We start from the raw sequence: 57,671 nt of genomic DNA, 5'->3' as shown, positions 1-57,671 counted from the left end.
ACTTGGCAAAGAACATCCCACAACACTTGTTATCGAACGAGGATTGGCCGATACTTATACCACGAATGGTAAACCCGAACTAGCACAGAAAATGTATCGAAAAATACTAGGAAAAATCCAGAAAATTTTTGGAGAGCAGCACCCCCAGACATTGTTGGCAATGAATAATCTCGCCTCAAATTACGCGAGAACAGGGCATTACAGTGAAGCAATGGACCTGTACGATGACTGTTTGAAGAGAACGCATATGTTTGTACGGCGTGCTTTTGAGGGGAGCAACGAGCAAACCAAGTTGGCTCTTCTTGGCAAATACAACATCATTAAAGACGGTTCGCTAAAGTTTTATCTCTCTTTACTGACAGATCCACATACTCCGAAAAATATTCGTATAGAGGTCCAAAACAAAATTTTCGAAATTTCACTATTGTATAAGAGCCTTGCACTATTTTCTTCCGCGGAAGTTCATAAACGCGCCTCTAAAAATCCTAAACACCACACAGATTTACAATTGTTGAATACAAAACGCAACCAACTTTCAAAACTGTTTCTAAAGTCTCCTCTGAACCACGAAAAATATAAACAACGGATCGACAAAGTTACCCAAGAAATTTCGCAGTTAGAACAACGATTGACCAATAAAATTTCTATCTTCCACACTTACAAATACGTCAGCGCACAGCAAATACAGCAACGCTTGCGTCCACAAGAAGCTCTTGTGGATTTTGTTATTTTTTCCGCGTCCACAACGCCATATATCTTAGCAACGATTGTAAAAAACGACGATATTGTTGTTTTACCTATTTCCCAATTTGACGACCTGCGCCGTAATGTTAAAGAGTTTCGTGAAAAAATTGTCTTACGCCAGCCTATTTCGAAGGTCGCCAATGTTATTTATTGTCATATTTGGCAGCCATTAGAGCATCATTTATCACAAATAAAAACCGTGTATTTAATCAGTGAGAACATACTACATCTTTTGCCATTTAACGCCTTAATCGACAATCGCGAAAAATATCTCATTGAAAATTTTGCGATTCATCCCCTCACCATGGCACGAGACTTACTGCAAGAAGGTCAGTACCCTGCGGCAAAGAAAATAACTATTTTTTCGGCCCCCGATTTTGGCAACGTCGGCAAAAATCACAATGCACGTGCGGCAGTAAATTTACAATTTGAAAAATTACCCTTTACCCAAGTGGAGGCGCAAAGTATTGCGCAAATTGCCGACGACTGCAACAAACAAGCACAAATATTTTCGGGAAGTACGGCGACAAAACAACAAATTCTAACCGTTAAATCTCCACAAATTCTTCACATCGCCACCCATGGTTTCTTTCTCAATAGTCGTAATGAAGGCCAAGCAAACCAACGTGGCTTTATTAAGCCACAAACAAGTTCCGTTCCCGATATTTTGCAAGACAATACTATTGTAAAAAATCCGTTGTTGCAATGCGGTCTTGCTTTTAGCAATGCCAACATGGGTAGTGAAGGAGTGGTCACTGCTCTTGAGGTACTGTCGATGAATTTAACCTCGACTCAGCTGGTGGTCCTTTCCGCATGCGAAACAGGTGTCGGAACACTACAGCAAGGAGAAGAGGTCTATAGTTTACGTCGTGCTTTTCAGCAGGCTGGTGCCGGAGCGGTGCTTTCTACTTTGTGGATTTTAGACGACAAAGCGACAAATCATTTCATGCGCACTTTTTATCGCAATTTCTTCTATGGTCTGGCACCACAACAATCGCTTCGCAAAACACAATTGGCATTTTTGCGCAGTGACAAGTATCAGCATCCATATTTCTGGGCACCTTTTGTCATGAACGGTTATGACAAAAGGTTTCCTCAGCAAAGTAATGAGCAAATTCACTCCAGCGGCAATCAGACGCTATTCATCGTACTTGCTGGTTTCATTGCTGCTATTTTCCTCGTTGTCATCATCGTTCTACACCTAAAAAATGCACAAAAAAAATTACAGCAACAACGACAAAATAGACGCCAGCAACGTCTCAGTAAACGTAGTTAATGGAGGCAAAATAAATGATTCGAGCATTGTGTATTTTATTATTATGTTGTATGTGTAGTTGTGGTACCGTTGCCAATCTCGCGTTTGGCGCTCCGAAAACAAACAATGGCTTTATGGGCTTAGAAACACGGGTCTATGGAGGGATACAGTGGGACTTTGCGGTGATTACCGCGTTTGCGGAGGAAGAGAATCCATTACTATTACTATCACTACCTTTGGGTATTATCGATTTCCCGCTGAGCTTTGTGGGCGACACCTTTACATTGCCCATCGCAATAAAGTTTTCACAAGAGTAGAGTGAAATCAATCTCTTTGTTCACAAGTTATAAACTAGTTACAAAAAATATAACCACATTTTTTCTTCCATATATCACTATTTTTATATATCATAGATGAAAATAAAAGTCTATTTACAAGGTGATGGTATGCAATTGCTTAATAATCGATATAGATTTGAAAAACTGCTAGGGCGTGGGGCAATAGGGCAAGTACATCTTTGCCATGATGTCGTGACGAATAAACTCGTTGCGGTAAAAGAATGTATTCCCCAAGGAGACCATGTCGAAAAAGCAATAGAAAGAATCCGACGTGAACATTACTTTATGTCCAAGATTCACCATCCCAACCTGGTACATGGACTAGATTTAATTGAGCTACCAGGACGACTTTTTATCGTAATGGAGTACATAGAAGGCATTACCTTAAAAAAACTCATCTATGACCACAAATATAAAATCCACTTCAAGCAACAACTCGAAATTGCCAAACAAATATGCGTTGCCGTTGCCGTTTTAAACGACAATGGAATTATTCATCGCGATTTGAAACCTGCCAATGTAATGCTAAAGAGTGACTTAACTCCCGTGATCTTAGACCTGGGAATCGCCAAGTCTACACAAAATGACCTCGATGAAATAACGCGCACAGGTGCCCTTGTGGGAACGCCTCAGTATATGGCTCCTGAACAAATTAATGAAAAAATAAAGGCCACCAAAAATACCGATGTGTTTGCATTGGGAGCGTTGTTATATCAGTTTTTTTCGTGGTCTGACCACTCTCCTTTTTACGATGGACATGTTTCAGCTACGATGAAACGAGTGGTGCAATTTTCGCCACCTACCATCGTAGTGCCAGATGAATTTGATTATGTTGCCGCTGTTGTAGACAAAGCCCTACAAAAAGATCCCGCACAAAGATTTTCTTCTGCATCGGAAATGGTGCGTATGTTGTCTTCCCCCAATGCTTTTCTACAAAAACAAAAAAATATACAGCGTAGGGCAAAAAAACGGAAAAAAAAGAAAAGCGTTGCACGACAAGTTGTGACAGCCATTTTCTTTTGTTCATTGCTCATTGGTGGTAAATTTTTATTCTTTAATGAAACCAATATCTCCAACAAGGTACGTGAAACAGAGAAAGTTGTCAAGAATAGCGAAACACAAGATCCGGCGACACCTGTGGAAAATAACCAAACACAAAATCCGGCGACATCTGTGGAAAATAACCAAACACAAGATCCGGCGACATCTGTTGGCAGTGATAAAATAGAAAATGCCAAAAACGACGCGAATAACGATTATAGTGAAATTTGCGAACAACATTACAAAAAAGGCATTGCCTACTTCGATGCGCGCAAATACGAAATAGCTATGGTGGAGTTTAACGCAATAATAGAATTACAACCTGCATACAAGGAATACATTGCGTATCAATGGCGAGGATATCTATATCATATACAAGGAAAATATGACCTAGCCATGGATGACTACGATGAATTCGTAAAAATGCGTCCGGAGTATTGGGAAGGCTATGCACGAAGAGCATATGTACACGCTCATCGCAAACAATATGATTTGTGTGTAAAAGAATACGACAAAGCGATTCAGTATAATCCCAAACGCGCCAAGTTATATCACAACCGTGCGGCAGCTTACACGCAAATCAAGAAAGATAATTTAGCGCTCGCCGATTACAATAAAGCCATAGAGCTTGAACCCCGAAATAGAGCGTATTTAGCAAGTCGCGCCTATCTTTATGAAATACACGGTAAAAATGATCTGGCCATAGCCGACTACTCTACCATCATTGAAATAACGCCTAACTACATCGAAGCGCGTCAAAAAAGAGTCAAGTTGTGCTATCACCAAGGAAACGTTGATATGATCATCAGTGATTGTACATATATCATGAATAATTCGCGTAAACAGGTGCCAAATACATATTGGTATCGAGGCACTGCATACTCTCGAAAGAAACAATATCCGCTAGCGATAGCTGATTTTAATAAAGCTCTTCGCCTAGATGGCAATCATTATTGGTCTTACCACTCTCGGGGACGTGCCTATCACTACCAAGGAAATTTGGAACAGGCCTTGGCGGATTATAATAGATCTCTAAGGATTAAACCGAACAATATAGACGTTTATGTTGACAGAGGACGACTATACGAAAGACTTGGTAAACATCGTCTAGCGGCCCAAAATTACAATACAATAATAAGATTAGCTCCCAAATCGGTCTCCGGATATGAAGAAATGGGTGGTCTTTTCTCCAGACTGAAAAAGTATAAAAAGGCGATTGCTTATTGGAAAAAATGCATTGCCCTGGGCGCAAAAGACAAAAAGTATTTGCTACTGATCAAGAGTGCGCAGAAAAAGTTAGACAACAAAAATTAGTGATGCACAAGACCAAACAAAAATCTTTAAAGACGGTAGACAACGACAACGAATACCACGCATGTACATTTTATTTGTCGAAAGATGTCGAGTATAAAATTGAAAATTGTATTTTTGACAACTGCAGTTTTCGCAATGATGTTACATTTTCTGCTATTGTCAATTGTCACTTTCATCAATGCAGTTTTTCCAACCAATTCCAACTAAACTTGCGCGACGCAAACGCAATGAATTTACACAGAGAACTACCACGCCTTTCTCTACTGACGCACTTGGACTTGCGCTTAAATTCACTCGATCATTTTCCTGTAGAAATATGTCAACTTTCGCGTTTGGTCAAGTTGAATTTACAACACAACAAAATACATACATTGCCAACAGAAATTTCTCAACTTTCTTCACTGCGTTATTTGGACTTAGGTCACAACTTGTTATTGACACTACCAGACGAAATTCGCCAATTGAAGTGTTTGCAAAAGCTATATCTTTGCGACAACTATCTTCAGAACATTCCACCAGCGGTATCGGAACTTACATCGCTTACACATCTTGACCTTGAGACCAATGATTTAAAAAGTATTCCACGCGAGATTGCCAATTTGCAATCATTAGAATACCTGAATCTTGCGGAAAACAAAATCAGATTATATGACCGAAGACGCTTACGAAAATGGCTACCAAAGAAATGCCGTATCAACTACAAAAGTTCGTACATGAGTCCTTGGGAGTAATAGAAGATCACTCGTCGACAAAATCCACGATAAAATTTAATTGCATGCTAAGTATTGCCTTCGAAATATTGATGACGTGGCATTCGATCTCTGTAGAACCTGTCACTTCTTTAACACGCGGTTTTTTCTGTTCTCTTTTGGCGATAACAGTGATGGTGTTCATCATTTTTTCATAAATGCCTTCGCTAATCTCCTCACGGTATTTTTCGCGGTCTCGCACATCGAAACCAGGGTCATTCGTTGTAATATGAATATCACCGTGATTTTTGTATTTGTCCGTCCAAACTTTCAGGCAATCGAGAATGCGAGAGACTTTCGTAGAACGCTCCCAAAAATCTTCTTCTAACAATGGTACACGTAGATGAAAAGCAATATCTACTTGTAAATATTCGCTATCTTGTTTGTTAAAAACTTTTGCAGAAACTTTTGTTTTATGTTGCTCTTGGTAACTACCCGTTGAAAGAGTAATGTCTGAAAATAGCCGTTTCACATCGTTTTCAATCTTGGTATAGTACTCGCGAGCGGTAGAGATGGCTTTACTATTATCTTCTGCTCTTACGGTAAGGAAAATGGGGAATAAAGCATGGTCAGGGCTTACGGTAAGATCTCCTCTTAGTATGTTTATTGACCTAGAATGCCGTTCTTTGTAGTAACTAGACTTCATCAATGCCTCCTTAGATGTAACGCAACCAAGAGTTCGGATACGTAGATTTTAATTTTCGGTAAAAGTAGCAACATGGTAATAACACAATGATAACGCATAATGAAGACACAAGCGTAGTGTTTATGCCTTCGGTTTGATACATGCCCATGGCCTGTGCCGTCCATACAAGTACGTGCATGTGCAGTATGTAGTAAAAAAGAGCTGTTTGCCCCAAAACTTGTATGGGTTTCAAGAGTACAGAGAAAAATTTATGTGCCTGCTCTATATATTGAAATAGTCCGAGAAAAATAGCAATAAGTCCTAACTCTAAAGAAATAAAAGCAAGAGCTGGTGGGTACTTGCTCACATGTAACCACTGCACAATCGAAAAGTCATCGCGGTACAACAAAAAATTTCCGTAGCTATTGAAAAAGCGTATGATCACAAAAACCAAGACTGCCATACCACCTAATAGAATTAGTTTGAAAGGCTGTTGTTCTTTCTTCAGAAATGAACGCCCTAAAATCCACCCGAGCATCATCATTGCCAGCCACGGTAATACCGGGTAAATCACCAGAAAATATTTGCTCATCCCCCCAGAAAAAAATAAACTAACAACCACATTTCTTCCCGTGGTCATGTAAAGCAAACCAGTGACAGCTTCCAATCCGAATATGATGCTTAAAGAAATGCCCCATAACCATCGATTAGACAAACGCCGTATCGCCGGCATACAAATAAAACTAAATCCAATGGCATATAACACCTGTAGGATAATTCCTCGCACAAGAAGACTCATCCACAATATGTCAATAGCAATCAATAAAACACCGCGCTTCATCACATGACGATCCATTTGTCGTGGACATTCACCGCGGGCAATACGCTTTTCGGTACTCAATGCTAGTGATACCCCTGCTAATAGCAAGAAGCCAGGTGCACACATATGAGTAATCCACCGTAAAAAAAATTGATCTGCGGCGAGAACCGTTCCTGCTTTATACAAAAAAATAGAATCCGTAACCAAACGCCCGGAATTAAATGCTAGAGATGCATGATCGATGGTCATGAGTATCATAATAAAACCACGTAACCAATCGATAGAGAGTAGTCTGTTTTTCGTTTGCATGATTGCACCAGTAAAATCAATGTTAAAAAAATTTTAGAAAAACCTTTTTGGAAAATTCGCATAAGAAATTATTATGGCATAGCACCATTATGTTGTAAAGCTTTCGATTAATAATACATCAACTACAAATTGTTGAGGTAAAAAAATGAATAAAAAACTAAAAAAATCCCCCAGAGATGTTTCACGGGGACTGCGATTAAATCTTTTATTTGGTGGTTTTTATAACCAATTTGGCTGGTTCTTTTTTGGCTTTGGTATGATCCACGTATGGGTTTTTGGGATCAATGCCGACTACCTTGAATACCACAAGTTTTTCGAACAACCCATTGAGTCAGAAGGAAGTGTAACGGCGGTGGTTGCCGAGGACGACTCATTCCGCTGCAACTACGAAATGAACATCGACGGTACCGTGCATCGCGGAAGTGCCTTAAGCAACAAAAAATACGACGTGGGAGAAACGGTGATGATACATCACTTTAGCGAAAACCCACAGTGGTCGCAAATACACGATTTGGGGGATAACGGTGGAATACCATTTTTCATCGCATGGGCAGCAAGTATTTTTCCTCTAATTGGTCTAACCTTTGTGTTTTTTGGCATACGTCGCGGTAAGAAAAGTATTTTTCTAATCACCGACGGCAATGAAACCACTGGAAAACTCACCAATAAAGAAGCGACAAACGTGCGCGTGAATAACCAACGCGTGTATAAATACACCTTTGAGTTTAAAGACGACTTGGGAAATACACAACAAGCGATCGCAAAAACACACTTGCAACATATCTTACAAAATGATGAAGAGGTAATTTTGTACCACCCGCTTCGTCCCAGTGAATCGATTTTAATCGACAATCTCCCCGGAAATCCACGTGTAAATGAAAAAGGTGAATTCGAAGCGCATATTGCCAAGACTATCTTGTACAGCATCATTCCTGGACTAGCCATTTTCGGACATGGCACCGTACTTTTTTATGTTCTTTTTGCTTAGAGCGAACACCTAACAAAAAAATGAAAATGCTTTGATTTCGGCTCGAAACTACGATGAAATCATTGTGACTTACCGTAAAAGTGGTCCTAAAACTGTGGTGAAAAATGAACGATAATAAATACGAAATAATAGAAGAACTGGGACGCGGAGGAATGGGAGTTGTCTACAAGGCAAAAGATAACTCTGTCCAACGCATTGTTGCCATAAAAACCTTACTACAAATGTCGCCAAAAGCAATAGAACGTTTTTTTCGTGAAATGCGTTCTATGTCACGTATTCAACACCCCAATATTGTGCGCTTGTACGAAATGGGAAATATTTCTGGTCGTTATTTTTATTCGATGGAGTATATCGCAGGTCAGGATTTGGCAAAATATTCACAGACGCACAAGTTGAGTTTTCGCGAAATGGCCAAAATAATGTCCAAAGTTGCCCGTGCGATTCATGTTGTGCACAACGAGGGTATCATTCACCGCGATTTAAAACCTCAGAATATTCTGCTAGGTGAAAGCAAAGAACCGTATATCATGGATTTTGGCTTAGCAAAAGCCATTGACTGTGAGGGTGATCTGACAAAAAGTGCACAAGTTTTGGGAACACCATTTTATATGTCACCAGAGCAAGCGCAAGGTAAATTGGAAAATATTGACTACCGAAGTGATATATATGCGTTGGGAGTGATTCTGTACGAGCTATTGACGTACGAAAAGCCCTATAGCGCTGGTTCACTTGTGGAACTTTTTTGTAAAATTATCGAAGCACCAGTTACCGCACCACGAAAAAAGAATAAACAAATCCCTGTTTCTTTGGAAAATATATGTCTCAAAGCGATGGAGAAAAAAAAGGAACATCGCTATCAACAGGCTGACTTGATGGCACGCGATTTAGAACGCTTTTTACGCGGAAAATCCATTTCGCGAACCAAGCGCAAGGCCCCTTTGTGGAAAAATATCGCCATGGTTTTTGTTCTAATGTTTTTTTGTTTGGGAATTTATCTAACATTCTTTTCACAACGGCAGCAAACAAATATTCACATTACCTTAACAAGTGAGGACTACATCACCAATGTGCAGAATCTACGCAAAGAAGGTTTATTTCAAGAAGCTCGGGAAATTTTAGAAAACAGTACCAAAAAACCAAACGCTGAACTACAGGAATTACTCTTTGCAACATATATTGATTTAAATATGCACGAAAAAGCCAAAGCCATGTTAGCGCTTGTAGATAAAAATAGCGATTTTGTTTCTATGAGTATGGGAAAGATGTTTTTCCAAGAGAAAGATTTCACCAAAGCGAAAAAATACTGGGAAAAAGTAAGACAAAATCCATATGTACGCGATGAGGTTTGTCACTATTTAGGGCGGTTAAATTTTTATGAAGGAAATTATGCGCAAGCGGTACAAATGCTACAGCAAGTTGATACTAGCAAATACAATACAAAATATCACCCCTTTTATCTGGGAAAAAGTCTTTTCTACCAAGAAAAATATTCTTTAGCGCTTCCTCATCTGCAAAAAATCTATGAGAAAATTTTTAGTGCTGAGATATACGAAATGATGGCAAAATGCTATGCGAAAGTTGACCAGTTCGAACGCTCTTGCACTTTTTGGAAAAAATGCTTGGATTTACAACCTGACAATAGCTATTTTTTTACGGAATATGCAAAAATTTTGTATTTGCAAAAAAAATACATTACAGCAAATAACAACTTCCTAAAGGCAATGGACCTTGACCCGCAGAACTGGAATGCCATAAGTGGTATTTTGGAAATCAATCATTATTATCCACTTCTCAACTGGCAGAATAGCATACATTTGATCAAGTCAACCGGAGATATATTTCACTATCGGCCTGTAGATATTCATAAATTTTATTTACAGCAGGTACTACAAGACAATAAAGAAGTCTACTCTGTATGGAATCATCTACAAAGTAAAACAGGAAATCCCAAAATATTTTTAAAAATCTTAAGTTCTTCTTCAACAAAGTCACAACAGACGTCCATTCAAGCCTTATTTTCACTACGCCATACCGATCTTGAACCAATAGTAACGGAATATATAAAGCCACTTTCTCCGGAAAAAAGAAACAAAGTGCAAGGTATATGGAAAATGATCTACCGGCGCAAACTTTCCGAGCAAAAGCAAGCATTATATTATCGGTTGGCACAACTTTCTTTGTATAAAAATAGCGACCTTTATCGGAGTTTATTTTCTGAAAAATCTATGATTTTACAAATTTTTCAAGACCACAAACAAAAGGTAATTCACCGTTATCTGGCAGCTCAGTATTTACTAAAAAATTTACGCATGAATGTGTTAAAAACGATGAGCAAAAGCAAAGAAGATCGTATAGGGGCTCTCATCGCGGCAATTGTTTTAAATGAAAACAATTTTTCGCAACCAATACCAAAGGTAAATGAAACAGCTTCTTTGGACCCTTTTTTACGCTTCTTAATTATCCATAACGCCAAAAATAATGAGATTTTATTTCGTGAAATGCGACAAGACAACAACATAGCTGTCAAAGTATATGCCGCAACCCTACTTGTTTATAAAAATCTCAAGTTGCCGCGTAAAGAAGAGGTAAAAAAAACATTAGAGTGGTGCGCACAGCAAAAAAATCTTAAACTTATTTTCCGATTGTGTGCTTACAATGCGTTGTGGAAATCGTTCCATAATGAAACTCGCGCTAGAAAAAAGCGTTACACACAACCGTTTTCTCACAGAAAATTTCTATTAGACTCTTTAGACAACGACAATGAGCAAATACAACTTCTGGCCATGCGTTATCCTTTTAGGTATAAAATACCCGGCTACAGAGAAAAACTAGTCGAACTTGTAAAACATTCTAATTTACAAATACAACACACCGCTTTGCTCACCCTTTCTTTTCTTGATGCAGATCATCCTATTTTTCTAAAAGTTATAGACAGTGATCGTTACTCTCTTTCGATGAGAAGTCTGGCATTTCTATTTTACTTTTTCCAAAGTTTGCACAGCGGTGATATGTGGAAAATTTTGCAAAAAATTAGAGTACTAGAAAATAAAATGCACAAATGGTTAAGTGATCCAGACCCGCGATTTCGTGGCATGCTTGCGAACAACGCGGCTCTTTTAGGATATCAGTCTCCACAAAACCTAAAAAAAGAAAAAGATCCAAGAGTCCAGGTTTTTATCCTCGCAGGTATGCGCCGCGCTTCTTTCTTGCCCCGCTATAAAATTTCGCGACAAAAGCGCGACAAAATTGCTCAGAAATACATAAACTCATCACATGATGACTTACGCATTGCCGCACAGTTAGTAAAAATATCGTGTAGTTCCTCAGATGAATGGCCACAAATATTTGCCCAAGCGCAAAAAGCAAACCACGTAACGCAAAGAGGTGTTGCCAACGCTTTTGCCTCTATTGTACAGGGGCAAATTATGGAGAGAATGCCTAAAGAATATCGTTTTCGCTTTTACGATATAGACGCCTATCAAAAAATTTATTTAGAGACATTTGACGCATTGTTAAAAACAAAACAGGCGACAGATATAAGGAAAGGGCTGTTCTACTCCGACCAACTAATGCACTTAAACGAAACGTCACACCTTCTTGCTATTCTTCACACATATGAAAAACTCTACTCACAAGCAATAGAGTACTACAAGAAATCGATTGCTCACAGCAACGATACCTTTCTGCAAAAATGTGAGCTGGCAATATTGTATGCTCGCTTAGATATGAAGGCGGAACTGCGAAAATTTTTAGATGTCCACTTTACGAAAGTCATTCCTGAGAAAAAATTGAACATTTTGCAAGAACAGCTTCGAAAAACAGCGACTGTGGCTATAAAAATGCAATCCTATTCCGTGGCCACAAATATACTCTTGCAGCTATTGCAAAACAATAAAAAAGCTTCTTTTGTTCTTGACCTCGCCCGCTGCTGCGCAAAGGAAAACCCACAAAATGCGTTTATTTTACTAAAAGAAGCGCGTTTACTTAGCAAAAACAAGTTGTTGTATTCTAAGGTTATCAGATATGATGAGTTTTCACACTTAGACGAACAGTTGTTGCGTAAGATTTTCCGGAAATAATCGATGTGATTTGCTAACATCTACGAGCTCGCCAAACACACTAAAGTTTACACCGAAGTCCAGGAGTATCGGAAATGTCACAGCAGTTAGCAATAAACCAGTAAAATCCATGTTGAAAAAATTTTCAGAAAACCTCTTTGAAAAATTTGCATAAGAAATTATTATGACATAGCACTGCTTTTTATAAAGCTTTCCATTAACAATACATCCACTACAAATTGTTGAGACGAAAAAATGAATAAAAAACTAAAAAACCCCCCAAGAGATGTTTCATGGGGACTGCGGTTAAACCTTTTATTTGGCGGTTTTTTCAATCAATTGGGGTGGTTCTTTTTTGGTTTTGGCATGATCCAAGTGTGGGTTTTTGGGATTAATGCTGACTATCTTGAATACCATAAGTTCTTTGAACAACCCATCGAGTCACTAGGTACCGTCACTGGCGTGGTTGCCGAACGCGATTCATTCCGCTACAGCTACGAAATGAATATCGATGGCACGGTGCATCGCGGGAGCGCATTAAGCAACCAAAAACACGACGTAGGACACAAGGTGGTGGTATACCACTTTATCAAAAACCCGCAGTGGTCGGAAATACACACTAGAGGAGTTTACCGTGGAATACCCTTTACCATCGCATGGGGGTTAAGTATTGTTCCTATGATTGGTCTTATTTTTATATTTTTTAGTATACTTCGCGGCAAGAAAAGTATTTTTCTGGTCACCAACGGAAATGAAACGACTGGAAAACTGATCGATACGGAAGCGACAAGCATGCGTGTAAATAAACAGCGTGTGTACAAGTATACCTTTGAGTTTAAAGACGACTTGGGAAATACACAACAAGCGATCGCCAAAACCCACTTGAGACATATCTTTTCAAATAACGAAGAGGCAATTTTGTACCATCCGCTTCGTCCCAATCAATCCATTGTTGTCGACCATCTTCCAGGAAATCCACGTGTAAATGACAAAGGTGAGCTTGAAGCAAATGTTGCCGAGACTATTTTATACAGCCTCGTTCCTGGACTAGCCATTTTCGGACATGGCACAGTACTTTTTTATATTCTTCTTGCTTAGCATAAATAATCTTGCAGCATATGGACTTAACTATTATAAACTTAGAAAAACAAAACTTTTCAGAAAGAGCAAAAACCGAATGCTCAAAATTAGCGAATTATGAAATATACTTCTAGATTGTGTTATATAGTTTACATATGAGTGTAAAATCGCACGATTATAACATACGATAATATCATCTTTTTGCGACCTTATACCACTATACTTTAGAGAATTCCGTAATAAGATGTTCGCGAAATTTCATAACACTTTTTCGTGCATAAGAAAGCGGAGTTACAAAGAAAAACTCGATCGCAATGCGCTTTTTCATCTTTAGCATTTCCAAGGTGTGTTTCTTGTCTTGAATGATGTAATGCGGCATAAAAGAAGCACCTAGCCCCTGAAGTAAGCACTGCTTTAAGGTTTCAAAATTTTCTGATTCTACGACAACGTTCGCATTTTTCCACAGCGATTTGTAGTGCTTTTGCACTTGAATAAAGCAATCTTCCTGACGATGCGGATAGGATAACAGATTCCACGTATTTTGTTTTTTCGTGCTGTATTTCAACGACTTCTTTGCCACAAGCAACATCTCATCGCGAAAAAACATCGTTTGCTGTAAATTTGGATGCGGAACAACATCGCATAAAATCGCACAATCTAATTCATGCACACTTACACGTTGCATAATTTCTTTGGTAGTGCCGTACTCGAAAGTAAAAGTAACTTGTGGAAATTGAGTGCAAAAAGTTTTGATTTTTGCTGGCAGGAGATGTGAAGAGATTGTCGAATAAGTACCAATGCGAATGGTACCACCAATTCCATTGTGCAGGTTACGCGTTTCTTGCACAGCATCGTTTAAAACAGTTTCCCATTTAATCACTTCCCCCAACAAATATCTTCCCGGCTGTGTCAGAACTAAACCGCGATTATGCCTTTCAAAAAGCTGTATTTGTAGTTGCGCTTCTAGTTTTTTTATCTGTGTACTCACTGCTGGTTGTGTTATACAAAGTACCTCTGCCGCTTTTGATATCGACTTTTTTTGTGCGACAACTTTAAAGCAAAGAAGAAGGTTTAAATCAAAATCCATGGCGCCCTCTGGTATAACGAAAATTTATAGCGAATATAAAAATGTAAAATTTGAATTATGTCAAAGCCGTCGTATAATGCAAGAAAAAACAGAAAGGAAAAAAAATGCGCAACCTACTTATTCTAATTTTATCCATTCTTTGCATCTATGCGGAAAAAGAGGAACAACTAAAAAAGATTCCCAAAAGTGTTCTTATGTGTGTTCCACATGGATTTCAACCTGTCGAATACTTTCAACCACGAAAATACTTTGATGAAAAAAAGTACCATGTCGAGGTAGCTGCTAAGTTTGATATTCCTCTAGCTCCAGATCAACGCTACATTGATCAATATCCAATGGTCATCCCTGATGTTATTTTTTCTAAAGTAGATGTTAACAAATATGATGTGATCATCTTTGTCGGTGGCAACGGAGCATGGGAGGATTTTTTCCCCAATGGAGACGTTCACAAAATAGTGACCACTGCCATCAAGAAGAACAAAAAACTAGCTTTGATTTGCGCTGCTGCGGGGTTGTTGGCATTTGTCAACAACTTAGATGGAAAGGGAGTTCCTGTTGCAAAAGGTCGCAACATAACAGGATACAAAAAAGTGGCGGGAGCTTTAGAATTTATGGGACAGGTAAAGTATTCTACCGGAGATCTTAGTAAGCCTCATGTTGTTGTGGATGGCAATTTTATCACGGCCCGAGACCAATCATCGGCATTACTTTTCGCAAAAACGATCTCCGCAGAAATGGCAAAGTAGACAACTTTTGTATGGGGCTACTCAATGACGGGCTTTTCTTTATCTGGCATCATTTTTGCTAAAAATTATAGAGACAATTAACATTGTTTACATTTTCTTACTTGCGATAATTTTTACACTGTTAGTAACTAAAGTCAAATATAAGGAAAGTACAATGCCCTCAAAATTTTTAAAACTCATATGCAGTTGTGCATTTGCTATTTGTATAGCGGTATACAGTCAAGCTTCTGATCGCGAAAACCAAACATGGGCCTACACGAAGACTTTTGAAGGGAAAGTAGGACCAGAATGGTCAAGTGCAAAAACTAGCACTACTCCCAGTGGTCGAAAATTTCTTGGCCAGTTCTCCAAAAATGGAGTAACGCTTAGTTTAAATGATCTTCCTCCCCATTCACAAGTGACCATTTCTTTTGAACTTTTCATCATGTCTTCGTGGGATGGTAACTCTAAGGAATGGGGGCCTGACATTTGGGAGCTAAGTGTAAAAGATGGGCCGACATTATTGCATACAACATTTTCCAATAGCGGGATACAAGCTTTTCCACAAAACTATCCTGGAGGAAAAAATATTGCGCGCAGTGGTGCTTCCGAAAACAATACACTGGGATATGTTTTTCGCTATGGCGGTAAAAGACATCCCGCAGATTCTGTGTACCGATTGAAGTATACTTTTTCTCACACAGAAGACTCCGTTATGTTTCAATTCTCTGGCATTGATTTGCAAGGCGTTCACGATGAATCATGGGGACTTGCAAATGTTGCCGTTCATCTTGATGGTAAAATAGATAACAAGGTACAAAAAAGATTTGAAATTGTGGGCCCTAAGGCGGTTAAGTGGGAAGATGAAGTCGTCTATGAAACATTTGAAATAAAAGATGGAAAACAAAAGCCATTACACTTAAATGTGAAGTATCAAATTCAAGGTGCGAAAAGCAAAGACTTTAAAATAACGCCTATTAACTATAATAAGATAAGATTGCAATTTCCTAAAGCATACGCACAATTTTGTGAGCAGAATATTACTCTGATCGCCCAAGTTGATTTTCCCGTAATGGGTGATGACAAAAGCACGGCGAATAACGCTTCATTAGACATCGTTATCTCTAATATTTCCGATCAATGCCATCTTTTACAAAGTGAAATAAAAAAGATAGAGGCGCAAATCGCTACTTTACATAGAGAAGTACGCTTATGTAAGGAACAACTGACGACAATAAAAATTCCTCCGCGTTTTTCCGATGAGGATGCGCAAAAACTTCAACAACAAAAAGAATCTTTAAAACAGCAAAAAGAAAAGTTACAAACCGCTGTAGAGAAGACGGCAAAAGCTATTCAGGAGTTGCGCAAACAACAACAAGAAGCAAACAGACTGAATATGGTATTGACGCGTTGTATGACGCAAGCAGAAAGAGCCTTTATTGCATTAGGAAATTATAAAAATTCGGCAAAAACACGAGAAAACAAACTAGAATTTTTACAGACATTTCTCCCTCGATTTCATCGAGGAAAGACAGATAGTTGGTCCGATGGAGAAGTGGACAATGAATTTTCCATCGCCTATATGAAAGCACGCAAACTTGCAATTGCTCGCGTAGGATTTGGTTTAGTGGGTATTGCAAATCTGGCGACCATGATCATTCCTCATCCAGGAGGTAGATATTCGATTGTCTTTGAAGCCTTCATGTTTGCTCTAGGAACAGAAGTAGATAAAAAAATAGATCCACTTATGAACGAAGTACGAAACTACAATACGCTTTTAAAAAGCGAATACTATCCCATGTTAAAAGAGCTTCAACAACTAGCAGAGCAAGTTCAAAAACTAAAGAAAAAAGGACCTCAGGCACAATTGAAAAAATTTGAAAATTTGCTGCGCCAAAAAGTGCAAAAATTACAAAAAATGAATTTGCACGTTCTTAGCGAGGCCATCAAATTAGTGAACATTGCCAAAAAGCGTCAGAAAAAAATGCAAAAACAATTAAAAACAATAGAACGTGAGTGGAAAAACAAAAAAGAGCAATATGAGCAATTTTTAGTAGCTCAAGATAAACGAAATTGGGAAATTCTTGATAAAAAACAAAGCATATTTGAATTGAAGTCTAAGATACAAACCAGTGAAGAAAAACTTATTCGATTAAATCAAAGACTACAAGAGTTTAGCACCGTATACAATAAATATTGTACGGAAAAAAAATAAAGAATCCATTTCCCAAAATCTTATTTACAGCAGGTAGGGGATGTTCTGCGGACATTATGAATTCAAGAGTGGCACGCGCGTTGCCATTACAAATAGCGCAACTGCCCAGGAAAAAGAAGTATAAACAAGAGTATTGAGTAGAACCAGTCTCTCAATACGTTGCGGATTACGTACCGCCCATTTTAAACCGACAGGCCCGCCTAGATCATGTACAGCTAAATGAGAAATTGACAAATTGCCTTTTATTGTGAACTAGCCATTTATGGAACAAGCACTAAGTCGTGAATTCCTCTCATACACGGAATCTTATAGCCAGTGCGCTCCAGTGCATAGTTGTCTTTTTTTGTTACATTCCAAAATTCGATAAAGCCTTCGCGAGGTTTTTCTTCGCGATTGTGGTAAATGGCAACAGCAAGGTTCTTTCCGCTGGCATCAAAGGTCGCGTTTTCCGGCAAAAGACCGTCAAACCCGTACTCAGCAATCACTTTAATGCGACCTGTTTCGCGGTCAAATGTTAAAAGGGTAAGAGAACTTCTTTCTCTATAGGGCCACACGGTTGCAGGAAAAATACTTGGTAGATATGTGCGATTTATGTTGACCGTTACAACAAGCTTTCCGTCTGGACTCATCGCAAATCCTTCGGGGCTGTAACCAACTTCTTTTCGCGAAACAATGCAATGATACTTTGTCTTTTCGCCAAAAGCTATGGAAGTGAGCGTACCTCGCGGATTAAAAAGATAACTCAGTTGACTATCTCCCCACGCAACATCGGAAATGAGAAAGAAGTTTCCATCTGGAGTAAAACTCCCCATTGTCAGGTACTTTCCTGTTGTGATTTTATTGCCGAACGGTTCTATTTTCTGCGGAACGCCTTTTTCGTTGTATACAATTTTATAAAAAGCAACTTCACGATCACCAATATTCAAGGCAATGTAATTTCCAGATGGATGCCAAGCAACAGAACGCGCTCCTCCGCGAAAATGTTCATTTTTATACGTGGGAATATGAAAAGGATAAATGTTTTCTACTTGGCCATTTGCAAAACCGACTAGACACAATTCTCGACCATCTCCGTCTGTGGTAATGGCCAAAAGATTTTTATTTGGAGAAACCATAATCGCACTGGGGTTAAGACCTATTTTTTTCTGATCTGTCACCTGCAATTTGTTACGAAGGCTCACAACTGTCAACAATGAACCATCAGGAAAACCACTGTAAACATCATCGAACTGTTTGGTCTCTTGAGGAGGAGTGCCTTTTGTCTCCACCACAAAAGCATAAGCGCCATCTTTGGAAACATCGACAATTTGCGGCCAACTGATGACAGAGTTGGGTGTCGATATCGTTTGCATATTGGAATTTTCTGGATTAAGTGGCAGGGGAACAAATGTCATGGTGTCTTTTAAACCGGACCTATTTCCGAGTTTTCCATCCGCATATGCTGTATTGATCATATCAGCGTCTGAAACGCCAATCAATGCTCGCCCAGTAAAAGCTGCTACACCGGTTATTGGTGTTACAGGAATATTTTTCGCACAAGAAACAAGAGCCAATGATAATACAATCACACTAGCAAATTTTATTATTTTTGATTGTTTTCGCATTAAGTTTTATCTCCCCCATTGATATGAGTCATATACGATCTTTTTCATCTCTCAAATATCCACGTCACATTCTACTCGAAGATCGTCTAAAGGACTTCTTTTGGTTATTGACTTTTCGGGAACGGGATCAGGAATGGGATCGGGATCGTTTTGTTTTCTTCTAATGACACAAGTCCAAATGAATCTTACTGTGTTTCATTTTGTTCAACAATACTTTGCAAGTCTTTCATCCAATGCGTAATACATTGATAACGATCTTTTTGCTCCCTAGCCATCGCTTTACAAACTGTATTGGACAGTTCTTCTGAAATTTCAGGAATGATTTCTTTGGGGGGAATTAAGGACGCTGTAAAGAAGTTTTTTATTCGTACGAACATTTCATCATCTTGAAAAGGCGTTTTGCCTGTCAAAATTTGATATAAAATGACCCCTAATGAGTAAATATCGCTACGATGGTCTATATTGGAAATATCTCCTCTGGCCTGCTCCGGCGACATGTAATCGATCGTACCAAAAACGGCCCCTTTTTCAGTCAATCGACTGATCTTTTCCGTAAATTTTGCCAATCCAAAATCCATAATTTTTGGTTGGTAAGTTTTTGTAACCATTATATTTTCAGGTTTTAAATCGCGATGTATAATGTGCTGATTATGTAAATATTCGATCGTTCTTATTACGTCCATAAAAATGCGTAGTAACACCGTTTGTGAACAATTTGCCATCGCTTCCTTGAGAGTACAGCCATCAATCCATTCCATTGTGTAAAACAATCGTTGTTTGTATTCTCCTGCGGTATATACTTGTGTAATATTCGGATGAACGAGTTGATGCATCGCTTCTATTTCCCTTGAAAAGCGCATGCCAATTTTATTGTTTTCATTAACTGACGGAAATGAAGTTATTTTAAGAGCCACCAACTTGTCATTCTCCAGATCATTTACTTTATATACCTTTCCCATTCCCCCTTCCCCCAATTTTTCGATAACTTCATAGCGGTCTTGGAGAACATCTCCGGGATATATATTAAAGTAAATATCAGAAGTCTTACTATCTGGTTCACCATGATTACTCATTTTTTCTGGTTGTAAATACAGTGAAGGAAAAGAATCATCACTTTTCTTTTTTCCGTTATTTTCCATATTATTTTACCTGAATATTGTATTTAAGGAAATTCCTTGGGTCTTATTCTATTTATTTTACTGTATCTTCAGCAAAGCCAAAGTAGACAGGCATTTTCGCCGTAATATCTGTGTCTTCCCATCACAATCTATGTATTTTCCATACCGCTCGATACCCACGAAAACTTATGCAAACCTGTCTTCGTGGGTATAAAAGTTATTTTACTTTGCAATAGGTGCTGCGACACACTGACTTGGTATCGCAAAAGCATTGACCAAGTGTACGGCCTGTGGTTTTAGTTCCAGGCATATTTTGCTTACCTGACGTAAAATTTCTTTTGATTTTGCCACCTCTACATAACCGCTCTCTAGATACCATCCGCGATCTTTGGCGATGCAGTTTAGAGAAAACAGGGCACATAGTTTTTCGAGAATCGGCTTGTTGGACTCTGTGGCGCGCGTATTGATTTCGTGTTGGAATCTTTCACAAATCACGCGTTCCATACACGCATTGGCTAAACTAACCAAGTGGTTTTGACACTCAATGAAAGCTTCAAAAGAGTCCATTCCATTTTCAATACGGTGTTTCAAGCGTTTTGCTACGGACATCAATAGAGACTTTTCGCGATAGCGCAGTGCTTCGGCATGAAAAGAGGCACTGCGTAAGTGCTCTTCGTCGGTATTGCGTGTTGTGATCGGGTTTAGTTCGATCACCGCTACAGCTGCTTGGTTGGCGATGTATTTGACCATCGACCACCAATTCATTTCGTGAAATTGTTGTTTTAAGTCGGCGAGAAGTCCTTTGGCGACGAGTTGCATCAACACCGTATTGTCTCCCTCAAACGTGGTGAATATGTCACTGTCGGCTTTTAAATCGGCGAAGCGGTTTTCGGCTAGGTATCCTTGCCCCCCACAGCATTCGCGGCACGTTTGAATGGTATGCGTTGCGTTCCAGGAGGCGTAAGCTTTTAGTCCTGCGGCGAGCACTTCAATTTCACGTGTATCTTCCGGCGTTTGTTCTGCGTAGCGCCGTGTTAGATACTGTAGAGAAAAATCTAAAGCATAGGCATTGGCGATTAGAGGAATTAGGCGTTTTTGATGCGTGGGGTAGTGGAGAATGGAGATTTCTTTTTCGCCAGCAGGACCAAATTGGCGACGTTTTTCCGCATAGCGTACGGCAATAGTCAATCCGGTTTTGGCGACGGTGACGGAAGCGGCTCCGATACTAATACGTCCCGCAACTAGAGTACTCAACATGGTGAAAAACCGCTGCGAAGCGCTCGATATGGAACTGGTGTATTTGCCGTTTTCCGCCACTTGTGCGAAACGATCGAGTAGATTTTCACGAGGAATACGTACGTCATTAAACCATATACGGCCATTGTCGACACCGTTGAGTCCCATTTTCTCTCCGCAATCTTCGATGCGTACACCAGGCATGATATTTTTGTCTTTGTCGCGAATGGGTACGATAAAGGCGTGGACGCCAAACGGTTGGTCTTGGATAATCAGTTGTGCAAAAACGGTTGCGACCATTCCGTCGCATGCGGCATTGCCGATGTACTCTTTGCGCGCGGAATCACTCGGTGTGTTGATGATGAACTGTTGTGTTTTGCGGTCGTAGTGTGCCGTGGTTTCTAGGTCACGTACGTTCGAGCCGTGTCCCTCTTCGGTCATGGCAAAACATCCCATGCATTCCATATCTCCTATGCGCGCTAAGTATTTATCGTGGTGATATTTGGTTCCAAGGAAAAAGACGCTCCCCCCGAATAGACCAAACTGTACCCCTACTTTTACCACCAAACTTAAATCGTGAAAGGCAAGATTTTTCATCATAACAATAAAGCGTGCGAGATCACTCTTACCTCCATAACTTTCGGGATAAAATAGTGCTCCCCAGCCTTGTTTGGATATTTCCGCACACCACTTTCTCACTTGTTCGCGGTGTTCCGCGGTAGTTAGTTTTTTCTCGGGAAACTTAAACATGGGGTCGCGGAGTAGATTTTTGATTTTCTGATGGAGCTCTGCGTATTCCCCGTCTAAAAAATCGGTCATTTCATCTATATTGAACTGTGGTTGTTGTTTTTCTGTAAATTTTTCGCGCGTAATTTTTTGGGTAAGTATTTCTTTACGCGCTTCGGGACCGACAACATATAACGCCTTCTCCACTTCGTTTAAAGCTTCACACAATTCTTTCGATGTACAACGAATTTTGGGATTGTCGCCACCTATGCTTGCGATTTCAGCTCCCAAGTCGGCAAGAGTTCGCCGCGAGGTATCGGTTTGCGATTTGGCGTTTTCGCGAATCGCGATAAGCCATGCTTGCATTTGTTCGGGAGAGGGAGGAGTACGCGGATCTAGCCATTGTTGCAAAATGTCGCTATCGTCTTCCTGCAACCACTCCATTGTCGCCATTTTGGCACGAATTTTTTCTATTTCGCTAGGAGTAAGAACATTATTCGACCACGCGACATAAATCATGGGTAAAATCGGTAGTAAACGTTCATTGCTTGGTATGATAACATCTGATGTATGCATGTTGTGCCTCCTTTAAGAATATTTTCGTTACATTTCAACAGTACAATTGGGAAGCCACGATCTAATTTCTTGTATGTGTTCTTCGGAAATTGGATTTCCGGTCAGTTGTAGATATTGTAGATTATATAACCCTTTGATTTCTTCGGGCAACTGCGTAATTTGATTGTCAAACAAACATAGGTTTGTTAGTAAAAATAGTTGCCCTATTTCGCGGGGAATTTCCGTGAGTTGGTTATTGTATAAATTCAACACTTGTAAAGAAGCAATTTCCGTAACCTCTACAGGCAACTCGACTAGTTGATTTCCTGATAATTCTAGTTCAATTAAACGTGAAAGTTTCGATATTTCCGGTGGTATTTCACGAAGGTGGTTGTCGGAAAAATCCAAAATTTCCAAAGTCGAGATTTCTGTGAGTTCTACGGGAAAATTTGCAAAGTAATTTTTACCTAAACAAAGTTTTTTTAATGACTGAAGGTTGCTAAAGTTATCACAAAGTTGCGAAATTTCATTGACATGTAAATCGAGAAACTCCAAAGAGACCAAGCTACTAATCTCGCTAGGAATTTCTTCAAAGAGATTTGCTGATAGGAATAGCTCTCTTAAGGAACCAAGATTGGCAAACTCGTTAGGAAGACTTGTTAATCTATTAGAGTCTAACAAAAGTACCTCTAACGAAGAAAGATACCCAATTTCTTTTGGCAAATACTCCAGGTTATTGAGTTGTAAGTCCAGAAAATCCATATCGGATAGATGTCCAATTTCGCTTGGAATTTTCGTTAGGCTATTCCCGCGAAGATCAAGATATTTCAAAGAAGTAAGTTGTCCCACGCCATTGGGTAAATCACAAAGCCGATTTTCTTGTAAATCTAAGTTTTTCAGCGACGACAATGAAAAAATTTCGTCTGGTATCTGCGACAAACGATTGCACCCCAAGTACAGAGACTCCAGGGTAGAAAATTCTTTAATACTAGCGGGAAGTTTTTGCAAATAGTTGCACTTTAAATTCAATCTTTGCAGTGCCGAAAGTTGACCAATTTCTTCGGGAAGTTCCTTTAGTGAATTGTATGACAGGTCTAAATTTTTAATAGAGCTGCATCCACAAAGACCTACAGGCAATTCCTCTAGATCACTTTCTATGGTTAAAAATTGCGCAAAACTACAATTTGAAAATTGGCAATTTTGTAGATTAGAAAACTTCACATGTGTGCGAAAACTACAATTATCAAACGTGGTATTTTGCACATCATAACGGGTATAGCTTTTTAAGTAAAAAGTACACCCCCTATACACAGTATTGCTCTCGATATTCTCCAGAACCAAACCTTTTTTCAAAATACCACACCTCCAAAATAATATTTTCTTGGAAACAACACTTGACGAAAGTTATTATGGCATAGTGTGGCGCAATTGTAAATCTTCTGGTGAAATTGTAGCGATAAAGGAGTGAACTTTGGCCAATCCATATACTGAAAATAGAAATACAATGGTAAAAGAGCAAATCGTACGTCGTGGAGTAAAAAACCCCGCTGTTTTGCAAGCAATGCGCAAAGTACCACGTCATGAATTTGTTCCGCAAGAGAGTCGTGCCTTGTCATACGCCGATCACCCTTTACCCATCGGTAAAGGACAAACCATTTCCCAACCATACATTGTGGCGTATATGACCGAGATTCTAGAACTAGAGTCTACGCATCGTGTTTTAGAAATCGGTAGTGGTTGTGGTTATCAAACAGCGGTTTTGGCGGAAATTGCCGCGGAAGTGTATACGATGGAGATTGTACCTTTTTTAGCAGAAATGGCGCAAAAAAATTTACAAAACTACGCCAATGTACACTTTATCGAAAAAGACGGATTTAGCGGCTGGCCGCAGTACGCTCCTTTTGATCGAATCATCATCACTTGTGCCCCCCCACAAGTTCCACAGCCACTGATACAACAATTAAAAATTGGTGGAATGATGGTCGTACCAGAAGGAACTTACATTCAGTCTCTAAAGCGTATCGTGCGCTTAACAGAAAGCGATGTACGCGAAGAACACATGTTAGATGTGCGATTTGTTCCGATGGTCGGACAAGCGGAAATGCAAAGATAGTTAGTGAGGTAAAAAAGTGATCAAAGCTGATATTGGAATTATTGGTTTGGGAGTTATGGGCAGTAGTTTAGCGATTCATCTGAGTCGCAAAGGTTGGAAGGTTGCCGTTTGCGATGAATTTCGTCCCGATTTGCTCGAACAACACAAGAAAAAATTTCCGCGACACATGGCGGCAAATTCACTGGAAGAATTTGTGCGTCTCTTAAAAAAACCAGCAAAGGTGCTCATGATGATCAAGGCGGGAAAACCCGTTGATGATTACCTGGAAAAACTGAGTGTACATCTAGGCTTTGGAGACACGATAATCGATGGCGGAAATTCACACTTTGCCGACAGTGACAGACGTCATAAGCTGCTGACGCAAAAAGATATCCACTTCGTAGGAATGGGTATTTCTGGTGGGGAATATGGAGCTTTACACGGTGCTAGTTTTATGCCAGGAGGTTCACGACAAGGATGGAAAGAAATTAGCCCTATTTTTGAAACGATCACCGCAAAAACTGATGACAATTACCCCTGTTGTTGTTGGATTGGAACCGATGGAGCTGGGCATTTTGTAAAGATGGTACACAATGGCATTGAGTATGGTTTGATGCAAATTTTGTGCGAAGTATACCACATATTGAAATGTGCCTTGGCCCTAGATCACGAGGATATCTACGAAGTCTTTCAGTCGTGGAATCGCGGTCCTGTCCGTAGTTATCTTCTCGAAATCTCCACAGCTATCTTGTCGAAAAAAGAGGGGAGTACTCCCATACTCGATTTAATTCTCGATACCGCTAAACACAAAGGTACGGGAAAATGGACAGCGCAAGCAGCACTTGACTTGGGCGTCGCAATTCCGACCATTTCCACCGCGATTCATAGCCGTTTTCTTTCCGCCATTCGCAACGAACGATTATTTGCCGCGGAGCAATTTGCCTTAAATTTTAGCGATGTCGAACTCCAAGATATCACCAACAACATCTACCATGCACTATGTAGTTCGATGATGTGCACCTATGCCCAAGGTTTTGCACTCATGCACCGCGCAAGTCTCGAATATGGTTGGCAATTGAAATTACATGAAATCGCGCGTATTTGGCGTGGTGGATGCATTATTCGCGCCGAAATGTTGTCAATGATTGATAGGGCTTTTTTTGAAAATAACGATTTAGAGAATGTGCTTATTGACCCATTTTTTGTCAATGTACTAAATAGAACACACCATCATTGGCGTGCGTTGGTTATTTCGGCTCTTAAGGTAGGGGTTCCCATTCCGGCCATTAGCTCAGCGCTCAACTATTTTGATAGCTACCGCTCTGCATGGTTACCCGCCAATTTACTTCAAGCACAACGCGACTATTTTGGAGCGCACGGTTATGAACGCAAAGATCGCCCAGGTGTTTTTCACAGCGATTGGAGAAAGAAGTGATTTTGGTGTCAGACTCAAATCGGTGATTTTGGTGTCAGACTCGAAAATACTACGACGAATCTTTTAGTTGTTGCGCAAGTTCGCTAAATCCATATTCTTCGGCCAAATCAATGGCATTTAAGCCATGGCTATTGCGTTGACTAACGGACGCTCCCGCCTCTCGCAACAACATTGTTATCTCACGATTACCTGCACCCGCTGCCCACGCAAGGGCGTTACTTTGGTAGACATCGTCTACTAAAGTGAAATCGGCTCCATTTTCGAGTAAGAGTTTAACCGCTGCAATATGACCATTTTCCACAGCATGATGTAAACCTGGGCAGCCAATGCCGCCCCATTCACTACCAGGAGGATGTAAATCGATAGGCATTTTTTGGTCGAGAAACCACTGTATCACTTGCAATTGTCCGCAGCGGCAAGCGAGTAAATACGCACCAACCATATCTTCAATGGAAGTTATCTTGGACAAATTTTTCTCGAGTGCATCGATATTTCCCAAAGCAGCGGCACACTCCACATTGATCTTTGCACCTTTGGACACCAAGTAATTTGCCACGTTCATATGACTACACCACAAGGCACTGGAAAGCGCCGTAAATCCAAAGTCATTGGTTATGTGAAGTTCTATTCCTAGTTCACATAAATACTCCACCACTTCGTGTTGTCCATTTCCTGAGGCAACACTCAAAAGTGTGTCCCCGCAGTTATTTCGGATTTGTGGATTTCCCCCTAGAGAAATGGCATTTTGCAAAGTTTCTAAATCTGCGTTTTTGATTAGCTCAAACATGTCCATTGTCACTTCCTTCTCACTTCCGCAAAAACATCCGTCGGAAAATCAAAAATTAGAATATTGCCATTGAGTGAGGGAATGGCAATTTTTGACCAATCAGGAAATAAATTGGCGCTGTTACCTTTATAATAACCATCATATATTTTTCCTGAAAAATCGCGTTGTAAATCAAAAATAATAATATCTTGCTCCGTAAAAACCGCCAAATAGCTGGCCTTTGTATCCGGAGAAAACGACAGATTTTTTATATCTTGCGGAACATCATAGTTTTTCCATTTTTGCCACTGATTCTCGACAAGGCGGAAAATGGTCACAACACCTTCTCTACTAATACATACAAAGTATTTTCCGGAAACATGCCACTTGATGTTGATGATTTCTCCACTGCGTAAATCTTCCTCGAACGCAACCTGTGGCCTTTGATTCATGAAATCTCCACGACACAAGACAACAACACCATCGCTTGTGCCCACGGCCAACCACTCGTCTTTTGGGTCAGGCGTCGCACTGCTCAAAGAGCCGTAGTTTCCGATAGAGTATCTCACTTGACTTTGCTTCTCGTAATCATAGACGAATATTTCCCGATGGTCGGTGATGAAGAGAGTGTTGCGGTTTTGCGAAAATTCGATAGACTTTATGTTGTTCGCAAAGCTAATAGATCCGGTAATTTCGAAATTTCCCACGTTTAAGAAAACGACTTCTCTATTGCGCGCTTTTGCGACAATTTCTTCGTCGTGACTAAAGCGTAAAAAACGTAAATCGCTTATTGTTCGTATCGCACTAACAAAACGAAAACGATCATCTTGATCCCATACCAAACTACCTATTAGAAATGGTTGGATCACGACGTTCCCTTTAGGACTGATGCTCAACGGACGCGTGAAAATTTTTTCCATTTCAACATTGTGCGATTTTTGTACACCGAATAGTAATTTTTTACGCTTCTCGTTTAGCATGAGTTTTTTATGAAGATATGGAGATATGTTCCACTGCTGTACCAATGTACCATTTGCGCTTTGACTGTGAACCCATAGCTTGTCTTTACGATCAAATAACAAGTGAAAGGGAACACCAGGGAGTTTTGTTATCGAGATCAACTTTGCGGACGCATCCCAAATCATGACGTTTTTGTCCTGTCCTGCGCTGGCAAATATCCGTAGGTCGTTGTTGAACTTGATGTTGGTTACTTTATTTTTATGTTGAGAAAAGATAAAATCTTTTTTGCGTTTTAAATCACAAACGAATATTTTCCCGAATTCGTTTCCCGCAATTAAATAACGATTTTGTTGACCAAACGCCACATCAGAGAACCTATGGCCCATGTAGACAATCAAATGAGATTCTTCTTTCTTGTCGATGTCGAATATCCTGATACCGTTGCGTACACAAGCAGCGATGAATTTACCATCGCGACTGACACAAAAACTTCCATCTACATTCTCAATGTCAAAATGTAACGTTTTTTGCGGCAAAGAGTAGATGTTAATTGTATTGCCTTCATCTACGATCATTTTTTTGCCGTCCGGTACATGGACAATTTTCTCTATTTCGTGGTCAACGTCGAATAAGCGTACGACCTCATTCTTTGCAAAATCGTAAAAGTGCAGTTTCGTTTCGTCCAAGAAGTAGGCGCGTTGTAGTGTTTCGTCTATGTCGATAAAGTATGTTCTACATTTTTGTGCAAACAACGTATCAGAAAACTCATAGCGACGTTTTTGCACATCAAACTTTCCGCAAACGAACATTGGCTGTTTTTTTTCGTTTATATAAATTCCTGCGAAAAATTGTTTGCGAGGTGAAACCATCGCTTTTTCGAAGTTCACAAAACGATATTCCTTTTCTAACCTTGGCGCATTGGGGAGTATGGTATGTAGAGTAAAAAAAATTTGGTTCTGGTAATATTTTTTCTCCAGACGCTGCGAAATTTCGTAGGCCTTTTTCGCGTTCATTAGCGCGTTCGAGTAATTCTTTGTTGTGATGTTAGCCTTTGCGGTTTCTAAATGCGTTTTGATAAGAGTCTCTTGTAATTGTTGGTGTGCAACCGCTAGCTCATTTTTATTCTGTCGCTCTTTGTATAAAAACCACATCGTCATCAGTGGTATTACCACAAATATAATCATGAGTAAGCCACTGGTCAGCGGATGATGATAACACCACTGTACGCATTTCTTCAGGGTACTCGGTGGCCTAGTGAGAATCGGGCGGTTGTTGAGTACACGTTCGATTTCCTTACGTAGCAGACTCACTTTTTGATATCGTGCCTCGCGATTTCTTTGTAAACAGTGCATACAAATAACTTCTAAGTCTTTATTGATGCGTGGTCGAAACTCAGAGGGCCGTGGCGGGTCAACAGTGGAAATAACATACAATAATTGCACCATATTGCCCTCTTCAAAAGGTGTACGTCCGGTGCAGAGATTGTACAAAATAACTCCCAAAGCATATATGTCACTGCGCTCGTCTGATTTAAAACCGTTCAGTAATTCAGGCGCAATGTAATGCGGTGTTCCCACTATTTCACCTGTTTGATAAAAGGTGTTTTCGGTGTCGAGTTGTCGCGCGATTCCAAAATCCATCACTTTGACATTGTCATCTTTCACCATAATGTTGTCTGGTTTTAGATCGCGGTGAATGATTTTATTTTTGTGGGCGTACTCCACGGCAAAACATATTTGCCGAAAAATTTGCAATAGTCTTGTTGTCGATGGTTTGTATTCCATCCATTTGGTGAGTGTTTCGCCTTCGATGAACTCCATGGCAAAAAAATACATAGGGTGAATACCAGTGTCGTAGATGCGCGCGATGTTGGGATGATCTAGTCGCGCCATAGCCTTGGCTTCTTTGATGAACTGCTTTTGCGAATTTTCATCTTCGCTGTGTAAAACCTTGATTGCGCAATAACGGTTCAGAGATTTATGTCTCGCTTTGTAAACAACGCCCATTCCTCCACGCCCTAGTTCTCCAAGAATTTCATAGTCTTGAAATTTTAAATCTGGCGGAGGAAATACTTCTCTTACTTTTTGCCAGTTCTGTTTATCGTAGGAAAGGAAATCATCGAGTTGCAATTTCTTTTGTTCGAGATATTGCCGAATTTGCGACGCGGAAAAAGGTCCATATATCTCTTTGTCATTTTTTTTAGCTATGTACCAGTTGTTCATCACTACTTTCCGTTTTGTTTTTTCTTCTTTCGCGGAGGATACACATCAAATACTCGGTCGCCGATCGCTAAACGAAATCCCACAAACGGTATGCGCATAATATTGCCTCCAATCCCAAAATTGTAGACTTCTTTTTTACCGAGAAAACTGGAGCGGTGAAAGGCTTTGAATATATGACTCGGGTCATCTGGCCACCGTCCTCCGTAGCGCCAATTCTCCATCCACTCACCGACATTGCCATGAAAACTACATCCTCCCCAAGCATTGGCGAACTTTGCAAATTTTTCTATAGAAACGGGCTTGCCCATGTGAATATTTGCTTGAGAAGGGAAAAGTTTGTCACCGATGTTGTATTTGTAAGTAGAACCAGCCATGCATCCATAAATCCATTCTTTTTGATGCGGAGGGCGAAAAAAACCAGAGCGTCCATGTTTATTGTTCATTCGTTTACAAAACTCTTCGATCTCAAGAACATTGATTTCTTTTACCGGTATATTTCGACCTGGGGATGGTGCCACAATTCGCATACCCATTTGTTGCCATTGTTCCTGGGTAATTTCATGTTTGCTAATGTAAAAAGCTCGTGGAATGACAATAAGCTTTTTTTCGCGCTTTTGCTTCTTAGGCTTTCGCGGTTCATACATTACCCCTGGAGGAACAAGTACAAATATCATATTTAGAGCGCGAACTTTTTTTGTCAAAGACAAATTGTTTTCACTGGCATACCAGATTTGATATTGGCGCGCATATTGTTTTTGTGTTTCAAATGACAGATTGCGCCATTTTTCATGGCTAAAGTCGAACCTTTTATTTTGTGTATCCCATCCAGCTTGCCAAATTTCTTTTGCAAAAGGAATATTTTCCGCAGCATCTGAAGATGTCTCCTTAGGTGTCTTTTGCGGAGGTGTTTGAGTTGTTTGTTTCTCTTGTGGTTTAGTTTTAGAAGAAGGCTCATCAAACGATTTGCCTAATAAAAATGCGGCAACCATCATTACAAATATTCCGGCAAACATCAGAATTTTTTGATATTTCTGCCAAGCCATGGCTGTTTTGCGCAACATTCCAGAGGAAGCCTCTAACTTTTCACCACGTGCGAAACGCTGTAGATCTCTTTTTAACGCCGCGGCTGTTTGATAGCGCTTTTCTTTTTTCTTCTCCAAACACTTCATACAGATATTTTCCAAGTCTTTGGGAATACGCGGTTTGATTTTTGTCGGTGGCATAGGCACAACATTGATGATCTGGTTCAGAATTTGAGCGTAGTTTGTCGTTGTAAAAGGTGGTTTGCCGGTTAATATTTCATAAAAAACTGCTCCGAGTCCATATACATCGCTTCTTGCATCGACATCGCGAGAGCGTCCCCCGGCTTGCTCTGGGGGCATGTAGTGAAGTGTTCCCATTACTGTGCCCGTACGCGATAATTTTCGACTCGCTTTGGAGGTTTTTGCCAAACCAAAATCCATAATCACTGGCTCGTTGTTGTCGTCAAACATGATGTTCGCCGGCTTTAAATCACGATGTATAATGCCTTGGCCATGTGCGTGGTGAATGGCATCGGTGATTTTCATCATTGCGTCTACGGCTTGACGTATCGACAGATTCTTCATTCGCTCCTTTAACGAACCACCGTTTATCAAGTCCATGGTAAAATAAGGATAAGAATCTTCGATACCAATATCGTAAACGCGCACAATATTCGGGTGATTTAAATTGGCCGTAGCGCGCGCTTCTCTTTGAAATCTTTGGAAATCCGTGTCATTGTCATTTGTTCCCAATAGCAACATTTTTAACGCTATTTCGCGACGCAGTTGTTGATCATACACCTTGTAAACGCGGCCCATACCACCACGTCCTAGTTCACAAATAATTTCATAACGGCCAAACGACGGAACGTATTCACTTTTTTTCGTTGGTGTTGACGCTTGGGGATAATTGGTATTATCTCCTGCATTTGTTTGGCTATCCACAACTCTTTGGTTTGTCGATTGCCGCCATAGATCATTGATCTGTTGCTCTGAGAGATACCCTTCTCTATTGAGAACACTCATCAACGGAATATTGCCTTGTTGTTTTTGAATTGCCAGACATTGCTGCAACTGTTGGCTCGTAATCATTCCCATTTTGATGGCTAATGAGATTAGGTGCTTTTCATTGGTTGTCGACATATTTATTCCGCTTCGTCATCTTTTTTGCGGATATTAAATTGCAAACTAGTCTTTCCTTTTACGTTGAAAGGGATCTTTGTGGAATCAGTTGACTTTTTATCTGAGCGCGGTTTTGAAAAAATCTGTGGAATATGCGATTTTTGCTGCGGCTTTGCTTCACCCATGTTGAATGATTTTGCCGATGAGTTATCCGCTTTCATCGTAAATGGCTGTGCTGCCGGCTGTGATTCCGTTGCTTGAGGTTGCGTTGGTTGTGACGGTTCTGTTGGCTGAGACTGAGACGACTGTGATGACGTTTGCGCTTCGCTTTCCTGTGTTACCTTTTCTAGGTCTCCCTGTTTCAGTCTTGAAGTAATCCGATGGAAACGCGAACGAAAATTTGTCAGCATCTCTTCTTTGTTTTCAGATGGCTGATTGTGAGGAATTTTTGCTGGCTCGTCAGGTATAGAAAGAGTTTCTTCATATTGAGAATTACCTGTCGGTTTAGATTCATCGGGAATTGCTAAAGTCTGCTGATATTGAGCATTATTTGTCGGTTGAGCCTCACCAGGTATGGCAATAGTTTCCTGATATTTGGAACTATTTGTTGGCTTAGGTTCATCGGGAATTGCCAAAGTCTGTTGATATTGAGCGTTATTTGTTGCTTGGGGTTCATCGGGAATTGCTAAAGTCTCCTGTGGAGCAGATTGGTAGGGTATGTTTCCCTGGTAAGTAGTTTTTTTCGGCTCACGCTCCACAAAAAAAATTGTGTTTTGTCCAGGAGCAGGGGCAGGGGCACTTACTACTTGCTGAGGATTTGGTTGAATTTGAGGATTGTAAACAGGCTCTTCGTCAGAAGCTGTCGATTGCGGTATTTCTTCTTCAGAAACTGTCGGTTGCGGCATTTCCTCCTGTGGTGTTGGAATGGTATATCTTTTCTCTAGATTCTCCATTCCCAAGACAATCGATTGTTCACCTTCTTTATTCTCCTCAGAAACGCTACTTTCCAATCGTAAGCCTAACATCTCCATTTCTTGCTTTAATTGTTCTTTGTCGTTTCTTTTCTCCAAGTCCGCAATGTCAAAAGGAAAAGGGTTTTGTTCATTCATCAAGCGCAACTCTGTGTGTAGAAATCGATCACACTGCGGTGAAGCAAGTTCTTCGATTATTTTCATCGCCTCAGAAGTTCCAATATGGCAAATGGCATGTAGTGCGGCGCGACGAATGTCTTTTGACTTATTTGCCAAGTGATTTTGTAAATACGGGAGCTTTTCCGCACATTGTAACTGACCATAGGCTGCGATCACCGACCATTCTAAAAACTCATCGTTTTCGTGCTCTTCGAGAATAGCGATTGTTTCCGGTAATTTGTAATTGGTAATTATCTCGATTCCCAATAATTTTACCCACCAATCCACACCTGTGCGCAATACATTACCAATTCCTTGTGGTATACGCTCATCTTCTAGATTCATGGAGATAATGAGCGCGTCAATACAATGATTGATATCGGAATCGTTTAGAAGTAGTACCACAACTTCTGTTATTTGTTTGTCGATATGTTTGAAAGACTTGAAGATTTTTTTCTTTACATCAAAACTCAAGCGACGCATACGCTCTAAAAGAAGAACCGTCGACTGGTGTAAATCCGGTAAACTGGCAAAAAATAGTGCTCCCGCTTTGCGAATATCTCCCTTGTTATCCATAAGTGCCGGAATGATAAGATCAACGATGTCTATTTCCATTTCCTGGGCAATTTTCTTCAGTATGGCAATGAGAAGCTCTTGGTTTTCTTTTGTTTCCCGTGCCATGATTTCAAAAATAATGGCGATAATTTTGATGTCTTTTACTTGGGTTAATTTTTGAATAATACAAGAACGTATTCTTTCGCTCTCGTCGACAAGGAGAGGGCATAATACAGTGAATATCTCACTTTTTTGTATCGAACGGCTGAGAATATTCACACATAAAAAACGCACGTGTTCACTTTTATCGCGTAGAGACACGTTGTAAAGAGATAAATAGGGTTCCACGGCCCCCATGTTTTTCAATATGTTTAAAACAGTTATTTTTTCATCTTCTTGTCCGAGCCTAATGCGGTCTTGCAGAAATTCGTCTAGCCCTGGTGGAGATAAATTGGCAAGTATTCGCGATAATTTTTCAACCACATCTTCTTTTTTTCCTTGCATCTCTTGCAAGAGAATTTTCATAATACCTTGATCTTTGTGTTTGGAGAAGACGCTGAAACTGAAATCGCGATAGTTTTTATCATCGGTTACTAACATCCAGGCGGTATTTTGAGGCGTTGCCTGGCCGGTTTCCTTCAACTTATCTAGTAAATCGATTTTTTCCGCTGCATTGTTGTACGAATGTGTGCGTAATTGCGTCAAAATATTTCCGATGCTATGTAGACTCATTTTAGACCTCGCTTTGCAAAATGCTATTGACCACAGTATTTGTATTCGAAAACTCGGAATTTTCTTTACAAACGTTTGCTTAATTATACAATACAATTCAAAAATCAAGCACTGAAAAAATCAAGTATATTTTTTTAAGGGGGGGCATATTGCCCTAGGTTTATGATTATAAAAATTGTTTTGATATCTGTCATTTTGCTGGTTGTTATCTATCTCTATTTAATGGATATAAAAAGTAGAAGTAGAGAAGAAAAAGCTGTACCAGCCACAGATGTAACTCCAAAGAAATCACGCAATATTCCCGCAGACATCAAGGTGGAAATTCTCGATGTTGAGTTGCCCGAAATAGTCGAACAAGCTCAGAGAACATGTGAAATTAGTTTTACAATTAAGAACTCTAGCGAAGAAGAAATCGAAGTTGAGTCAGCAGATCTTCAATTTAAAAGCGCAGACGAAGACGTGTCTCATGAGTATATTGTCCTACCCGACAACGAAAATGAATCATCTATTACCGCCAATAGTAGTATTACAATCAAATTAAATGTAGACATTGGCTACAAAGCCTCTACAGGAAAAATAGACGTTACCCCCGAAGTTTTCATCAACAAAAAAGACCAAACGTACAACGTTGGCAATAGCCCCGAAAAACAATGGCTAATCGAGCCACGAGGCCGAACATTTGTCATTTCCTCAGAACATGACAACGAAGAAGTCGCAGGAGAGGCATTCAGTCTTGCTCTACAAACCAATGTAGATGGTGTCGCCGATAATTCGTATAATGGAGTTCGTCGCATATACTTTACAACTTCTCAAGGAAGTTCTGAGGTACATACGGCCGAAATTCCCGCGTATATGGATGTTGAATTTTCGGATGGCTGTGCGCGTACCCACAAGTCTTTTCGCTTTTACAACATAACCCAAAAACCTGTTATTACAGCTAGTGATACAAAGCCTGGAGGACCACAAGGTTCTACATCAGGCATACTGATTCGCCCAGCAGAAACGGGAAGTTTCCAGTTGGTACTGACTTCTCCACAAACCACGGGTGTTCCTGTCCAAGGTGAAAACCAACTTCTAGCTCTTGACGCGTATAACAACCTTAAAATAGACTATCAAAGTGATACAGTGGTCTACACAAACGCGAAAAATTGCAAAGTTCAGGGTCTTAGTGGACCCAATGAAGACACGGTGAGTGGCTCGAGCTTTGTGGACGGCCGCGCAGACTTAACAGCTCTTGGTCTTACATTTGATATCCCTAAACTCGACGAGCCCAACATGATTAAATTCATCGTGGCTGGTGACGAGAAAAGTGGTGAGAGTAACGAAATATTAATCCTGCCAAGTTCTCCCGCACAAGCTTCTGCAGAAGAACAACGTAAAACACGTACCATATTGAAAAAAATGCTCAATTTTCGCAAAAAGCGCATCTTCGTCGCCAACTGCGAAGACAATGTGTTTAATATGTTGCGCGAAAGCTTTGCAAATCTTTATGATCTACAACAAGTACAAGTTTCGGAAGACAATCTCAGCATACTTATCGAAAAGAAACCAAACCTACTGTTTTTAGATGCCGGAAATCCAGAATTAGACGGTTATAAAATTTTGAAAAAGTTGCGTCTGGTTGCCGATCTGGAAAGTCTTCCTATCTTATTTCTCGGCTCGCCTTACGAATCAGAAGATAAGATTCTATCCGTATTAAAAAGTGGATGTGGTTACGTCACCAAACCTCTTACAATACCTGATTTAAAAGCACGTGCAATAGAACTTTTGGAAAAATCAGCCATTACCCAAGGAAAACTTCCCGTACGCGGCGGTAGACTCCAAGGGAGTGATCATCTCGATTACCAAATCATTGGAAAAATCGGTGAAGGGGGTATGGGGCATATTTACCAAGCCAATCGTTTACGTGACAACGAAAAAGTCATCGTAAAATACCTTCCACCTTCCGATTACAAAAATCGCAAAGCGGTTATGCGTTTTATGCAAGAAGCACTTACGGTCATTAACTTCGATCATGACAATTTGATACGCGGTTATGATCTCATGATGGATCGAAATAAATGCTTCTATGTTATGGAGTTCGTCGATGGTCAAACATTAGAAGAGATGATCCGTAGCGAAGGAAAACTTGCTCCTCTGACAGCACTTGACATTACAATGCAAGTATCACGTGCCTTAGAGTCATTAAACCAAGAACATCACCTCGTACACCGCGATATAAAACCAGCGAACATACTATTGACCAAAGAAGGCGTTGTCAAATTAGTGGACTTTGGAATTGCCAAAGTCACCGACCAACATTGCTCGATGACAACACGCGGAATTATCTTGGGTACTCCTTACTATCTATCCCCAGAACAAATCTTAGGAAAAGATGTTACAATTCAAAGTGATATATATAGTTTGGGGGCAACATTCTATCACATGTTAGTGGGAGATGTTCCTTTTGAGGGTAATGACGTACTAGATATTATTCATCAACGTCTAAGCAAAGATCCCCGCGATCCTCGCGAAATCTGTCCGGAAATTCCATTAGCGATATCGCGTATTGTTTTGAAAATGATGCAAAGACGTCCAAGTAAACGTTATGAAGATGCTGAAGAACTGACAGATGAACTGAGAAAAGTATTAGATTGTATCAAAACAGGTCGTCTGGAAAGTTTAGAACAAGAAATAAGACAACAGCAAGCACAAGAAGAGTAATTACATCGTTTTACTTAAAAGCAGGCATAGTTACTCTATGCCTGCTTTTTCATTTATTAAGTGAAAAACAATGGAAAATATTAGAAACTTTAGCATTATAGCACACATCGATCACGGTAAATCGACACTGGCCGACAGAATGCTACAACTCACAAAAGTTGTGTCTGATAATAATTTGCGCGAGCAAACTTTGGATACACTTGACATAGAACGGGAACGCGGAATTACCGTAAAGAGCCAAACAGCGGCTTTACCGTATACGGCCAAAAATGGCAAGGAATACTTGCTAAACTTGGTAGACACTCCGGGACACGTGGACTTTTCCTATGAAGTATCACGCGCTTTGGCTTCATGTGAAGCAGCTGTTCTACTTGTCGATGCCTCACAAGGTGTGGAAGCACAAACCGTAGCCAATTTATACTTGGCGATGGAAAACGATTTAGAGATTGTTCCTGTGATCAACAAGGTAGATTTACCTTCCGCCGACATAGACGGTGTTTTAGAACAAATAGAAAATGAACTAGGTCTTCCCGCAGAAGAAGTTATTTTGGCCTCTGGAAAAACCGGTATTGGTATTGAAGATATTTTAGAGGCGATTGTCGAAAGAGTTCCGCACCCAGAAGGAAACGAAGAAGAAAAAGTATCTGCGCTTATTTTTGATGCCACTTATGACCCTTATCGCGGCGCTGTTATTCACACGCGTATGTTCAATGGTGTTTTGAAGCCAGGAGATAAAATTAAGTTTATGTTTTCTGGTGAGACTTACGATATCGAAGAAGTCGGATATTTTCGCATACAGCGCGAAAAACGCGACTCGTTAAAAGCGGGAGAAGTAGGGTATATCATTGCCGGAATTAAACGCGTGAGTGATATTAAAAATGGTGACACCATCACTTTAAACAGTAACCCGTGTGAAGGTCCCTTATCCGGATTTCGCGAAGTAAAACCCGTAGTATTTTCGTCCTTTTATCCCATCGCTTCCGATGACTATGAAGATCTGTCACAAGCCATGGAAAGACTGCAACTAAATGATGCGTCATTGATCTACGAAAAAGATACATCCTCGGCACTTGGTTCGGGTTTTCGCTGCGGTTTTCTGGGACTACTACACCTCGAAATTATCCAACAGCGTTTAGAAAGAGAATTTAACCAAAGTATTATCGTTACGGCTCCTTCGGTACGTTATCGTTTCCAAATGTCAGACGGCTCAACCGTGTACATCGATAACCCTGTGGAGTATCCTGATTCAACCTTTATCAAGCAGTCCGAAGAGCTATATATTCGCGCCAATATCGTTTTACCTGCCGAGTATCTAGGCCCTATTATCAAATTGTGTATGGAACGTCGTGGTATTCAACAAAACATGAACTATATCGACAAGAAACGCGTCGAATTGATTTTTGAAATACCGCTAGGTGAAGTCATGTTCGACTTTTATGATCAATTGAAGTCCATGTCTCGTGGTTATGCTTCTTTTGACTATGAAATACTTGACTATCGCGATAGCGACCTAGTAAAAGTAGATATACTTGTGTCCGGTGAAAGAGTGGATGCATTGTCGATTATCGTACACCGATCGCGTTCGGAGAGTCGTGGACGTCACATGTGTGAACGACTCAAGGATACCATTCCCAAACAGATGTTCAAAGTGCCCATCCAAGCAGCTATTTCAGGAAAAATCATCGCGAGAGAAACCATTTCCGCTATGCGCAAGGATGTATTGGCAAAATGTTATGGTGGGGATGTAAGCCGTAAGCGCAAACTACTAGAAAAACAGAAAAAGGGAAAGAAACGCATGAAGATGGTGGGAAATGTCGAAATTCCTCAAGAAGCGTTCCTGGCTGTTTTGAAAACAAAAGAAGATTAATTGGCCTCGGCTCAAGAGTACCCAAAGGTGTTATTCCTGTCTATCGACAGAAGATTACTCCAAAGAAGTTTCAAGAGCAAACGATAACGAAGTGTCATTCCCTGTGTCATTCCCGCTTACGCGGGAAACCAGCAATCTGAAGTTGACTTATAAACGCTGGTCCCTGCGAAAGCAGGGACGACACTCGTTTCAAAAAAGCGCAAAAGAAGTTTCACTCCGAAAAGTTCACCCAGTCATGCGGTTGATAGTACTGCACCATTTCCGCGTAAGGTGTCCCCGATGCGGGCTCATACATATATTCATAGCGAACATTGGGTGGCAATGATGCCAAAATGGACTCAATGCGTCCGTTGGTTTTTAAACCAAAGATAGTACCACGATCATAAATCAAGTTAAATTCAACATAACGTCCGCGGCGATACAATTGAAAATTGCGATCTTCTTGAGTATATTCCTTCTCAAAAGTACTTTCGAATATCGGTAAATAGCTATCGATAAACCCGGTGGCCAAAGACTGGACCATTTCCCAATTCTGATCGGTGACATCTACATAATCGTAAAATATTCCTCCCACACCCCGCATTTCTTTGCGATGAGGCAAGTAAAAATATTTATCGCACTCGTCTTTCATTTGCGGATAAAAATTTTCGTCAAAAGCATCGAGCTTATCTTTCCAAAATTGATGAAAAAATACAAATTTTTCGGTGTTAGGAAGATAGGGAGTCAAATCCGCTCCACCTCCAAACCACTGTTTTTCACCCTGACGTATATAACGAAAATTCATATGCACCGTAGGCGTATGCGGATTCACGGGATGTATGATAAGAGAAACTCCTGCGGCTTCGAGGTAACTATCATCGTTTTTAAGTCTTTTGGCAAATTCGGGGTTAATGTGTCCTGTAATCACAGAGGTATTGACAGCACCACCTTCAATATGCTTCCCTTGTTTAAAGATACGTGTAATTCCCCCACCACCAGGATTGCCGTAGTGATCTTTGCGTTCCCAAGGGTCGCGCAGAAAATCATCTCCTGTGATTTTCTGTAGACGACTACATATATCTTCGGCGACATTGTTGACAATATCGGCCATCTTTTGTGTATTTTCGTGCATATTATTCACCTTTGTTCATGGTCCATACGGTTAACTGATCTAAGTTTTTTGGTGAAGATTTTTTGACAACGGCGATGGAATACGCCGCGGTAATAAAAACGACATTAACAAGTATCCCCACCCAATAATTGTCAATGTTCAAGCTAAGAGCTTCCGGAAGCAATTGAGCGCTATTTAGCGCAAAGTAAATATTACTTAAAATGGCAATCCCTAATGCGATTGAAGCACTAAATCCATCCACTCGTGTTGTAAAAAAGCCCATCAAGAATAACCCAACAAGGCATCCCCCAAGGACCGAATTGAGTATCCACGAAATATCGACCATCGTTTTCTGATATCGCGACATAAAAATAGCGCCACCAATCATGATAACTGCTGTGATGATTATGACAACCTTGGCTGTCTTCAAGTAAAAAGCATCGGTGCGTTCTTTATGGGTATATGGCTTTACAATATCAACAACGGTAACCGTGGAAATGGCATTGATACTTGAGTCTAGCGAGGACATCGCTGCGGCCAGTAAACCGGCGATGATGATTCCCGCAACACCAGCAGGTATGTTGTTAATGATAAAAAACGGTAGAATATTCTCGGGACGTTGGAGCTTTTCATCCAGTCCTGCTACAGGGAACTGGGTGTAAAAAGTAAAGAGTGCTGTTCCTAGTAAAGCAAAAAATACCCAAATAGGTACACTTACACAAGCACATAACGCTGTGGCTTTACGCGCTTCTTTTGTCGACTTTGCAGCGAGATAACGTTGAATAACATTTTGATCACTTGAATATTCACGTAGCCAATGTACAAGACCGGTAAACATCACTACCCAAAACGTTTTCCGCCCCAAATCCCAATCAAAATCACCGAGGTAGAATTTATTGTTGTCGTTTGCAATTTCCATGATCTGTGAAAGTCCACCAGGCATTTTGTACCAGATGCATCCAAAACAAAGAATTCCACCGCACAACAGTACAATTGTCTGGATAACGTCTGTCCAGATTACCGTTTCTATTCCACCAATGACTGTATAAAGAGTCACAAAAATTCCCACAGCAATAATGACATATTCAATAGGGTATCCCGTGAGAAACTGTATGGGAAGGCACAGTAAAGTGAGAACGATAACAATTCGTGCCAGTTGTAAAATGATGAAACTAAAAGTTCCGTAGAGTCTTGGTACGACGCCATAGCGTTCATTCAGATATTCAAATGCCGATGTGCGACGACTACTTCGAAAAAAAGGAATAAACAGAATAATGGCAATCACGGTCACCACGGGTAAGAATAGGTTAGGAGCTATATTTACCCAACTATTTTTATACGATTCGGCGGGAATACCGAGAAATGAATTGGAACTAATGGACGTTCCTACCATCGAAAGACCAATTGCCCACCCCGGAAAGGCACGACCACCGAGAAAGTATTGTTCTGTAGAGTTGTTTTTTTTGGAAAAGAACAATGCGATCGCTATAATCCCCAGTAGGTAGCAAGCAATGGCGACTAGGTCGAGAGTACGTAAATTTGTAATATTGAGAATAAACATGTTTACCTCGCTGTAGTGTATTATTTCCTTGACTTATGACGCTTCAATGTAAATAATATCAAATAACCTTCCCGAAAAAAACAGTATAATCCAAAGTGTATGGTTATTAATGGTATATGGCGTATTTAAAGGTGGTTATATCGTAAAAGAGGAAAAAACATGTCGGAAAGTCTTGTTGATATAGAGAACTATTCACATTTACTGTTTGGTGTTATTGCCATACAAGAAGGGCTTATTAATAACCTACAGTTATTAGAAGCCTTGGAAGTACAGCGAGAAGATCCCGAAAAAAAAATAGGTGTTATCTTTAAAGATCTCGGCTACATGACGATGCGCCAAGTTCTACAAATACTAAAAGAACAAGGAAAATTCCGCGAAAAAGAACCCACTAGATGGCCTTACATTCCCAATACCATGTTAAAGGGACTGGTGTACTTTTCTGATAAACCGGTACTGCAAAATGTTACGATGAAAAGTTTACTCGAAGCACAAAAACTATTTCGGCAATACCGCGAACACAAGCGCCCGAAATCTCTGGCGGGAATCCTGATCGAGGATATGGGGCTTACCAACCTACAAGAGCTGAAAAAAATCCAAAACAATATGGTCTTTCACGCACGTGCTTGCGATACGTGCTTGCGTTTGTTTTCACTGTACAACTATGATGTGAGCATAAAGGTCGAGTGCCCTGTTTGTCCGGGGAATGCTCTGTCTTTAGATGTCAATACATGGAAAAAACGCAAAGAAGAAGAAGAAATTGCCCAAGCAAAATTTGCCAACATGCTAGATGGCTCCGATGAAGATGATGAAGTTGACGAAGCATACAAACCACGTGCGACAATGGCATTGGCAAATTTCTATGAACTTTTAGAAAAAAATACCGCCAATCAGAAAAAAGACGATTCAGCAAGTCCGCAGTTGGGTCTTGGAAAAACGATGTCGATGCCCATGATGAAAAAGCAAGGGGTACAAGGGGGACTTGGACAAACGATGTCGATGCCTATGATGCAAAAACGCGCTGTGGCAAAAGATTCGAAACAGGAACTCAAAGAACTATACGAAAATTTAGAAGAAAAAGAAACCAAGCGCGAACAAAATAAGGCCAATAAGTTATCCAAGGAACACAAAAAGCTCAAAATTCGCGAAGGCAAAGACACGGTATTTGTCGCCAAAAAACGCCAAGGGCGTAGTAAGAGTATTCAGGCAATAGCGGCGATCGCAATTGTTATGGTAATGGTCGTTGGTTTACTCTCCATGGGTGGCAGCAAAAACACAGAAAAGCAAAAAAAATTACTCTTCAAAGAATTGAAGGAAGATGCCCCGGTAACGGCGAAAAAGAGTAAAAAAACGGCAAAATTACCAGGAGATATTGCACAAATATTGGTCAGCAAAGTAACCAGTGACATCGAGCGCGGCGGTATTCCAAGCCAAGACCATCTAAACCGTTATTTAAAGATGCTGTTTGTGGAGCAGACAAAATACGAAAAAAGTGGTGATTTCTGGAATCTACTGGGAAGATTATATTTGTACAAGATATTCCTAGATCGTTTCGATAAAGACCTTCAGCCTCGAAGAATCGACAAAATAAAAAACGCAGCGGAAGAAGCTTTCCGCATGGCGCAAAAAAATTATGACCGCGAGGATCACCAACCCACCTTCAAATTGATCGTAGCCAACTGGATGCCCGAAAAACACTTCGGCATTGCCAAAGAAAAAACATTAAACTACAACTCTAATCGCGATGCTGCGCGCGATATTCGAAAAATTTCATCGCAAATACGTGACATTTTAGAACTGCGTAAAATAAAAAGTTACTAGATATATCGAGATAAAAAATGACGAAAATAAAAAACATATTATTTTTACTACTATTTATAAGCTTTGGGTTTGCTGAGATAAATTTGTTTAGAGTGAAAAATATCAAACTCTATACGGAAAACTATCCATGGTTAGATGAGCTTCATCTACAAGTAGATGGTGCTGCACGTAAAGGTCTCAATAATACTCTAATTACTATTTCGATATATCATGAAACGCAGAGAGTTCGCTGGTATGATGTACTGGTAAAAAATGTCGATGGCCGCTTAGTTTTTGGAGGCAAATGGGGACCGATTAACAACGGTGTTGAGGAAATACAGGCTGGTGTCTACACTGTAAAGGTCGAAGTTTCTTTAGAAAAGCAAAGTCGCAAGATGTTTCAACTACTTACAACCAAACTTCGTGGACAAAAAATCAAGGCCTTTGAGAAAAAATTTCCCATTGGCTCTGCGGCACGTCGTAAACGCGAAAAAAAGCAAAACCAGCAATATTACCTCGAAAAAATAAAGACGATTCAGAATATCTACGAAGAAATGATAACCAATCGCAATTCTGTATTTCGTCACATAATAAAAGCCAAAGAAAAAAAGATGACCATCAAACAATGGCGTTCTTGGTTTAATAATAGCTTTAATACACGGCTGACACAATTAAAACAATCTTTGGAAAAACGCGAAAAACAGTTTTTTTCTCTGCGTTACAAAACAACGCACGACAATATAAAGCTCTACTGTAAATTTTTAAAAGAAATGACCGTGAATTACACCAAATCATTTTATGAGTATTATCGCAAAAAAAGTCGTTATAGACCTCCATACACGAACCGTCAGTTTACAACGCATTTACGTTATATAAGACAGTTGCATGTAGAGAGTCAAAAAGATATGCAGATAGATTTGGAGAGTAAGTTGGGGTTTATGCCTCCGCGAACTCCTTATTAATTTCGGTCACGGTCATGGTCACGGTGACGATTACGGCTACGGTGACGATTACGGCTACGGTGACGATTACGGCTACGGTGACGATTACGGCTACGGTGACGATTATGGCTACGGTGACGATTACGGATAGTGATGGAATTTTTTGTTTGAGTATTTAGATGAATGATGTGCGAGAATTACAGCTCACGGGGCAGGTGAGGACACATATTACACAAATCGATGAGCCGCGATTTGCGGCGCATCCTAAAACAGTAGAGGCATTTTTAGCGATGCGCGATGCGGCACAAAAAGAGGGCATTATCTTGCAGCCGTTTAGTTCTTTTCGCAACCTTAAAACACAAATTCGCATTTGGAATAAGAAATTTCGCGGTGAAAAACCTTTGTACAACATCCATGGCCAAGAGCGCGATTACCATAGTCTGGACAAAAACGAAATTATTGATGCAATACTCGGGTGGTCGGCATTACCAGGGGCTTCGCGTCATCACTGGGGAAGTGAAATCGATGTTGTTGATGCTGCGGTAATGCCACAAAATTACCGTGTGCAGCTATTGCCTAACGAGGTACAGTCCGACGGCATTTTTGCCCGTTTGCATGTGTGGCTAGACGAAAATATGCATAAATTTGATTTTTTTCGTCCGTATCGTCTCCATCAAGGGGGCATGTTTCCAGAACCCTGGCATTTGAGTCATGCCCCTATTTCGATTCCGGCACAACAAGAGCTCTCAATTGCCATGATCGAAAACGTCATTCGCAATAATCACTTGGAAGGTAAAGAACTACTACTGCGACGTTTGCCACAAATCTTTCGCGACCACATCAATAATGTTTGTTTACCTTAGGATAGGTAAACAAAACCACTTGACAAATCATTCCCAAAGCCGGACATTCGATAGATAGATTGCGTTTTTTTCCGCAGTGAAAACGAACGCTGTACTCCATGCGATTTGCCATCATCGTGTTTTTTGGTATTAGCATATTGTTTTTGTGCAAGACATTATTTGAGAAAACTTCTACCGTTGTTTGCTGTGTATAGTCCCCCTCTCCTTTTATGTAAGAATTCCAATAAAGAGGTCCACGTATATACTTTCCGTTTACAATAAACGCATTGTTGTAACGACTATTGTTTAGATAGCGTGATTTATATTGTGCTTCTAAGTGATCATCGTAGGAGATAAACTTATCGATAGTGGCATTCCCAAAAAGATTGACAGTACGTGTGAAAGGGAAATACCCTGTATTTGTGGCCTGGTAGCGATGATAACCGTTAATGAATAAGACATCGCGTGGGTCCACTTCATTTAAAATTGCCATGGCGTTTTTTTCCTCAACAAAAGCCTCCTGAGGTGTATAGCCATCAACCTCTAGAGTTACAATTCGCTTTTCATCGTGCCAACGTACGATAATGTGATGCCATTCGTGGGCGCGCCATCCTAAGTTGGCAACGTTCACTTCTATGTGGCGATGCGTAAAACCACGCCGTGGATCACGGTGCTGCGAAGATACACCGTACTCAACGATCTTGCGTCGTTTATCTAAGGTAAATGTTCGCGTATAGTGTTGCCGTGAAAAACGCAAGTAACCAAAACTATCAATATACAACAACATTTGTGTTCCCTCGTGAAACTTATGCTGTTGTGTGTCGTCCACAAAACGCAAACGGTTTTTAGTGGTGCACGCCATGAGCATAAAGTGTGGACCCGGGAAGCGGACATTCCCGGGTGTTTCGTTCAGCTTAATCCACAGCTCAATACTACCATTGTAGTTGGCAATGTGACTAGAGGAAATGGTATTACAACCGCGTAAATCTTCGGTGGCAGACTGCGGGGTAATGGCATGAGTTATGTAGTGATCATTGTCACTGCGATTGCGATAATACGCCTGACTTGAGACCAGACCATCATGGTGGAGGTGATTTACTCCCTCGCGCAGCGACGATATCAATTTCCGTGAAGATAGTTTCGATTTTTTTGTAAAGACAGTACCGTCATCGTTATACACTCCGCCAAAATAACTCATCTGTGTATGAATATCATCAGGATAGGAAGAAAGAGTAAATAAACCTTTGGGCATTTTGCGGGGCTTTGGTTCTACAAAGCCACAATATTTTCGCAACAAAGACGACGAACAACTACCAACAGAAAGCGTTTCTTGTTGCTGTGCATTCATCGTTTGAAAATCTTTTTGTGTGGAATGAACAAGTGTTTTTCCCCACACGACTTCCATCATTTGCCTTGCACGCGCAACACATTGGTTATGGGTGTTTATGTGAGCCTGTGCACGTACCACAAATGGTCCACAGTGGAAAAACAACAATTCTGCGGTATGTCCGCAAAAAAATTGATTGTCTTTCTTCACGCACAAATTTTGTTTGGCAACACTTACATACATAGGGGAATTGGGATTACAATTGTTGTCGACAACATCTCTAGTAAAATTACTTTTTAATGCGTCACGCCACATTTGTCGCCAAAAAGATGGCCGTATGTTAACGGGACATGTGGGAAAGAACTGCTTTGGTAAGCTCTCGACAAATTGTGCAAATTCCATAAAGTGAGTAAAGGGACCTGTAAAGGCCACACGGTTTTGTATGTAGTCGACAATTTCGTATACATTTACGGCGTCATCCGAAAAATCTACCGTACATTGCTGCATTTTTTCTCTTAAACTACGCAGTGCACCTCTGTCATTTGTTTGAACCTGGACATCGTGAAAGTTTGCTGTCGCTTTTATGTTAAAAATAAGCGCGTACAACAATTCACGCGAAATGTTGTTTACATCAACAGCACAACGCCATTCTTCATAATAAACACCCTGTGCCAAAGCCGCGAAACACTTTTGCCTTTTAGGAGAAACCGACAACAGAGAAACAAAGCGTTGTAGTTGAGGTGAATTTGCGAAATGTTTTTGCAGAAAAGTCCTTAGATGTTCATGGCAGTAAAAACGTTGGTTGTTTTTTATGTGATGGTGCGCGATCAACTGCGCAATTTGTTTCGCGTCATCACATTTACAAGTCTTGGCCAATGTGTGCAAAATACGATACAATGTTTCATTGGAATGGAGTTGATATTTTGCTCTTACCGCAACGTAGCCATTGACATTAAATTTCGCCATTTCGCTGGTCATTTTCGTTGTATAAACGTTGCCATCAAGAGCATAGTTTCCCATACGATTTTTCCCGATAACATAACCCGTTGTGCCACCAATGCCCTTATGCACACCCGTGATGTTTTTACGTTGTTTTTTCATTGTGGGAGCATCAATGATATTTCCGCTCACTAACTCATGAAAAGTATTTGCCAGACAATGATCAATCCCTGCATAGGCAGTCAGTTGCGCCAAGGTTCGCAAGGTATAGTTTTCGCTTGCCAAACGCGATCGCATGGCAATGCGCACAAAGAAAATGCTCAAAAATGACAACGATGATAAAATAATGAGTACAATGACAATGGCTGTGCCGCGTTTTTGAGAAAAATGCATAATAAAACCTCCAGTGTTTATGCTGGTATGCGATGCCTTCTCCAGCGACTAGCCGGCAGGAGGGCATCGCGTACTAACGAATACCATAAACATCTTAAACCTAACTACGACAAAACAGCGCTTTTGCAAAAAACTTTTTTTTTGGCGAATAAAAATACGCTTGGGTGAGTATATAGAAATAACTGCAATCGTATTTTCGTTTTTTGCGCAATTCAGGAATAGAAAATGTCTGATAGACAAGATGAACAACGCTGTATTTTAAGCTGCCAAAACGGCGACTGTAAAAGTTTTGAGTTTTTATTTAATAAATACCGTCAGAAAGCATATCGTGCAGCGCTTTTTATCACAAAAAATCCACAAGATGCTTTAGACGCATCGCAAAATGCTTTTATTCGCGCGTATCGCAATATTAAAAATTTCGATAACCAGCAAAATTTTTATCCGTGGTTTTACAAAATACTGCAAAATTGTTGCTACACACAACTACGGCGCAAGAGCAATAGCGGCGAAATGCAAGAAGTAAGTGATATGCGTTTAAATCCAGCGTGGCTTGTTCAACGCAACGAAAATCAACAAAATATAGTTGCGGCGATGAATGATCTTGCCATTAGCGAACGAGAAATATTGCAGCTTAAATATTTTCAGGAACTGTCTTACAAAGAAATTGCGGCAACTTTAGATATACCGATGGGTACAGTGATGTCGCGCTTGTATAGTGCAAGAACGCGTTTACGCCAGTTACTGGACAAGGAAGAATAAATGGACTGTGAACGAGTAAAAATGTTACTTATGTTACAAAAAGACGGAGAGATTACCGATTCACAGCAAAGAGAATTGCAACAAAAATTGGACAATTGCCACAACTGCTCGTGTTTACAATACTGGCAAAATTTTACGGCGATGGAGGAAGAGATGCAGGAGTTAAAATTTATAGAACCTCAAGAGCAAGCATGGCGTTTGTATTGGAACAATGTGTATAATCAAATCGAACGCCGTATGGGTTGGATTTTGGCAAGTTGTGGAGCGATCGTACTAATTCTCTATGCTATATATGAAATATTTAAAGAACTATGGTGGAATACAAATACTCCTGTAGCAATTAAAATAGGTCTTGCGGCCCTTATTACCGGAATGACGATTGTGTTTGTGTCTGTAGTTCGCGAAAGTCTCATACTGAGAAAACACGACCCTTTTGAAAGGATTCGCAAATGATTATTGTCACAACAAATGACATTCCAGGTAAAGAAATTAAGAAAGTTTTGGGCGTTGCCAAAGGAAATACCATACGTACGCGCCATATCGGTCGTGATATTTTGGCGGTTTTCAAACATATGCTTGGTGGAGAAGTACAAGAATACACACAACTTCTTGCCCAAGCACGAGAACAAGCACTGGAAAGAATGAAGACCCACGCCGAAAGTTTAGGAGCCAACGCCATTGTACAAGTGCGCTTTAGCACCAGTGTGTTGATGGGCGGCGCTGCAGAAATGTTGGCTTATGGAACGGCTATTTTTGTCGAATAATGGAGATTTTATCATGAAAAAAATTTGGATATTTTTGCTGCTTATTAGCTGGTGCTGTGCCCAAGAAAAGGTCTTTGAACCCACCAGTTTGTCGGGCATGGCAGATAGCGGTAAATTCAAGTTGTATAAAAATGAAAGTGTGCTCGGAGTTATTGATTATAAACTGGATGAGAAGGGGAATTATGAGCGCACGTTTGAGTTGAGTTATGCAGGGCAAGTTATTACCTATAAACTGTCTTTGACAAGTGATGAAAATGGTTTGTGGAGTACAGCGAGTATTGATGTGCCAGGTCAAAAAATAGGGGTACAACGCAAAAATAATACCGCAACTTACCATGTGAACAAAACAGAAAAAATCGTTACGTTAACCGATCAACATGTTGCTTACGATTCCTACGGACCTGCTTTTGAAAGTTTTGCACTAAAAAAATATGACAAACAAAAAGGGGGAAAGCAAAACATTTCGCGTTTTCTCATTCCTGCGGCATGTATGGACGTAGAAATTGAGTACAAGGGAACACAAGTTCGCAAGGTCCAAGAAAAAGAATGGACATTGCAACACTTCCATATGATCATCAGTAATATTGGCATTGATATTTGGGCGGGACAAGACTTTAAAATATACATGATGAATGTCCCCGTGCAGTACGTAACCTATGTTCGCGACGGTTTCGAAGACTTGATGAAAGTCAAAGATGAAGATCCATTGTTGTCAAAACCAACTCACGACATAAAAAAAGAAACGCATATGGTCCCTATGCGCGATGGGGTCAAATTGGCCACCGATATTTATTTCCCGAAAGACGTCGACAAGGCTCCGGTCATTTTAATTCGTACCCCATACAAAAAAGAGATGGAGGAAACAAAAGGTAACTTCTACGCGCGACGTGGTTACATTGTTGCTGTACAAGATTGTCGCGGTCGTTTCGCATCGCAAGGCGTTTGGGAACCGTTCATCAATGAAGAAAAAGATGGCCATGATGTCGTGGAATGGTTGGCTGTTCAACCATGGTCGACAAAGAAAATTGGCATGATTGGTGGCTCTTATGTCGGATGGACGCAATTGTGGGCCGCAGTTTCTAAGCCCAAACACCTAACGACAATCATTCCCAATGTCGCTCCACCAGATGCTTTTTTTAACATACCTTATGAATACGGGGCTTTCTTTATTTTTGGTTCTATTTGGTGGGCGCAAATTCTCGAACAAAACGCCACGGCCGATATATCGGGAAAAGTCATCTCTGACATTACCAAGCGCGACTATCAAAAAGACCTCATGTCATTACCCGTTATTAACCTTGACAAAAAGCTGTTGGGAAAAGAAAACTCTTATTGGCGCAAGTGGATTAAAAACAATGTCAATAACGAATATTGGGCCAAGAGCAATTTCATGGAAAGATTGGCCGATTTAGATATACCGGTCTTTTTACAATCTGGTTGGTTCGATGGTGACGGAATCGGCTCAAAACTCAATTATAGCTATCTGAGAAAATCGAAAAACAAACATCAAAAACTAGTTCTTGGGCCTTGGGGACACACCGATCAGGCCACCACTTCCATAGGCGATGTTCATTTTGGCAAAGAAGCAGGGCTAGATTTACAAACGCTTTATCTACGTTGGTTTGACTACTGGTTAAAGGGAATTGATAACAAGATATGCGATGAGCCACTGGTCAAAGTGTATTTGATGTTTTCCAATAAATGGATCACCGGAAATGACTATCCCCTTCCACAGACCAAGTTCACCAAGCTGTTTCTTTCGAGCAGTGGTAAGGCAAATACCTCAAAGGGAGATGGAGAATTGGTTTGGAGTGAACAAAAAATACAAACAACTCCCGACACATACACATATAATCCAGGAGATCCGACACCGTCGCCTGATTATCCCACAGAAGACGAAGACGATAAAAGCAAAAAAGACGAAAAAGAAAAAAGTACAGACAAGAATAAAGACGATAAAAAAGAGAAAGAGAATTTTCACAGCAAAACTGTGGCCAAGCGACAAGATATATTGGTTTATGAAACGGAAGTCTTAACCAAAGACATTAGTATTGCTGGTCCTGTTGCTGCCAAATTATACGCTGCGACTTCCGCGAAAGACACCGATTGGTTTGTGACATTGGTAGATATTGACGAAAAAGGCGAAGCACTTCCTTTGGTAAAAGGCGTTATCCGCGCACGATTTCGTCAATCAATGTCGCAACCTGTACTGCTAGAAAAAGATACCATATACGAATACGATATCGATATGTGGCAAACGGGCATTACCTTTCGCAAAGGGCATCGCATACGTGTCGAAATCGCCTCGGCGATGTTTCCGTTGTTTTCGCGAAATCTAAATACTGGCGGACACAATGAAATGGATAGTGAATACGTATCCGCACAGCAAAAAATTTATCACAGCCAAGAATATCCTTCGCATATTATATTGCCTGTGATTGACAAATAACCAACAGATACAACAGGTATCAAAAATGGAAATGTAGGGGCGGATCTTGTGTCCGCCCGTCTTCCCAATGTACATCGATACTCGCTATCCATACACATCAACCATTCCTACGCATACGACGCCAAAACGAGTCCCTGATGTTTGCACCAACGATTTAACACACTTTTTTCCTCTGCATTCATTCTACGATTGCGTTTCCCACGGACTTGGCAGATAATTTTTTGGGCATTCATCTCAATAGTAACTAACTTTCGCGGTGTTGCCTCCTCGGTTTCCCGAAACTCCATTGTCCAAATAGTACTAGAATTTCGCTTGCACTTACTTTCATAGCTCGCGACACAATGGCGGAGTGTACGTCCTTCCACAATAAGTTCTGCTTTTGATAATAATTGACGTATTGCGTAAAAGCCTTTTTCATTGTGGTAAGAGAAGTCACCTACACACGAGTGTTTCCAATAAACATTTTCCTCTACTCCAGATCTTCCCAGTTGTTCATGCCACTCATCTACTTGTTTTAAGATCGCTTTGGGCGTGCGTCCCTTCATCGAAAGATGTGGTTGTAGTGGAGAGGAAATCTTTATCCCTTCAGGAGTATGAACTTCACGATTGACAAACTTATGGTAGTGCAAATAATCAATAATGGGATTGCTATGCTTTTCCAGTTGTGGATGACGAATAAAAAATTGCACCACGCTTGTCCAGAATTCATTTTCACTATAATCGCGCATGATTTTCGTACAACGCAATTTTTCCACCAATTGTGAACTTCCTCCCATTGCCCGTACTTGTGCCCAACGAAAAGACTCTTCTATTTGATACGAATTTGGCGTCTTGGCAAAATAATGCACCATTTTTTTGGTCATCGGCATAGGTAATAACGGATGATGGCGAATACTCTCACCGCGACCGAGTGCCAAAAGTAGTGGTTGGTATTTGCGGATCGGAAACAAGAATGTTTTTAGCAAAAATTGCGGAACATTATAATCAATCAGTAAATGGCGTAGTAGCGATAAAAACTGTTTATGAGAACTACGCGTTTTCGGCTTCCATTCAAAAATACAACGTTTCCACTCATGGTGATAACGTAAAATTTCCATGATACCTGTTGTGTATTCTTCATTGGCCAAAAGCTTTGTTTTTTCCAAATGCAAAAAAACATCGCGCATGTATTCGCGATTTTCACACTGTAGTGTATCAGCGATTTTTTGTAATAATGGTGTGTGTAAATGCTCTGTATTAAGATCTTTATTGTAAATCGCATGAATGGAACAGCGCAAAGATTTGGTGTATTTTTTGATAAAAAAAGCGTACTCTGCCGCCAATTCTTCCGTGGTTTTGTCAAAATTAGAACGAAAACAATTTTTATGGCACCAATTTTTATACGCGCGTACAGATTTAAATTTTAACAATTTCATGTGATCCCACACGGGATTCTCAGGTAGGATTTCTACTTGTGACATTTATCTTTCCTTTGCATAAATCAATTTGTAATGAGAAATAGATTTAACAGGAAAGCAAATTCAACCACGCAAATAATGGTTGTCTAGACTTTGGATAAAGTCCTGTTGGTTGTATATGTGAATTGCGTTGAGAAGTGAATGTTGTTTTTTATAAACAAAAGGAAGGTTTACAAAACCTATTCACGAAATAGCTTTCCCGTTTTGTAAAGAAAAGCAGTGGTAATAGCTCATAGTATTCTCCCTTCATAATTTTGGTTGATATTTATAGTCGATATTTAATATTAGCACATCGCGTAGGCAAAATGCAATACTATATTCGTTTTCAGAGGTGAGAATACATCTGAAAACGAATATCCATAACGAAAAACCACCTTAATAATTACCCACTAATGACAAAGTCACATTACTACGGCTAAAAAAATGCGGAACCTCGTACATGTGATGGTAAACAGTCGCTATGTGCTGAGCGCTGGCCTTACCTTCTAATTTTTTTACGTTGCGAAACCAACGTTTAAAACACTGCTGTGCCCAATCGCGATACATCTGTGCTTGCTCATCTTGTTGTAGCTTTTCACTTACTACAGACAAATTATACAAAGTTGCATAAAGCGTATAGTGCTTCTTGCCAAAAATACGCATTTTCAAATCCAACGATTCCGCAAACAGCTCAAAAGCCGCTTGCAATTCGTTTTTATGATATAAAATGCAACCTAAGTCATTTAGGTTTTCAGCAACTCCCTGATGAACCCTCCCGTAGAGTTTGTCAATGCGTATAGCTTCACGCTGTTCTTTTTCTGCACGATCGACATTGTCTTGTTTTAACAACAACATTGCCAAACGATTGCGTATGCGCGCTAGACTTATGTATGTGGGAAATTGGCTGCTTAATGTATCAATCGCTCGCTTGTAGTATTGTTGCGCTTTCACGTATTCTTTTTGCCTGTCATAAATTCGCGCCATATTATAACAAATATCAGCAATGTAGATGTGTTTGCCTCCGAGAAACGTTTCCATTTGTTGCAGAGAGCTTTGGTAGAGTTGCAGAGCTTCTTCGTTTTTTCCCTGGCAACGCAAACACTCCGCTAAGTAATAGCTAGTGTCGGCAGCAATCGAGTTATTTTCTCCGAGGACGTAATGGACAATCATCTGCACAGGACGACATAAGTTTTCACTTTGCGCATATAGTCCTTTACACCAATAATTCCAAGCCAATAAATGAGTTCCCACCGCAATCGCCAAGGCAAAACCGATGCCGATTACACTGGGCAATATCACTTTTAACCAGCTACGCGGGGTCGCGCTTTTTGTGACGATTTGTTGGCATACAATGAGTTCTTCTTTCAAAATTTCGCTGATTTGCGCAACCATTTCGCGCATACATTCGCGCTGGATGATACGCAAAAAAATGACAGCGCCTAAAAAAATGACCGTTGGTAAAGCCACTGCGAGTATACTCGCGTATACCAATGGGGCAGCAAGGGGAATAATGAAATACGTTAGGGCAATCGCCACACATGCCGCAATAATTCCTTCAAAGAGAATGCGAAATGTCCATTGTAGCTTTTTATTGGCGAGAAATGTGAACAGTATTCCGTGTGGTGACTCATCTATTGCGATATGTGGATTCCAAAAACCACCTGCAATGAGTTTGGTAGAGTTGTTTTTGCGAACAACGCGAAAAAACGCTTTTGTTGTTTTTGGGTTTGTCTGCTGCAAATGCTGTAGCGCTATGGCTACGTCACCTTTTGCGATATAGCGCTTTAGTCCTAGAAATACCTCTGCCATTCCCATTGTTCTGTACCTCCTATTATAGAATGAGCTTTTTTCTTAGTAAACATCAAGAGCACAAAGGTGATGATACGCCGCATTTTTTACTTCGGGATTCATTTTGCTGTAGTAGCGTGAAACCTGTTGCCAACTATTCAATAAAATGCGACTTCCCGCTCTGGCGTCTTGTTGTGCAAATTTACCTGTTTCGACCAGCGTCGTATATGCCTTCTGTTGTAAAAGTAGCGCTTTGACGATTTCACCGGGAAGTTTTTGCAACTTTTCATGTGGTGCCTCTAATTTTTGCAACGCGGCGATGACTTTTTGCAGCTCTGTGTGATACGTTTTTAACTCCGCTCTTCTGTTCATCTTTGTATCGTAAAAAACCTGGTGCATCTTCAACCGCGTATGAATTGCTTCAACCACATGAGCAAAGAATTTTGTGACAAAAATACGATGTGGTGGGGGAATTCCTTTTAGATGTGATGGCAGAGGAGCAAAGGCGCATGGATACTTCGTCCCCTTAGGAGCGTCGGTATTGCGTGGATATATTTCATAGAACGCCTGTTGACTTTGTTTTTGTCGTTGTAAAAGTTTTTTGAGTTTTGGAATAAGTTCTGTATAAAGATTGTGTTTTGGGTGATGTCCTGTACTATCAGAGACCACCATAAAGTTCTCATCGATAAGATAAAAACCAGGTATCATGCGATAGCTAGCACGGCCTTGCATTTCTTTTGTTCCCACCAATACCATTTCGTTTTTAGAGTGAATCGCAAAATGCTTTGCCCAATTTTTAGCGTCTTGTTGTGTGGGCGCTTGCATTTTTAAATCGTAGAGAAGTAAATGGATATAGATGATATCTTCTTTGGAAAAATCAATCCCGCCGTATGTTTTCAAGGCCTCTTTAAAAGACGGAAGATTCGCCTGCGGTGAAATACCAGAAAATTTACCAATACTTTTGTCGTTCGCACCAGCAAACGCATTGCAAGCAGGACAATTCATGCCGATCGGTTCGACAACAATAATTTTCCCCTTGAATTTATTGAGTCGTACAAATTCCCCTCTGTGATTGTATAATTGTAAATTGGGATACTCTTTTCCCAAAACAGGTGGCCATGAAAAGTTTTTCTTTGTTTTCGCAACTGTTTGTCCAGGCTTTTCATTACAACTGCATATCAAAATCATGATGAGAATGGCAATAAAATGTTTCATATTCATTTCCTTAAAAGTGGGGCGTGTCATCAATTAAAGTTTGTTTAATATTAAAGTCTTTGTGAATTCTAGCTAGGCGCTCCGAATGCATCATAGCTAGGTTATTTAAATACGGAGCAACGACGCTAGTATTTATAAGGGCTAAATAGTAAGTAAAGGTTAATTGATGACACGCCCTAATTGTCATTTCATCTTATCAAATATTCTTAAGACCATAAACTATTTTTCCGAGCCCGAGCCCGAGCCCGAAGTAATTACTAGAGTTTTGATTTGCGTTGCAAGTTTTGATATATAATCTTAATTATCATTGTAATTCCTTTAGATGGTTTTCGGGAGCGGGCTCGGAAGCGGGCTCGGGCTCGAAGTAGCTTTTACCTTGTTATTATTTTTCAGATGTGGTAGAAAATAACTGTGTATAAAAACTTTGTCAAAAATGAGGAAAAGTACATGAGTAGAATAAAGACCATCCCACCAAATAATACCCAAGAGGAAAAGCTGCAAAATGCTTATAAAAAAATTGGTGCGGCAGGAAACGCCCACATACTGCAATCACAAAGCCTCCATCCCCAAGCAATGGTAGATCATTACAAATTTTATCTCACTTTGATGTTCAAAGAATCGCCTCTCTCGCGAAAATTTCGCGAAATGATTGCTATGAGTGTCTCGCGCTGGAATCATTGCCATTACTGAGTGCAACATCACGGAGAGTCTCTTCGTAAATTGTGGTCGCAAGATGAATTTGCCGACTTTATCGAAAACTTCTTGGATAGCTCTTGTATTTCATCAAAAGAATTGCACGGACTAAAATTCGCCAAACGCTTAACGGAAAACGTTCGCGAAATGAGCGATGACGACCATCAGTCATTGGTAAGAGCTGGTTATAGCGATGAAGAAATTTTACATCTCGTTCAGGTAACGTCGTACTTTAATTTTGTCAACAGAATGGCAGAAGGGCTCGGAGTTACAATGGAAACAACGGATCATTTTGACATAGAATTGTAAAACAGAAAGGTCGTTATGGAAATTCCTCAGATAACAACAGATCGCCTCACAATTACGATTCCTTCGATCGAAGAAGCACCAAGCGTCGTAAAGTACGTAGTCGAAAATCGCGATTTTCACAAGCCATGGGACCCACCACGTAAGGAAAGCTATTTTACTTTAGAGTACTGGCAAA

At 40.3% G+C, this 57,671-nt stretch carries 41 protein-coding genes (2 of these 41 only partly in view); 24 read left to right on the top strand and 17 right to left on the bottom strand.

Features of this window, described 5'->3' with window-relative positions; all coding sequences use genetic code 11:
- The 4 genes from UABAM_RS24160 to UABAM_RS24145 form a co-directional block, all read left to right on the top strand.
- Positions 1–2,020 carry the 3' portion of a CHAT domain-containing protein gene (locus UABAM_RS24160; protein WP_151970564.1) on the top strand. The gene continues 1,433 nt to the left of window position 1, outside the view, so the window shows 2,020 of its 3,453 coding nt (coding positions 1,434–3,453); the start codon falls outside the window, past its left edge; the stop codon is at positions 2,018–2,020.
- A 14-nt stretch (positions 2,021–2,034) separates the two neighbouring features.
- On the top strand, positions 2,035–2,316 hold the full coding sequence (locus tag UABAM_RS24155; RefSeq protein WP_151970563.1) for a YceK/YidQ family lipoprotein: 282 nt from the start codon (positions 2,035–2,037) through the stop codon (positions 2,314–2,316).
- A gap of 129 nt (positions 2,317–2,445) precedes the next feature.
- A complete protein-coding gene (locus tag UABAM_RS24150) occupies positions 2,446–4,692 on the top strand; it encodes a serine/threonine-protein kinase (RefSeq protein ID WP_173013543.1) in 2,247 nt (748 codons plus the stop codon).
- 2 nt (positions 4,693–4,694) lie between these two features.
- Entirely contained in the window at positions 4,695–5,423 is a 729-nt protein-coding gene (locus tag UABAM_RS24145) for a leucine-rich repeat domain-containing protein (RefSeq protein ID WP_173013542.1), read from the top strand.
- A 7-nt stretch (positions 5,424–5,430) separates the two neighbouring features.
- Here UABAM_RS24145 and UABAM_RS24140 read toward each other — a convergent pair whose 3' ends face one another.
- A complete protein-coding gene (locus UABAM_RS24140) occupies positions 5,431–6,087 on the bottom strand; it encodes a hypothetical protein (protein WP_151970560.1) in 657 nt (218 codons plus the stop codon).
- A 10-nt stretch (positions 6,088–6,097) separates the two neighbouring features.
- The gene (locus tag UABAM_RS24135; RefSeq protein WP_151970559.1) at positions 6,098–7,195 is read right to left on the bottom strand and encodes a DUF1624 domain-containing protein; all 1,098 of its coding nucleotides are present in this window, start codon (positions 7,193–7,195) and stop codon (positions 6,098–6,100) included.
- 145 nt (positions 7,196–7,340) lie between these two features.
- On the opposite strand from UABAM_RS24135, the gene UABAM_RS24130 reads away from it, so the two are divergent.
- From UABAM_RS24130 to UABAM_RS24120, 3 genes are all read left to right on the top strand, one after another.
- Complete coding sequence (locus tag UABAM_RS24130; protein ID WP_151970558.1) at positions 7,341–8,183, top strand: ubiquitin family protein; 843 nt, start codon at positions 7,341–7,343, stop codon at positions 8,181–8,183.
- A gap of 104 nt (positions 8,184–8,287) precedes the next feature.
- The gene (locus UABAM_RS24125; protein WP_151970557.1) at positions 8,288–12,262 is read left to right on the top strand and encodes a serine/threonine-protein kinase; all 3,975 of its coding nucleotides are present in this window, start codon (positions 8,288–8,290) and stop codon (positions 12,260–12,262) included.
- Between the two features lie 234 nt (positions 12,263–12,496).
- The gene (locus UABAM_RS24120) at positions 12,497–13,339 is read left to right on the top strand and encodes a hypothetical protein (RefSeq protein WP_151970556.1); all 843 of its coding nucleotides are present in this window, start codon (positions 12,497–12,499) and stop codon (positions 13,337–13,339) included.
- Between the two features lie 199 nt (positions 13,340–13,538).
- On the opposite strand, the gene UABAM_RS24115 is transcribed toward UABAM_RS24120, so the two are convergent.
- Complete coding sequence (locus UABAM_RS24115) at positions 13,539–14,408, bottom strand: LysR family transcriptional regulator (RefSeq protein ID WP_151970555.1); 870 nt, start codon at positions 14,406–14,408, stop codon at positions 13,539–13,541.
- 104 nt (positions 14,409–14,512) lie between these two features.
- On the opposite strand from UABAM_RS24115, the gene UABAM_RS24110 reads away from it, so the two are divergent.
- Together UABAM_RS24110 and UABAM_RS24105 are read left to right on the top strand one after the other, a co-directional pair.
- A complete protein-coding gene (locus UABAM_RS24110; RefSeq protein WP_151970554.1) occupies positions 14,513–15,154 on the top strand; it encodes a DJ-1/PfpI family protein in 642 nt (213 codons plus the stop codon).
- Positions 15,155–15,308: 154 nt separating this feature from the next.
- On the top strand, positions 15,309–17,348 hold the full coding sequence (locus UABAM_RS24105) for an AAA family ATPase (protein ID WP_151970553.1): 2,040 nt from the start codon (positions 15,309–15,311) through the stop codon (positions 17,346–17,348).
- Positions 17,349–17,608: 260 nt separating this feature from the next.
- Here the strand turns inward: UABAM_RS24105 and UABAM_RS24095 are convergent, their stop codons facing one another.
- The 4 genes from UABAM_RS24095 to UABAM_RS24080 form a co-directional block, all read right to left on the bottom strand.
- Positions 17,609–18,952 carry a lactonase family protein gene (locus UABAM_RS24095; RefSeq protein ID WP_151970552.1) on the bottom strand — a complete coding sequence of 448 codons (1,344 nt, stop codon included), beginning with the start codon at positions 18,950–18,952 and terminating at the stop codon, positions 17,609–17,611.
- Between the two features lie 185 nt (positions 18,953–19,137).
- Positions 19,138–20,091: a serine/threonine protein kinase gene (locus UABAM_RS24090; RefSeq protein ID WP_151970551.1), complete on the bottom strand. Its 954-nt coding sequence runs from the start codon at positions 20,089–20,091 to the stop codon at positions 19,138–19,140.
- A 201-nt stretch (positions 20,092–20,292) separates the two neighbouring features.
- Positions 20,293–22,608, bottom strand: a complete 2,316-nt coding sequence (locus UABAM_RS24085; protein ID WP_151970550.1) for an acyl-CoA dehydrogenase family protein — start codon at positions 22,606–22,608, stop codon at positions 20,293–20,295.
- 27 nt (positions 22,609–22,635) lie between these two features.
- Positions 22,636–23,940, bottom strand: coding sequence for a leucine-rich repeat domain-containing protein (locus UABAM_RS24080; RefSeq protein ID WP_151970549.1), 1,305 nt, complete (start codon positions 23,938–23,940; stop codon positions 22,636–22,638).
- Positions 23,941–24,058: 118 nt separating this feature from the next.
- On the opposite strand from UABAM_RS24080, the gene UABAM_RS24075 reads away from it, so the two are divergent.
- Both UABAM_RS24075 and gndA read left to right on the top strand, forming a co-directional pair.
- On the top strand, positions 24,059–24,700 hold the full coding sequence (locus UABAM_RS24075; protein WP_229759303.1) for a protein-L-isoaspartate(D-aspartate) O-methyltransferase: 642 nt from the start codon (positions 24,059–24,061) through the stop codon (positions 24,698–24,700).
- A gap of 16 nt (positions 24,701–24,716) precedes the next feature.
- Positions 24,717–26,114, top strand: a complete 1,398-nt coding sequence (gndA, locus tag UABAM_RS24070) for an NADP-dependent phosphogluconate dehydrogenase (RefSeq protein WP_261343903.1) — start codon at positions 24,717–24,719, stop codon at positions 26,112–26,114.
- 49 nt (positions 26,115–26,163) lie between these two features.
- On the opposite strand, the gene UABAM_RS24065 is transcribed toward gndA, so the two are convergent.
- The 4 genes from UABAM_RS24065 to UABAM_RS24050 are packed head-to-tail and all read right to left on the bottom strand — an operon-like array spanning position 26,164 to position 34,623.
- Positions 26,164–26,907 (bottom strand): ankyrin repeat domain-containing protein, encoded by a 744-nt coding sequence (locus UABAM_RS24065; protein ID WP_151970548.1) that lies wholly within the window; start codon positions 26,905–26,907, stop codon positions 26,164–26,166.
- 2 nt (positions 26,908–26,909) lie between these two features.
- Entirely contained in the window at positions 26,910–30,062 is a 3,153-nt protein-coding gene (locus tag UABAM_RS24060; protein WP_151970547.1) for a serine/threonine-protein kinase, read from the bottom strand.
- A gap of 2 nt (positions 30,063–30,064) precedes the next feature.
- Entirely contained in the window at positions 30,065–32,227 is a 2,163-nt protein-coding gene (locus tag UABAM_RS24055; RefSeq protein ID WP_151970546.1) for a bifunctional serine/threonine-protein kinase/formylglycine-generating enzyme family protein, read from the bottom strand.
- A 2-nt stretch (positions 32,228–32,229) separates the two neighbouring features.
- Entirely contained in the window at positions 32,230–34,623 is a 2,394-nt protein-coding gene (locus UABAM_RS24050) for a HEAT repeat domain-containing protein (protein WP_151970545.1), read from the bottom strand.
- 162 nt (positions 34,624–34,785) lie between these two features.
- Between UABAM_RS24050 and UABAM_RS24045 the strand changes: the two genes are divergently transcribed.
- Both UABAM_RS24045 and lepA read left to right on the top strand, forming a co-directional pair.
- The gene (locus UABAM_RS24045) at positions 34,786–37,326 is read left to right on the top strand and encodes a protein kinase domain-containing protein (protein WP_151970544.1); all 2,541 of its coding nucleotides are present in this window, start codon (positions 34,786–34,788) and stop codon (positions 37,324–37,326) included.
- 70 nt (positions 37,327–37,396) lie between these two features.
- Entirely contained in the window at positions 37,397–39,193 is a 1,797-nt protein-coding gene (lepA, locus tag UABAM_RS24040) for a translation elongation factor 4 (RefSeq protein WP_151970543.1), read from the top strand.
- A gap of 211 nt (positions 39,194–39,404) precedes the next feature.
- Here the strand turns inward: lepA and hemF are convergent, their stop codons facing one another.
- Both hemF and UABAM_RS24030 read right to left on the bottom strand, forming a co-directional pair.
- Positions 39,405–40,304 carry an oxygen-dependent coproporphyrinogen oxidase gene (gene hemF, locus UABAM_RS24035; RefSeq protein WP_151970542.1) on the bottom strand — a complete coding sequence of 300 codons (900 nt, stop codon included), beginning with the start codon at positions 40,302–40,304 and terminating at the stop codon, positions 39,405–39,407.
- 1 nt (position 40,305) lies between these two features.
- The gene (locus tag UABAM_RS24030; protein WP_151970541.1) at positions 40,306–41,844 is read right to left on the bottom strand and encodes a sodium:solute symporter; all 1,539 of its coding nucleotides are present in this window, start codon (positions 41,842–41,844) and stop codon (positions 40,306–40,308) included.
- A 159-nt stretch (positions 41,845–42,003) separates the two neighbouring features.
- Here UABAM_RS24030 and UABAM_RS24025 point away from each other — a divergent pair, with 159 nt between their 5' ends.
- Genes UABAM_RS24025 through UABAM_RS24015 form a run of 4 tightly spaced genes read left to right on the top strand, consistent with a single transcriptional unit; the run spans position 42,004 to position 45,445 of the window.
- Entirely contained in the window at positions 42,004–43,662 is a 1,659-nt protein-coding gene (locus UABAM_RS24025) for a hypothetical protein (protein WP_151970540.1), read from the top strand.
- A 17-nt stretch (positions 43,663–43,679) separates the two neighbouring features.
- A complete protein-coding gene (locus UABAM_RS24020; protein ID WP_151970539.1) occupies positions 43,680–44,603 on the top strand; it encodes a hypothetical protein in 924 nt (307 codons plus the stop codon).
- A 14-nt stretch (positions 44,604–44,617) separates the two neighbouring features.
- Positions 44,618–44,761, top strand: coding sequence for a hypothetical protein (locus UABAM_RS33560; protein ID WP_173013541.1), 144 nt, complete (start codon positions 44,618–44,620; stop codon positions 44,759–44,761).
- Complete coding sequence (locus UABAM_RS24015) at positions 44,762–45,445, top strand: M15 family metallopeptidase (protein WP_151970538.1); 684 nt, start codon at positions 44,762–44,764, stop codon at positions 45,443–45,445. It abuts the gene before it with no gap.
- Here UABAM_RS24015 and UABAM_RS24010 read toward each other — a convergent pair.
- A complete protein-coding gene (locus tag UABAM_RS24010; RefSeq protein WP_151970537.1) occupies positions 45,423–48,083 on the bottom strand; it encodes a hypothetical protein in 2,661 nt (886 codons plus the stop codon). The two genes, UABAM_RS24015 and UABAM_RS24010, sit on opposite strands and share 23 nt — an antisense overlap.
- A 225-nt stretch (positions 48,084–48,308) precedes the next feature.
- Here UABAM_RS24010 and UABAM_RS24005 point away from each other — a divergent pair, with 225 nt between their 5' ends.
- From UABAM_RS24005 to UABAM_RS23990, 4 genes are read left to right on the top strand one after another with little or no spacing between them, the layout of a single operon-like run.
- The gene (locus UABAM_RS24005; protein WP_151970536.1) at positions 48,309–48,842 is read left to right on the top strand and encodes an RNA polymerase sigma factor; all 534 of its coding nucleotides are present in this window, start codon (positions 48,309–48,311) and stop codon (positions 48,840–48,842) included.
- Positions 48,843–49,295 (top strand): hypothetical protein, encoded by a 453-nt coding sequence (locus UABAM_RS24000; RefSeq protein ID WP_151970535.1) that lies wholly within the window; start codon positions 48,843–48,845, stop codon positions 49,293–49,295.
- Positions 49,292–49,606 carry a YbjQ family protein gene (locus UABAM_RS23995; protein WP_151970534.1) on the top strand — a complete coding sequence of 105 codons (315 nt, stop codon included), beginning with the start codon at positions 49,292–49,294 and terminating at the stop codon, positions 49,604–49,606. Before UABAM_RS24000 ends, UABAM_RS23995 begins: the two co-directional genes overlap by 4 nt.
- Before the next feature lie 13 nt (positions 49,607–49,619).
- Positions 49,620–52,055 carry a CocE/NonD family hydrolase gene (locus tag UABAM_RS23990; protein ID WP_173013540.1) on the top strand — a complete coding sequence of 812 codons (2,436 nt, stop codon included), beginning with the start codon at positions 49,620–49,622 and terminating at the stop codon, positions 52,053–52,055.
- Between the two features lie 107 nt (positions 52,056–52,162).
- Here the strand turns inward: UABAM_RS23990 and UABAM_RS23985 are convergent, their stop codons facing one another.
- From UABAM_RS23985 to UABAM_RS23975, 3 genes are all read right to left on the bottom strand, one after another.
- On the bottom strand, positions 52,163–53,515 hold the full coding sequence (locus UABAM_RS23985; protein WP_151970532.1) for a PcfJ domain-containing protein: 1,353 nt from the start codon (positions 53,513–53,515) through the stop codon (positions 52,163–52,165).
- A 372-nt stretch (positions 53,516–53,887) separates the two neighbouring features.
- On the bottom strand, positions 53,888–55,306 hold the full coding sequence (locus tag UABAM_RS23980; RefSeq protein WP_151970531.1) for a tetratricopeptide repeat protein: 1,419 nt from the start codon (positions 55,304–55,306) through the stop codon (positions 53,888–53,890).
- 36 nt (positions 55,307–55,342) lie between these two features.
- A complete protein-coding gene (locus UABAM_RS23975; protein ID WP_151970530.1) occupies positions 55,343–56,494 on the bottom strand; it encodes a hypothetical protein in 1,152 nt (383 codons plus the stop codon).
- A gap of 447 nt (positions 56,495–56,941) precedes the next feature.
- Here UABAM_RS23975 and UABAM_RS23970 point away from each other — a divergent pair, with 447 nt between their 5' ends.
- The 3 genes in view from UABAM_RS23970 to UABAM_RS23960 are tightly spaced (at most 30 nt apart) and all read left to right on the top strand, a layout consistent with a single transcriptional unit that may run on beyond the window.
- Entirely contained in the window at positions 56,942–57,184 is a 243-nt protein-coding gene (locus UABAM_RS23970; protein ID WP_151970529.1) for a carboxymuconolactone decarboxylase family protein, read from the top strand.
- Between the two features lie 30 nt (positions 57,185–57,214).
- Positions 57,215–57,496 carry a carboxymuconolactone decarboxylase family protein gene (locus UABAM_RS23965; protein WP_151970528.1) on the top strand — a complete coding sequence of 94 codons (282 nt, stop codon included), beginning with the start codon at positions 57,215–57,217 and terminating at the stop codon, positions 57,494–57,496.
- Positions 57,497–57,511: 15 nt separating this feature from the next.
- A protein-coding gene (locus tag UABAM_RS23960) for a GNAT family N-acetyltransferase (RefSeq protein WP_151970527.1) crosses the window boundary here: on the top strand, positions 57,512–57,671 show its 5' end (the start). The gene runs 401 nt beyond the window's last position; only the first 160 of its 561 coding nucleotides appear in the window; its start codon is at positions 57,512–57,514; its stop codon lies beyond the right edge, outside the window.

Source organism: Candidatus Uabimicrobium amorphum (genome assembly GCF_009002475.1).
Lineage (GTDB): Bacteria > Planctomycetota > Uabimicrobiia > Uabimicrobiales > Uabimicrobiaceae > Uabimicrobium > Uabimicrobium amorphum.
The sequence above is the reverse complement of the archived record's forward strand: the minus strand, read 5'-3'. Positions and strand labels throughout refer to the sequence as shown.

Coding starts and splice junctions, on each gene's coding strand:
- UABAM_RS24010 (WP_151970537.1), bottom strand. CDS start 48,083: ATGCATTTTTCTCAAAAACGCGGCACAGCCATTGTCATTGTACTCATT.
- UABAM_RS24155 (WP_151970563.1), top strand. CDS start 2,035: ATGATTCGAGCATTGTGTATTTTATTATTATGTTGTATGTGTAGTTGT.
- UABAM_RS24120 (WP_151970556.1), top strand. CDS start 12,497: ATGAATAAAAAACTAAAAAACCCCCCAAGAGATGTTTCATGGGGACTG.
- UABAM_RS23970 (WP_151970529.1), top strand. CDS start 56,942: ATGAGTAGAATAAAGACCATCCCACCAAATAATACCCAAGAGGAAAAG.
- UABAM_RS23975 (WP_151970530.1), bottom strand. CDS start 56,494: ATGAAACATTTTATTGCCATTCTCATCATGATTTTGATATGCAGTTGT.
- UABAM_RS24135 (WP_151970559.1), bottom strand. CDS start 7,195: ATGCAAACGAAAAACAGACTACTCTCTATCGATTGGTTACGTGGTTTT.
- UABAM_RS24055 (WP_151970546.1), bottom strand. CDS start 32,227: ATGTCGACAACCAATGAAAAGCACCTAATCTCATTAGCCATCAAAATG.
- UABAM_RS24020 (WP_151970539.1), top strand. CDS start 43,680: ATGACGAAAATAAAAAACATATTATTTTTACTACTATTTATAAGCTTT.
- UABAM_RS24150 (WP_173013543.1), top strand. CDS start 2,446: ATGCAATTGCTTAATAATCGATATAGATTTGAAAAACTGCTAGGGCGT.
- UABAM_RS24090 (WP_151970551.1), bottom strand. CDS start 20,091: ATGGAAAATAACGGAAAAAAGAAAAGTGATGATTCTTTTCCTTCACTG.
- UABAM_RS24105 (WP_151970553.1), top strand. CDS start 15,309: ATGCCCTCAAAATTTTTAAAACTCATATGCAGTTGTGCATTTGCTATT.
- UABAM_RS24125 (WP_151970557.1), top strand. CDS start 8,288: ATGAACGATAATAAATACGAAATAATAGAAGAACTGGGACGCGGAGGA.
- UABAM_RS23980 (WP_151970531.1), bottom strand. CDS start 55,306: ATGGGAATGGCAGAGGTATTTCTAGGACTAAAGCGCTATATCGCAAAA.
- lepA (WP_151970543.1), top strand. CDS start 37,397: ATGGAAAATATTAGAAACTTTAGCATTATAGCACACATCGATCACGGT.
- UABAM_RS24110 (WP_151970554.1), top strand. CDS start 14,513: ATGCGCAACCTACTTATTCTAATTTTATCCATTCTTTGCATCTATGCG.
- UABAM_RS24045 (WP_151970544.1), top strand. CDS start 34,786: ATGATTATAAAAATTGTTTTGATATCTGTCATTTTGCTGGTTGTTATC.
- UABAM_RS24095 (WP_151970552.1), bottom strand. CDS start 18,952: ATGCGAAAACAATCAAAAATAATAAAATTTGCTAGTGTGATTGTATTA.
- UABAM_RS23995 (WP_151970534.1), top strand. CDS start 49,292: ATGATTATTGTCACAACAAATGACATTCCAGGTAAAGAAATTAAGAAA.
- UABAM_RS23985 (WP_151970532.1), bottom strand. CDS start 53,515: ATGTCACAAGTAGAAATCCTACCTGAGAATCCCGTGTGGGATCACATG.
- UABAM_RS24065 (WP_151970548.1), bottom strand. CDS start 26,907: ATGGACATGTTTGAGCTAATCAAAAACGCAGATTTAGAAACTTTGCAA.
- UABAM_RS24000 (WP_151970535.1), top strand. CDS start 48,843: ATGGACTGTGAACGAGTAAAAATGTTACTTATGTTACAAAAAGACGGA.
- UABAM_RS24085 (WP_151970550.1), bottom strand. CDS start 22,608: ATGCATACATCAGATGTTATCATACCAAGCAATGAACGTTTACTACCG.
- UABAM_RS24030 (WP_151970541.1), bottom strand. CDS start 41,844: ATGTTTATTCTCAATATTACAAATTTACGTACTCTCGACCTAGTCGCC.
- UABAM_RS24005 (WP_151970536.1), top strand. CDS start 48,309: ATGTCTGATAGACAAGATGAACAACGCTGTATTTTAAGCTGCCAAAAC.
- UABAM_RS24145 (WP_173013542.1), top strand. CDS start 4,695: ATGCACAAGACCAAACAAAAATCTTTAAAGACGGTAGACAACGACAAC.
- UABAM_RS24115 (WP_151970555.1), bottom strand. CDS start 14,408: ATGGATTTTGATTTAAACCTTCTTCTTTGCTTTAAAGTTGTCGCACAA.
- UABAM_RS24060 (WP_151970547.1), bottom strand. CDS start 30,062: ATGAACAACTGGTACATAGCTAAAAAAAATGACAAAGAGATATATGGA.
- UABAM_RS23990 (WP_173013540.1), top strand. CDS start 49,620: ATGAAAAAAATTTGGATATTTTTGCTGCTTATTAGCTGGTGCTGTGCC.
- UABAM_RS24140 (WP_151970560.1), bottom strand. CDS start 6,087: ATGAAGTCTAGTTACTACAAAGAACGGCATTCTAGGTCAATAAACATA.
- UABAM_RS24130 (WP_151970558.1), top strand. CDS start 7,341: ATGAATAAAAAACTAAAAAAATCCCCCAGAGATGTTTCACGGGGACTG.
- UABAM_RS24025 (WP_151970540.1), top strand. CDS start 42,004: ATGTCGGAAAGTCTTGTTGATATAGAGAACTATTCACATTTACTGTTT.
- UABAM_RS33560 (WP_173013541.1), top strand. CDS start 44,618: ATGGTCACGGTGACGATTACGGCTACGGTGACGATTACGGCTACGGTG.
- UABAM_RS24050 (WP_151970545.1), bottom strand. CDS start 34,623: ATGAGTCTACATAGCATCGGAAATATTTTGACGCAATTACGCACACAT.
- hemF (WP_151970542.1), bottom strand. CDS start 40,304: ATGCACGAAAATACACAAAAGATGGCCGATATTGTCAACAATGTCGCC.
- UABAM_RS24015 (WP_151970538.1), top strand. CDS start 44,762: ATGAATGATGTGCGAGAATTACAGCTCACGGGGCAGGTGAGGACACAT.